We start from the raw sequence: 56,098 nt of genomic DNA on the forward strand, positions 1-56,098 counted from the left end.
CGGGAACCGTCGCGGGCACGCTGGCAGGGGTGGCCGTGCTGTGGCTGATCCGCGACCTGTTCGCCGACCGCCCGCACCAGCAGGCCGTGATCAGCGGTGGCCTGCTGATCGTGATCCTCGTAGCCCAGGCCCTGCTGCGCCGGACCCGATCAGGATCGTTCACCCAGGCGGAGTAAATAGTCCGGTTACCAGGGTCGTAGCGACCCCGTCCGCGGCGGGCAGGTCATCGCGTCAATATCCCGTCAGATTCGCCGGTTGTTGGCGGAGCCGTCACCACCCATGATTAGCCTCATTACCCATCGCAACTGACCCTGCACCCACCGCGAACGGAGTTCAAAATCGTGGAACGTCGCAGTTTCTTACGAGTGGGAGTTGTCGGAGCAGCCGCCGCCGCGTTCGGCGGAGCATCTTGGTCCGACGCCTTTGCCGCAACCGCTCAGCCTGGTCCGAGCCCATACGGGCCGTTGCAGGCGGCGGACGCGAACGGCATCATGCTGCCGAGTAACTTCACGAGCAGGGTCGTGGCTCGCACCGGTCAGCGCGTGACCGGCACGAACTACACCTGGCACGCGGCGCCGGACGGTGGCGCGTGTTTCGCTGACGGCGCGGGCTGGATCTACACGTCGAACAGCGAAGTCGCGATCACCGGCGGCGCTGGTTCGATCAAGTTCGACGCCAACGGCAACATTACTGGCGCGTACCGGACGTTGTCGGCGACCAACGTGAACTGCGCGGGTGGTGCTACTCCTTGGAACACGTGGCTTTCCTGTGAGGAAGTCGACCGCGGCTATGTCTACGAGACGGATCCGTGGGGCGTGAAGGCCGCTGTCCGGCGCCCGGCGATGGGCCGGTTCAAGCATGAGGCCTGTGCCGCGGACCCGGATCGCAAGGTCATCTACCTGACCGAGGACGTTCCGGATGGCGCGTTCTACCGGTTCATTCCGAACACGTGGGGTGACCTTTCGGCCGGTCGGCTCGAGGTCATGATCGGGACGAACTCGCAGACCAGCGGGCCGGTCACGTGGAAGCAGGTGCCCGACGTGGACGGCAGTCCAGCCACGCGCAGCCAGGTCGCCGGGACCAAGCGGTTCAACGGCGGCGAAGGGTGTTACTACGCCGCCGGGATTTGCTGGTTCACCACAAAGGGTGATGGCCGCGTGTGGGCCTACGACGCGGCCAACAGCACCATCAGCCTCACCTACGACGACTCGCTTGTCACCAGCGGAACGCCGCCGCTGACCGGCGTGGACAACGTCACCCGGTCGAGTGGTGGTGACCTCTTTGTCGCTGAGGACGGCGGCAACATGGAAATCTGCATCATCACGCCGAACGCCATCGTGGCGCCGTTCTTGCGGATCAACGGCCAGAGCAGCTCGGAGATCACCGGGCCCGCGTTCTCCCCGAACGGCAAGCGCCTGTACTTCTCCTCGCAGCGTGGCACGTCCGGCAGCAGCAGCGGCGGAATCACCTACGAGGTAACCGGCCCCTTCCGCACCTGATAAACCCTCGTGAGTGGTTATCCGGGTTAGAACACGGATAACCACTCACGAGGCTTACGCTGGGAAAAGTTCGAAGGCGACGGCTGGTTTTCCGCCGAAGCGTTCGCCGGTCTGCCGGGCGTGGTCACGCAGGAACACGTTGGGATCGGACATCGGGCCGGGGCCGAGGCCTTCCAGGTACTTCTGGTGTGCCTCAAGGGATGCCACGCCACGGTCCAAACCGGACTCGACGCTCACCGCGTGCCCGGCGTTCGGTGAACCGGTGATCGCCACCCAGCGCACGCCCTGCCACTTCGGCAGGCCGAGCTCGGTGAAGATCCACTGGTTTCCGGCGTCGCCGACGGCGTCGAGCACCGCTTCACCGACGTTACGGTGGTCCGGCGAATTACGGTGCCCGCCTGGCCAGTGCGGCGCGTGGTTCAAGGTGATCACGAGTTCTGGCTTGTGCCTGCGGATCGCTGAGGCGATGTCCCGGCGCAACGGGATGCCGTACTCGATCACGCCATCCTTGTGGTCAAGGAATTCCACTTCGGACACACCGACGACCCTGGCCGCCTCGATCTGCTCGGCTTCGCGCAGCGGGCCGCACTCTTCCGGTGGTATGCCGTCGATTCCGGCTTCACCACGGCTTGCCAGCAGGTACACGACCGTCTTGCCTTCGTCGACCCATTGCGCGATTGCCGCGGAGGCGCCGTATTCCAGGTCGTCCGGGTGGGCTACGACTGCGAGCGCGCGCTCCCAGTCGGTGGGCATCGGCTCGTAGTCGGTCATGCTCAGCTGCTCCGGCGGCGCTGCGGCTGCGCGCGAGTTGGCTTCTTGGCCGCCGTTTTCGCGGTCGTGGTCCGTGAAGCCGAAGTGGACTTCGCGGGCTGCTTGGCGCCGGTCTTGGCAGCGGCCGACTTCGCAGCGGCAGCAGTCTTCGCGGGCGTCTTCTTTGCCTGTGCTGTCACGGATTTCGTCGGCGTGCTCGCCGCAGCTGCCTTGGCGGGCGCGGGTTTCGGCACGGGCTCGGCGACAACCGTCACGCGCTTCGGCTCTTCAGGTTCCGGCGCCGGGGTGGGAGCAGGCCGGGTGTCGGCGCGCCAGCTCGACCGGCTGCGCGTACGCGACCAACGGACCGCGTTTTCCGGGCGGCGCATCGATTCCCCAGCAGCAGGGCGTGCACGGCCTGCGCGCACGGCACAGCCGACCAGGAACAGTGTGTGACGCCAAAGCCTGTGCTGCTTCACCGTTGCGACAAGCTCACCAATGGTTGTCCGCACGACGGTCTCGTCCGGCCAGCTCACCTTGTACGCGGCCACAACCGGCGTTTCGTCGTCGTAACCACCGGCGCGCAACGCATCCGCGAGTTCAGCGGCGCGCGCGGCGGGCAGCAGCACGGCCATCGTCGTACCGAACTGCGCGTACTCCTTGATCTGCGCCAGATCGGGCATACCGACTGTTTCTTGGCCCGCCATGATCACGGAGTCGGCGTAGTCGGCCTCGACCAGCGACACACCTGCCGACACCGCGGCCGCCGACATCGGCGACACGCCCGCGACGACGTCCGCTGGGAGTCCAACCCGCGCACAGATGTCCAACTGTGCCCGCAATCCGCCCCATGTGGCTGGGTCGCCCGCGAACAAGCGCGCCACGCGCAGCTTGTCACGCACCGCCCTGCGGTACAGCTCGACGATCTCGTCGTCGCTGTGCCGGGCCAAATCGATCAGTTCGGCCTCGGGTTTCGTGTTCTCGCGCACCCATCCGGCGTCGATGATGCTCGGTGTCCACAACACCACGTCGGCCTCGCCGATACGGCGAGCGCCTCGTACCGTGATCAGGTCCGTTGCCCCCGGACCCGCCCCGACAAAGCTGATTCCCGCACTCACTCGGCGACCGTACCGTGACGCTCGGCACCTCCCGTGCTCGCCCCAGGCACTCGCGATGCGACACTCCATCGTGTGACAGCGACGGGAGAGCAGGTTTTCGACTGGATCGACGCGCGCGCGGAAGACCGCCGCCGCGCCGGGCTGACCAGGCAACTTCGCCCTCGCAGGGCGGACAATTCACTGCTCGACCTTGCCGGGAACGACTACCTCGGGCTCAGCAGGGACAAGCGTGTCGCCGGTGCCGCGGCCGCGGCCGCGTTGCGCTGGGGCGCGGGATCGACCGGGTCACGGTTGGTCACCGGGACCACCGAGCTGCACACCGAACTCGAACACGCGTTGGCTTCTTTCTGTGGCACACAAGCAGCTTTGGTGTTCTCGTCCGGTTTCGCGGCGAACCTCGGCGCGATCACGGCACTGTCCGGAAAAGGTTCGGCAATCGTTACCGACGCCTATATCCACGCGTCGTTGATCGACGGATGTCGGCTCTCACGTGCGGACATCGCAGTGATGAACCACGGCGACGCGAAGTCGATCAAGCACGCGCTGTCGACGCGCCGGACCGAGCACGCCCTGGTTGTCACCGATTCAGTGTTCTCAGTAGACGGAGACCTCGCGCCGCTGCCCGCGCTCGCCGAAGCGTGCCGTGAGCACAACGCGGGACTGCTCATCGATGACGCGCACGGTTTCGGCGTGCTCGGCGAAGGTGGCCGAGGCGCGGTCGCGGAAGCCGGTTTGATCAAGGAACCGAACGTGATCACGACCATCACGTTGTCGAAAGCCCTTGGCGCACAAGGAGGTGCGACGCTCGGGCCGCGCCGCGTGATCCGTCATCTGCTGGAGACCGCGCGGACGTTCATCTTCGACACGGGCCTGGCGCCGGCCAGCGCGGCCGCTGCCTTGGCAGCGTTGAACGTGCTCAAAGAAGAACCCGAACGGGCGACACGCGTTCGTGACAACGCGATGACCGTGGCGATGCGCTTGCGGGAAGCGGGTTTCCGGGCGTCCATGCCGGACGCCGCGGTGATCTCGGTACAGGCTCCGTCCCCTGCGGACGCCCTCAGCTGGGCGGACGAGTGCCGGGCAGCCGGGGTCTGGGTCGGCTGCTTCCGGCCGCCGTCAGTACCGGACAAGATCTCGCGCCTGCGGCTGACCGTCCGCGCGGACCTCACCGAATCGGACATCGACAAGGCCATCGACGTGATCATCCGCTGCGCCCCGCCGGGCGCCGCTCAGAGGTGAGTCGCGTAGTAACCAAGCGAACGGTTGTACCTGGGCAGGTGTTTGGCCAATGCGGCCAACGCCAGCCCAGCGGCCTCTTTTTCCCGCCCAGTGTCCACAAGGGCCAGCGCGAGGAACGCGTCGAGCGCGTCATCCAACGTCGCCACTGACTCATCCGCGTCCGGACGGCCGCGCTCCGCGGTCAGCAATTCGACGCTTTCCTCGGCACGCCCGAGGTTGCGCAGCGTGCTGGCCAACTGGATCAAGGCGCGGCGCCGCCGGTAGCCGCTCAAGCCGGACTTGAGCGCGGCCCGATAGAGCGGCTCGGCCTTGTCCGGCAGCCCGGTCGAGTCGTTCGCGCACGCGCGCTCGAACAGCCCGACCGGATCGTCCTTCGGCAGCTCGTCCGCCAGTGCTTCGATCCGCGCTCTGAAGTCGGCTTCCTCGTGGGAATCCAGCGCCGCCCACAGCGCGGTCACGCGGTTTTCCCAGTCCTCAGTGGTGCTCACCCGCGCAGGATGTCACGGCATCGGCTTTTTGATCTGCTGCATCAGCTCCGTGTAGTACGACATCACCCGGGTGTACACGCCTGGCTTGTTCGGCAGCGCGCAGCCTTCACCCCACGAGGAGATCCCGAGCAGCCTGCCGTGCGCGATCAGCGGCCCGCCGGAGTCGCCCTGGCAGCCGTCTATCCCTCCTTGGGGGTAACCCGCGCAGACCATCGCGCTCGAGTTGTACTTCGGGAACGAGCTCTGGCAGCTCTCGTCCGATACGACCGGCACCTGCGCCTGCAGCAGGTACTGCGAGGTCGAGCCGCCCGACGAGGTCCGTCCCCAGCCGAGGATGGTCGCGTCGGTGTTCTCGGCGTAGGCGAAGTCGTCGTTGGACGTGGCGATCGGCAACGCCTTGTACGCGGTGATCGGCGTCGCCAGGGTCAACACCGCCACGTCGTGCCCGGCGAGCGCGTCGGAGTACTTCGTGTGGGTCCAGATTCCTTTGACGGCGACTTCGAGGCCTTCGGACCTGTTCTTCTTGTCGTCCCGTCCGGCGACCACGATGACATCCTTGGGCACCTGGTTCTTCACGCAGTGCGCGGCCGTGATGACCTTGATCGACGAGGCCAGCGTGCCACCGCAGAACTGGAAGCCGTCCGGCCCCGCCAGGTACACGACGAACGGGTACTGCTGCGTGCTCGCCCTTGTGCCACCGACTATCCGGACGTCGGCCGACGCGGGCACCGCGGCCGCGACCAGACCGGCGAGGAGGCACACCACCGCCAGCAGACGGCCGACTCTGAGTTTGTCCCTCATGGCGTGCTCCTCCAGACTCCCCTTGCGAACCATGCCCACGTTAGGTGAGAAGAGATCAACGCGCTGTCACTGAATCGGGTGGACTTGAGTCGTGATTAGCTAGGCGGGTGCGGAGGATGTTCGTGATCTTGCTGTTCGTGGCCGGATGCAGTGTGCAACCTGCCGCGCAACAGTTGCCCGAACCGCCCACGACCTCCCAAACACCCGTCGCGACGACGCAAACGACGGCAGCCGCCAAGCCGGTGTGGGAAGTCGGCAAACACCCGTTGCCGAAGGCGCCTGGCGGGTTCGGGCAGATCCTGCCGACACCGCCCGAACTGGTGAACCGGTCATTGCCGACAAAGGACGTCCTGGCGCCACCGGCGGACGGTAAGTACAAATCGACCATCGCGCCTATTCCGGCCGATGTGCTGGCCCGCAGCACCTGGCAGGCTGCCTGTCCGGTGACCAAGGACGAGCTGAGGTACCTGACGATGTCGTTCTGGGGATTCGACGACCGCCCGCACACCGGCGAGATGATCGTGAACACGAAGGTCGCCCAGCAGGTCACGGGCGTGTTCGGCAAGCTGTACGCGGCCAAGTTCCCGATCGAGGAAATGCTCGTGACCGCGCCGCCTGAGCTGACCGCGCCACCAACGGGCGACGGCAACAGCACGACCGCATTCGTCTGCAGGCCCGCGCGTGGCCAGACCAACTGGTCAGCGCACGCCTACGGCCTCGCGGTCGACATCAACCCGTTCTGCAATCCGTACAGCAAAGGCGAGCTCGTGCTGCCCGAGCTCGCCTCCGCGTATTTGGACCGTGGGAGAGTCCGGCCCGGCATGATCCGGGCCGGTGACACCGTCGAGCGTGCGTTCGCCGCAATCGGCTGGACCTGGGGCGGCACGTGGCGCACGCCCAAGGACCTGATGCACTTCTCGGCGACAGGCTCCTAAAAGATCTTTCGGTAATAGGGTGAGTCGTTGCGGGTGATACGCCTTGCCTGGTAGGACAATCGTGGTGTGCCAGAACCGTCACGATCGACCGGCCAGCGTCGGAAAGGCCGTAGCAGCAAGAAAGTAGCTGCCCGCCGTGATTTTGAGGCGTTGCGAGAACGTCGGATGCGGGCAGCGGAGATGTTTGACCGCGGCAAGCGGCAGGTCGATGTGGTGGTGGAGTTGGGAGTCTCGGCGCAGACCGCCTCACGGTGGCACCGGGCGTGGTCGGCCGGCGGACGGCAGGCATTGGCCGGGGCTGGTCGTGCCGGGCGGCTGCCCAAGCTGACCGACGAGCAGGTGGCCGAGGTGGCCGGCGCGCTGGCGCAGGGGCCGAAGGCGAACGGATTCCCGACCGACATGTGGACACTGGCACGGGTGGCCAAGGTCATCGAGAAACTCACCGGGGTGCGGTACTCGCAAACCCAGACCTGGACGATCCTGCGCGAGCGGCTGGGCTGGAGCAGGCAGCGTCCCGCCCGCCGCGCCACCGAACGCGACCAGGAGGCCATCGACAGGTGGGTGAAAAAGGAGTGGCCACGCATAAAAAAAGCGCCCGGCGCCGAAGGGCCTGGATCTGCTTCCAGGACGAGTCCGGATTCTCCCTGCTGCCCGTAGTACGGGCCACCTGGGCGCCACGCGGTCAGACCCCGGTGCTGACCCACCGGTTCTCCTGGAAACGCCTGTCGATGTCCGGCGCGCTGGCCTACCGGCCCGACCGCAGCGAGGCCGTGTTCGTGTTCGGCATCAAAGAAGGCGCCTACAACACCGCCTCGCTGATCGAGTTCCTCACCGCTCTGCTCGATCACCTTGACCGCCAGAAAGTCACCCTGATCTGGGACGGCCTGCCCGCCCACCGTTCCGCGGCCATGAAGGAATGGCTGGCCACCCAACGACACTGGCTGCGCGTGGAACCGTTGCCCGGCTACGCCCCCGACCTCAACCCGATGGAAATGGTGTGGGGCAACGTCAAAGCCACCGAGCTGGCCAACTTGTGCCCGGACACCATCGACGAGGCCCACACCGCCACCCAGGCCGGCCTGGAACGCGTCGGCAGCAGCTACCAACTGTGCTTCAACTTCCTCGACCACACCGGCCTTTCCCTATGACACAATTCACTCAAATACCGAAAGATCTTTTAGTTCTTGCTCCCGCTGTTGCTGTCGTTGTTCTGGTCGTCATCGTCGGACGGGCGACGGCGGAAGCCGCTGAAGACCTTGTCCGCGACACCCGACAGCGCGCCGCCGACGTCGTTGAAGACCTTGACCAGCGGGTCGGTCGAGTTGTCCCACGCGTCCTTGTAGGACTTCGCGGCACCTTGGATGTCCTCGTTCAGCGGGTTGCCCTCGTCCTGCGCGTCGCGGCGTTTGTAGTCGCCGGTCAGGATCGTGCGGTACTCCTCGGACGCGGCCCAGCGCTGCAACTGCGAGGCCCGGACGACCGCGAACGGATGCGTCTGCTGCTCGACCGCGAGCAGCTTGATGATGCTGTCGCGGATGTCCTCGACCTCTTCGTACTCCTTGGCCTGCTCGAGGAAGGCCGGGATGTCGATCTGGGAGAGGTCGGTCGCGCCAGCGAGGTACATGTGCGCACGCAGTGAGGCTTGCGGGTCCTGGCCAACGAGCAGACCGGCACGGTCACAGCTCAGCTCGGCCTTGCGCTGCCACTCGTAGAGCGCCGCGATGACCGCGCGCAGCCCGATCACGCCCATCGGCACCCAGGCGATCGAGCGCTGCAGCTTCAACAGGCGGTCGAGCAGCGTGAGCAGCACCGCGTGCCCGGACAGCACATGGCCCATCTCGTGACCGATCACGAACCGCAGCGCCTCGGTGTCGAACAGCTCGACAAGACCGGACGACACCACGATGAACGGCTCGTCGATCCCCCTGGTCTGCGCGATCACGCGTGGGTCGCGGGCGACGTAAACCTTGGGGACCTGCTCGAGGTCGAGGATCTCGGCGGCCTCGGTGCGGATCCGGTCGATCACCGGGTACTGCGAGGGGCCCACCCGCACGTGCGACGCCACCGCCATCAGCCGCTCGGCGCGCTCGTTGAACAGCGCGTTCAGCGTCTTGAGGACGTCGGCGACGCCAGGTACGGCGCGCAAAGTGGCCATCGCACCGCGATCGGCCGGGTGTTCGTATGCGCGTGGACTGATTCCGGGGAATCGGACGCGCGGTGACGACTGTTGGACGTCGGATTCAGTCACGGTGGTAAACCCTCTCCCTGTGGTTAACGCCAACGTACGCGGAAACGGACATCAAGAGGGCCGACTGGACCGCATACCCGGCAAAGACCAGGGTTGTCCCTGACTCTCGAAATCAGTGAGACCAACTACCGGAGGTAGAGCATGAGCCTGGAGCGTCCCGTCACGCCTGACCCCTACGACCTGCTGCCAACGGTCCGGTCGTTCACGCTGTCGTCGACCGACGTGACCGGCGGCGAGCAGCTGCCCGGCGCGCAGGTGTTCGAGGACGGCAACACCTCACCGCAGCTGAGCTGGTCCGGTTTCCCGTCGGACACCAAGAGCTTCGTGGTGACGTGCTTCGACCCGGACGCGCCGACCCCGTCGGGCTTCTGGCACTGGCTGGCCATCGACATCCCGGCCTCGGTGACCTCGTTGGACACCGGCGCGGGGGAAAGCGATGCCACGTTGCCGCAGGGCGCGTTCCACACGCGCAACGACTTCGGCAACCACAAGTTCGACGGCGCGGCACCGCCCGCTGGCGACCAGGTGCACCGCTACTACTTCGTGGTGCACGCCGTGGACCAGGAGAAGCTCGGCGTCGACGAGGGCGCCTCGGCCGCGTACGTCAGCTTCAACCTGGCTTTCCACACGCTGGCGCGCGCCATCCTCGTACCCACCTACCAGCACTGAGAAACTCGTGAGTGGTTATGCGGGTTAGAACTCGCGTAACCACTCACGAGGCCCACGCTGGGAACAAGCCATCGGCGTGTGCTGTTATGCAGGCGTGCGGACCTTCGATCTGGTGATAATCGGTACCGGCTCCGGCAATTCCATCCTCGACCCGAGGTTCAAGGACTGGAATGTGGCCGTCGTCGAAAAGGGAACCTTCGGCGGCACATGCCTCAACGTCGGCTGCATCCCGACGAAGATGTTCGTGCACACGGCTGATCTCGCGGCGGCTCCCGCGGCGAGCGCGCGGCTGGGCGTCGACTCGACGCTGGATGGTGTGCGCTGGGAGGACATCCGGGACCGGATCTTCGGCCGGATCGATCCGATCGCGGCAGGCGGCCGTGACTACCGCAAAAACCACGCGGACAACTCGAACGTCACGGTGTTCGAAGGCACCGGCCGGTTCACCGAGCCGAAGGTGCTCGAAGTCACGTTGGCGGACGGCAGCAAGGAAACCATCACCGCGCCCAAGTTCGTGCTGGCCGCCGGTGGCCGGGTGAAGGCGCCGGACGTACCGGGCCTGTCCGAGGTCGGTTACGAGACCAGCGACACGATCATGCGGCTGGCGAAGCTGCCGAAGAAGCTGACGATCCTTGGCAGCGGGTTCATCGCGGCCGAGTTCGCGCACGTGTTCTCGTCCTACGGCGTCGATGTGACGGTCATCGCTCGTTCCGGTGCGTTGCTGCGCAGTGAGGACGACGACATCTCCTCGCGGTTCACCGCACTGGCCCGTGAGAAGTGGGATGTCCGGCTGGATCGTAAGACTGTCCGGGCGGAACGCGATGGTGACGTGATCAGACTGCACCTGGAAGGCCCGTCTGGCGCCGAGACTGTGGAGTCTGACGTGCTTCTGGTGGCGGTCGGGCGTACGCCGAACTCGGACATCCTCAACGTGACCGCTGGCGGCATCGCGGTCGCGCCGTCCGGGCACGTCGTGGTCGACGAGTACCAGCGGACCACAGTGGATGGTGTGTACGCGCTTGGCGACATCAGCTCGCCCTACGAGTTGAAGCACGTGGCCAACCACGAGGCACGGGTCGTGCAGCACAACCTGTTGCACCCCTCGGATCTGCGGAAAGCCGATCACAGGTTCGTGCCGTCCGCGGTGTTCACGTCCCCGCAGATCGCGTCGGTCGGTTTGACCGAGCGGGAAGCCAAAGCCAGTGGCAGGCGGTATGTCGTGGCCGAGCAGGCGTATGCGGACATCGCATACGGCTGGGCGATGGAGGACACGTCCGGGTTCGTGAAACTGCTGGCAGACCCTGCCAGTGGCGAACTCATCGGCGCGCACATCATGGGGCCGCAGGCTTCGAGCGTGATCCAGCCGCTGATCCAGGCGATGAGCTTCGGCCTGCGCGCCGACGACATGGCCCGTGGCCAGTACTGGATCCACCCCGGCATGCCGGAGGTCGTGGAGAACGCGCTGCTCAAGCTCGTTCTGGATTAAGGACTAATCCTTTCTGCGTACCCCGGCGTGTACCTGTCGACAACATGTCGATCAACGCCGGGGAGTCACTGAACTGTGTGGGGCTGGATTCGCAAGACGTTCTACGTCTTGGTGTTCCTGTCGTTGGCCGCGCCACTGATCGCGTTCCGCTACAGCTACTCGTTATACGAGATACCGGATCCCGCTCAGATCGCCGCTGGTCAGAACCAGACGATCACGTTGTACTACGCGGACGGCAAGACGGAGCTGGCGCGGATCTCGCCCAAGAGCGGGGACCGGTCGTCCATCCGGTTCCAGGACATTCCTGTGCACGTGCAGAACGCGGTGCTCTCGGCCGAGGACAACACGTACTGGGAGAACTCGGGCTTCGACATCACCGGGATCGCCCGCGCGGTGTGGAACAACCTGACCGGCGACTCGGGTGGCGGGTCCACGATCACCCAGCAGTACGTCAAGAAGGCGACCGGCAACGAGCAGCTTTCGCTTGAGCGCAAGTGGAAAGAGCTGGTCCTCGCCAAGAAGCTGGCGGACACGTACTCCAAGAAAGAGCTGTTCACACACTGAGGTAATCTCACCAAGATTCTGGTTCGTTTGTTGAGCCGCGAAGCTGCTCGGACGAGCGCTGGTCGATGTGCTGGGGAGTGGTGAGACCCGGGGAAAGATGGGCGGGGAGCCCTTGGTAGAACTGGATTGCGAAGATCAAGTCCGGACCAGAAGGCTCCCCGTGATTGCGTATCGTGCCATGCTCGATGTCCCGCGTGAACTGGCCCTCTACCTCAGCCGGCTGCTGCACGCCGAACGCCGCCGACGCGGCACCCGCAAGAACAGCAGGGCGTTGACCTGCTTTCGCCACGCGGTGCTGGGCCTGCGCTGGTTCCGGCAGAACACCGACGTCCCCGCCCTGGCTCGCGATCACGGCATCTCCCGCGCCACCGGCTACCGCTACTTGGATGAGGTCGTCATCGTGCTCGCCGAGCAGGCGCCGGACCTGCATGAGGCCCTGCAGCGGGCCAAGGATGAGGGCACGGCCTACGTGATCCTCGATGGAAAGGTCTTCTCCGCCGATCGCTGTAGCGAGAAAACGTTGAGCGTGAAAGGCGAGCCGATCGACCTGTGGTACTCCGGCAAAGCCCGCGAGCACGGCGGCAACATCCAAGCGCTGTGCGCGCCGGACGGTTTTCCGTGGTGGGTCTCGGATGTCGAGCCCGGTTCACTCCATGACTTGACCGTGGCGCGCGAGCATGTGCTGGGTGCGCTGTACTGGGCCGCCTCGCACCTTGATCTGCCGACGCTGGCCGATGGCGGCTACGACGGTGCCGGCATCGGCGTGCACACCCCGGTCAAACAGCCTGCCGATGGCCAGGTCCTCGACGTGGACACCCGCACACGCAACGCTCTGCTGCGTGGCCTACGGTGTCTGGGCGAACGTGGTTTCGCCCTACTCACCGGACGCTGGCGCAGCCTGCGGCATCTCACCGCCAACCCCAGCAAGATCGGCGACATCGTCAAAGCCGCCCTTGTCCTCACGCATTTCGAACACGGCAAGATCGCGTGAAAGTCGCTGAGATCACCTCACTGAGGTAATCTCACCAAGATTCTGGTTCGTTTGTTGAGCCGCGAAGCTGCTCGGACGAGCGCTGGTCGATGTGCTGGGGAGTGGTGAGACCCGGGGAAAGATGGGCGGGGAGCCCTTGGTAGAACTGGATTGCGAAGATCAAGTCCGGACCAGAAGGCTCCCCGTGATTGCGTATCGTGCCATGCTCGATGTCCCGCGTGAACTGGCCCTCTACCTCAGCCGGCTGCTGCACGCCGAACGCCGCCGACGCGGCACCCGCAAGAACAGCAGGGCGTTGACCTGCTTTCGCCACGCGGTGCTGGGCCTGCGCTGGTTCCGGCAGAACACCGACGTCCCCGCCCTGGCTCGCGATCACGGCATCTCCCGCGCCACCGGCTACCGCTACTTGGATGAGGTCGTCATCGTGCTCGCCGAGCAGGCGCCGGACCTGCATGAGGCCCTGCAGCGGGCCAAGGATGAGGGCACGGCCTACGTGATCCTCGATGGAAAGGTCTTCTCCGCCGATCGCTGTAGCGAGAAAACGTTGAGCGTGAAAGGCGAGCCGATCGACCTGTGGTACTCCGGCAAAGCCCGCGAGCACGGCGGCAACATCCAAGCGCTGTGCGCGCCGGACGGTTTTCCGTGGTGGGTCTCGGATGTCGAGCCCGGTTCACTCCATGACTTGACCGTGGCGCGCGAGCATGTGCTGGGTGCGCTGTACTGGGCCGCCTCGCACCTTGATCTGCCGACGCTGGCCGATGGCGGCTACGACGGTGCCGGCATCGGCGTGCACACCCCGGTCAAACAGCCTGCCGATGGCCAGGTCCTCGACGTGGACACCCGCACACGCAACGCTCTGCTGCGTGGCCTACGGTGTCTGGGCGAACGTGGTTTCGCCCTACTCACCGGACGCTGGCGCAGCCTGCGGCATCTCACCGCCAACCCCAGCAAGATCGGCGACATCGTCAAAGCCGCCCTTGTCCTCACGCATTTCGAACACGGCAAGATCGCGTGAAAGTCGCTGAGATCACCTCACTATCTCAACATTGTCTACTTCGGACGCGGCGCGAACGGGATACAGGCGGCGGCGCAGGCGTACTTCGGCAAGAACGTCCAACAGCTGGACGTGTCCGAGGCGGCACTGCTTGCCGGGGTGATCCAGCGGCCGACGTACTGGGATCCGGACGTGGACAGGGAAAACGCCGAGCGCCGGTGGAACTTCGTGCTCGACCAGATGACCAAGAACGGCTGGCTGACCAACCGCGCGTCGTTGAAGTTCCCGACAACCCTGCCCCGCAACGCCGCACAGAGCTCGGCGCGGCTACAGATCGAGAACCAGGTGCTCGCCGAGCTTGAGGACCTGGCGGACCTGCCACGGGACGCGCTGCAGCAACGTGGGTACCGCGTGATCACCACGATCGACCAGGCCGCGCAGACCAGCCTTGAGCAGTCGGTGTCGTCGGTCATGGCAGGTCAGCCGGATTATCTGCGGGCGGCCGCGGTGTCACTTGACCCGAAGTCCGGTGGGGTGCTGGCTTATCACGGCGGCGGCAATGGGGTCGGCTTGGACTACGCGCAATCGCCGCAGGACGCCGGCACGACTTTCGGCACCTTTGTCGCGGTTGCCGCGCTACGTCAGGGTTTCCGGCCCGATCACCCGCTGGATGGCACTTCCCCTCGGATGATCGACGGTATCCCGTTCCAGAATCCTGCTGGCGTCCGGTGTTCGCCGTGCAGCCTGCGTGCTTCTTTGGGGATACAGGCGAACACCGCTTCGGCCGAGCTCGCTTCCCAGGTCGGTGTTGGCGCGGTTGCTGAGGCTGCCCATCAGCTCGGGATCGCGCGCGAGCTGCGTGGAAAGCCCGCGTTTGGCGCGGACCCGGATACGCGGATCGCTGTCGGTGGCGGAAGCACGAGCGTTCGGACGATTGATATGGCTCATGCGTACGCCACCCTCGCCGCCAACGGCATGCGGACAACCCCGCACTTCGTCAGCCGCGTCGAGGACATTGACGGCAACACTCGCTACAACGCCACGCTTCCCACGTTGCAGGCCATTCCGTCGCGGATCGCGCAGACCGTCATATTCGGACTGGAACGGGACCAAGGCGCGTTCGTCCGGCCGGGGGTTCGCGCGTTCGGTGACGGGGGCGCGAACGCCAAAGCCTGGATGGTCGGCTACAACTTCGACATCGTGACCGCGGTGTGGATGGGCGCCGACAGGATCATCGCCATCAAGAACAAAGAGGGCAGGGACATCACCCCCGCAGGCGAGCCAACGACGATCTGGCGCGCGGTGATGGACGGCTACCGCGCTGCCCACGCTCCCAAGAAGCCCACACTGGAGCCCGTGCCCAAGGAACTCGAGTACAACGACCCCAAGAAGCCATCGCCCAACCCAGCAGCCCGGCCAACACCACGAACTACCAGGTAGATCCTCGTGAGTGGTTATTAGCGTTAGAACCCCAATAACCACTCACGAGGTCTTTTCAGCGGCCGAGGGTGCTGTTGGTGATCAACTGCTGCAACGGGTTGCCGTTCGGGGCGTTGGTGCAGTTGCCCGTGTCGACCTTGGGCACGTCCGTCAGGCCGCTCACGAAGACGCCGCTGCCGCACATCTGCATCGGCAATACGCTGACGTTCTGTACCAGCGGCGCGTCACCGTCGAAACCGCTGAGCACGTCCTCGTCTTGATCCGCGAACGCGGTGGCCGCTGGGCTGAACATGGCGGCCGACAGGACACCAAGCACAATAAAACGCCTCTTCACAGGCATGGGAAACCTTTCACAACGACAACAGAGGGCCGGATCGGAGAACTCACGATCCGCGACGCGCAAAAAACACTACCGATGCGCGCCTGGAAGCCAAAACTTCTGCGCCATGTTCACTCGTCTGAGAAAAGTGCGCGCACTCATCGTGACAACTGTTCTGGGGAAATGCAAAACCGACCCAGCGAGAACGTCGCCGGATCGGGTAACGCGAGCGGGACCGGCACCCCGGTCCCGCTCACCCCCGCGCCCTCTGCTACGCGTTATCAGCCCTTGTTCGTTACCACGACGGTGTTGCCGTCACCGCTGTTGGCGACTGTTGTGGAGTTGTGATGACTGCCATTACCAGCAACAACAGTCGTACTGTTGCTGACACCGCTATTGCTGACCGCGGTGTCATTGTTGTTGCTGGAGTTATTGCTCACGACGGTCGTCGATCCGACGGCGTCATTGTTGCTGATAGAGGTGTTGTTGCTGTTGCTCGCGACGTTGCTCACGACCGACGTGGTGTGATCGGAGTCGTCGTTGCTCACGGCGGTGTTGTTGTGATCGCCGCCGGTGTTGCCGACGACCACGGCGTTATGGTTTGAGTCGTCATTGGACACGGCGGTGTTGTTGTGGTCCGCGTGGTTGTTCGTCACCGCGACGCCGTTGTGGTCCGAGTCATCGTTGGACACAGCCGTGTCGTTGCCATTGGCGTGCGCGTTGGTGACGTTCACAGCGTTGTCGTCGGCGTCGTCGTTGGACACGGCGGTGTCGTTGCCGTTGGCCGCGGTGTTCGTGACATTCACGCCGTTGTCGTCGGCGTGGTTGTTGGACACCGTCGAGTCGTTGCCGTTCGCATGCGTGTTGCTGACGCTCACCGCATTGTGGTCGGCGTGGTGATTGGACACGGCCGAGTCATTGTGGTTTGCGTTCGTATTGGTGACGCTACTGGAGTTGGCGTTGGAATGATCATTGCTGACCGCGGTGTCATTGTGGTCCGCGTGGTGGTTGCCCACCCATGTCCCATTGCCGTTCGAGTGTTCGTTCTCCACCGATGTGCTGTTGTGATCGGCGTTGTTGTTGACGACCTTGATCCAGTTGGCGCTGGCGAGCAGGTTGGAGATCGTTGTGTGGTTGGCATTGCCGTTGTTGCTGACCGACGCCTGGTTGTTGCCCGGCTTGTCCGCCGCATACGCCGTGCCTATCAACCCAGGCAGTGCCAATGCGCCAATCAGAACAGCCAGCGCCGCCCATCGATTGAAGATCACCGAATGCTCCTCGTTCTCGTTTTCCCGAGTGGCGCTCTGCCACCACCAAGCGCCCCACTTGACCGTAGTGCCGATTCAGCCGCACGGTCGGGTGGATTCGCCGGCCAGCCGGGTGCATTCACGAAAACCGCAGTTCATGTCATTTCGGCGACATTCGAAGCCGTCAATTCACGGCCGGATAGGCGCCATCTTTCACGCGCCAGAACACGCCGGTCCGCCCATTCGGACCAGCGTGTCACATACGGCGCGTGATATGGCGAACGCGCAATATGGCGCGTTCTACATGAGTTGGTCGATCGCGCGATAGATCCGCTTCTCGGACACCGCGTACGCGGTCTTGATCGACTGCGCGAAGTAGCTGAGCCGCAGTTCCTCGATCATCCAGCGGATCCGGCGGGCCTCCGGCGAGTCGGGCAGCTCACGGTAGGCCTGCCAGACATCCTGCGCGCTCTGCGCCCACTCGAGATCACGGTCCGGCCGCTCGGGCAGCTTGTCCAACCGCAGCTCGATCCCGCGAAGGTACCGGGTCAGGCTTGGCAGCTGCTCGTAGCCGGATGCGGTCACGAAACCCCTGTACACCAAGCGAGACAGCTGTTGCCGAATGTCCTGCAAGGACGGTTCCAGCCGGGGGCCGCCCATTCCGGACAGTCGGGTCTGGACCGAGTTGTACGCGGCCAGCGCACTGCCGACCTGCGTGACGACCTCGAGCACAGTGGGGTTCAGGTGCGTACGAACCCTGTCCTGCAAGGCTTTGAACGCAGCCGCGTCCCACGCGACGCCCCCACCATCACTGACCAGCTTGTCCACCGCACACGCGATGCAGTCATCAAAGAAGTCCTGCATATCGCGGTGCGGGTTGGCGGACAGCGCCAGCTTCGCGGTGTTGGACATCCGGCCGAGCACATACTTCAGTGGCGAAGCCGTATTCAGCAACAACAGCCGCCGCGTGCCCTTCCACATCGAGTCACGCTGTTCGGCCTCGGTTTCGAACATGCGGACGTCGACCGAAGTGCCCGCGTCGACCAAAGCGGGATACGCGGTCACGACAAAGCCGTGCTGCTCCTGGCGGAGCATCTTCGGCAGCGTGCCGATTTCCCACGTACGCAAGCCTTTGCGCTCGATCTCACCAGCCGCGGACGACAGGGTCTCACGCATCTTGGGCTGCAGCTTGCGTTTCAGGTCGCCGAGGTCTTTGCCTTCGGCCAGCAGCGTGCGGCGCTCGTCCTCGACCCGGTACGTCACCCGCAAGTGATCAGGAATCTTCGTCAGATCCCAATCCTCACGGGCCACCGCGATCCCGGACAGCGCCTTGATCTCACGTTCGACCGCGTCGAGCAGGCTCTCGTCTTTGAGGTCCGGAATCCGGTGCAGAATCGCCTTCGCCCAGTCGGGTGCGGGCACGAAATTGCGCCGCACCTGCTTGGGCAACGATTTCAGCAGCGCGGTGATGATCTCCTCGCGCAGGCCGGGAACCTGCCAGGCAAAACCGTCCGCGGTGACCTGATTGAGCACTGGCAACGGGATATGCGCGGTCACGCCATCGTCTTTGCGACCCGGTTCGAACTGGTACGACAGCCGCATTGTCAGGCCGCCGCGATCCCAGTTGTCCGGGAAAGCCTCTGGCGTCACGCTTTGCGCGTTCGCGTTGAGCAGCATCTCGGTCGGGAACGTCAGCAGGTCCGGCTGTTCGCGGCTGGTTTTCTTCCACCAGGTGTCGAAATGCCGCCCGGAGACCACTTCCGCGCCGATTCGCTTGTCGTAGAAGTCGAACAGGGTCTCGTCGTCGACCAGCAGGTCACGCCGCCGCGCCCGGTTCTCCAGCTCCTCGACCTCGGTCAGCAGCTTGCGGTTGGCGTGGAAGAACTTGTGCCGCGTCTCCCAGTCGCCTTCGACCAGCGCGCTGCGGATGAACATCTCCCGCGACAGCTCCGGATCGATCCGGCCGTAGTTGACTTTCCGGTTCGTCACGATCGGAATGCCATACAGCGTCACGCGTTCGGTCGCCATCACGGCACCTTGCTTGCGTTCCCAATGAGGTTCGCTGTACGTGCGCTTCACCAGATGCGTGGCCAGCGGTTCGACCCACGCGGGCTCGATGCGTGCCGCGATCCGGCCCCACAGCCGGGACGTTTCGACCAGCTCAGCGGCCATCACCCACTGCGGCGGCTTCTTGAACAACGCCGAGCCGGGGAACACCGCGAACCGGGCGCCACGCGCGCCGATGTAATCCTGTTTCTGCTGGTCACGCAGCCCGATATGGGACAGAAGGCCGGAAAGCACCGACTGGTGCACGCGAACCGAGTCGATCTCACCCTCGGCTGGTTTGGGCTTGACATCCATCACTTGCCGCAGCTGCGAATAGATGTCCTGCCACTCACGTACACGCAGGTAATTCAGGAACTCGGCCTTGCAGAGCTTGCGGAACCGGTTGCCGGACAGTTCCTTCTGCTTGGTCCGCAGGTACTCCCACAGGTTCAGGTACGACAGGAAGTCGCTGGTCTTGTCAGCGAACCTGGCGTGTGCCTGCTGTGCCTGTTCCTGCTTGTCCTGCGGGCGCTCTCGTGGGTCCTGAATGGACAGTGCGGCCGCGATCACCATGACTTCGTGGACGCAGCCGTTGCCGTCGGCCGCGAGGACCATCCTGGCCAGCCTCGGGTCGACCGGGAGTTGCGCGAGCTTGCGGCCCAATGACGTCAAGGCGCCCTTCTCCAGCGCGCCAAGCTCTTGCAGCAGGTTCACGCCGTCGGCGATGTTGCGCTTGTCCGGCGGGTCGATGAACGGGAACTCCGCCATCTCGCCGAGCCCGGCCGCGGTCATCTGCAGGATGACCGAGGCGAGGTTGGTCCGCAGGATCTCCGGATCGGTGAACTCCGGCCGCGCGTCGAACTCGTCTTCGGTGTAGAGCCGTATGCAAATACCTTCTGAGACGCGGCCACAGCGGCCTTTGCGCTGGTTGGCTGACGCCTGGGAGACGGCTTCGATGGGCAGCCGCTGTACCTTCAACCGGTTGCTGTACCGGGAGATACGCGCGGTGCCGGGGTCGATCACGTACTTGATGCCTGGCACGGTGAGCGAGGTCTCGGCCACGTTGGTGGCGAGCACGATCCGTCTGCCGCGATGGGACTGGAACACCCGGTGCTGCTCGGCGAACGAGAGCCGGGCGTAGAGCGGAAGAATTTCCGTGTTCTTCAGCTCTTGTTTGGTCGCCGCGTGTTTTGATACCGCCTCCGCGGTGTCCCGGATCTCGCGTTCGCCGCTCAAGAACACCAGGACGTCGCCGGGGCCTTCGGCGGCGAGCTCGTCGACCGCGTCGAGGATCGCCTGCGTCTGGTCACGGTCCTCGTCCGCGTTCGGATCATCCGGGTCAATGATCGGCCGATAGCGCACCTCGACCGGGTAAGTCCGGCCGGAGACCTCGACGATCGGCGCGTCGCCGAAGTGCCGGGAGAACCGCTCCGGGTCGATCGTGGCCGAGGTGATGATCACCTTGAGATCGGGCCGCTTGGGCAGAAGCTGTTTGATGTACCCGAGGATGAAGTCGATGTTGAGGCTGCGCTCGTGCGCCTCGTCGATGATCAGCGTGTCGTACTGGGACAGCAGCCGGTCGGACTGGATCTCGGCGAGCAGTATGCCGTCGGTCATCAGCTTGACCAGCGTGCTGTCGCTGATCTGGTCGTTGAACCTGACCTTGTACCCGATTGCCTCGCCAAGCGGGATATCGAGCTCCTCGGCGATCCGCTCGGCGACCGTGCGGGCCGCGAGCCTGCGCGGCTGCGTGTGCCCGATCGTGCCGCGTACACCCCGGCCGAGCTCAAGGCAGATCTTGGGCAGCTGGGTGGTCTTGCCCGACCCGGTCTCGCCGGCCACGATCACGACTTGGTGATCACGTACGGCGGCAAGGATGTCGTCCCGCCGCTGGCTGACCGGCAGTTCGGCCGGATAGGTGATTTCTGGCAGGCCGGCGCGCCGCGCGTCGACCTTGAGTTCGGCTGCGGTGATCTCGGCGGCGATCTGCTCGATCACGGCTTGGCGGGCGGCCGGCTTGCGTACTTTGCGGACGCCTTCGAGGCGACGGCCCAGCTTGCGCTCGTCGCGGAGGGTCAGCGTAGGCAGCCGCTGCGCCAAATCGGCGAGCGTCGATTCCTTTAGTGGGGTTCCCATCTCGACTACCAGGATAAGCAACGCCCGCGATCAGCACCCGCGGATTAAAAACCGACCGGCCCTACGCGAAACACCGGATGAGATGGCAGTCTGTTCATTCGACGAACATCGTCGGTGATGACTAGGACAGACGTGGGATGTTTGGTTGTCCAAACATCCTGGTGGGGAGGATGACACCGTGCCGTTGGCCACAACCCGGCGTGCCGGCCTTGTCGACCAGGTGATCGACCAGATGAGGAGTGCGATCACCACGGGCGAGTGGCGGGTTGGCGAACGAATCCCCACCGAGCCTGAGCTGGTGACCGCGCTCGGCGTGGGCCGCAACACCGTCCGCGAGGCCGTCCGCGCCCTCGCCCATGCCGGACTGCTCGAAGTCCGACAGGGCGATGGCACATTCGTCCGCGCGACGAGTGAACTGTCCGGAGCAGTCCGCCGCCTCTGCGGCTCAGAGCTGCGGGACGTGCTCGAAGTGCGGCGGACCCTGGAAGTCGAAGGCGCCCGCCTCGCGGCGACCAACCGAACCGAAGCACAGCTCGAGCAGCTGACCCGTCTGCTGGAAATGCGGGACGAAGCGGCAACGGCGATGCAGTGGTCCCGGTTCGTGCAGATCGACGCGGACTTCCACCACCTCGTGGTGATCGCGTCGCACAACCAGCTGCTCGCCGAACTGCACGCCGGCCTGACCGAAGTGATCAAGGCGAGCATCGAGGCGCTGGACGAGTCACAGCCGGACGCCCGCAAGATCGACCACCGGGGTCTGCTGTTCGCCATCCGTGACCGGGATCAGGAACGCGCTGTCCGTGAGGCAGGCGGGTTCCTCGCGGAGGCATTGAGTTATTTGGCCGAACACCCGGCCTGATTTTCGCGGTTCGCGTGACGACTGGGGGCACGCGGACCTTAAAGTTTCTTTTGCGGGGTTTGTCCCGTTTTTCGCCCTATTCGCCGCTTTATCGCTGACAGCGGGCCTTTTGCATGTACCGACCATCGGGACTTGGTTTCATGTCGGCCGCGACCTGCGGCCCCCGCTCTCCCGCGTAAACCCGAGAGCCGTCAGGACTGGGGCGTACGCATCACCGCGGTCGCTCCGCCGTCGATGAGCAGGTCCGAGCCCGTGATGAACGTCGACTCCGGGCCGAGCAGGAACGCCGCCGCGGCCGCGATCTCGTCGGGCGTGCTCATCCGCCCGGCCGGTGACAAGCCGATCATCGAGCGGATCGCCGCCCCGTTCTCCGACGCCAAACCTGCCTCGATCATCGAAGTCGAGACCACACCTGGACTGATCGTGTTAACCCGCGCGCCGCGCTTGCCCCAAGCCAGGCCTATCCCACCGGCACCGATGACGACGAGTACGTCCCTGCTCATGAATCCTCCCGCGAAATTCGGAGCACACTGCCTTCTCCGGCCACGTGCAAGGAACCATCCGGACCGACCGCGATTCCAGCGAACTGTCCTGGGCAGCCAGGCATGCCATGCGCGAACAACGCGCGGGCCGTCTTCTCCGGCGGACTGATGGCGAGGTTGTCGGCTTCGACTCTGCGCTCACCCGTGTCCAGGTGAATGGCCAGCACCCGTTGGTGTCCGACCTCGACGACGAACAACTCCTCGCCACGGACGGTCAGGCCCTGTGGAGTGGCGAGCCCGGAAGCGATAGCCACGGCTTGTCCGTCGTCAATCCGGTAAATCACGCCGAGCTCGTCACTGACATAGCAACGCTGTTGAGCGTCGAACGCCACGTCCACAGGTGAGCCGAAACCCGACGCCACCACGGTGATCGTGTCATCGGCTTCGATCGCAATAACCCGTCCGGCGCCTGCCTCAGCAACGACAAGCGCACCGTCGTCTCGTACAGCGATGCCAACCGGACGGTCCAGCTCTCGGGCACGTACGCGCTGGTTCGTGCGTACCTCGCCGTACTGCGAGGTTATGTGCAATTGATCCTGGTCGGCGACGATGCCGTGCGAGAAGATCGCTAGGTCGTCGCCTAGGCGATAGTGGTCCGCCGCATGGACTGTCCCGCCGAAATCGACGGTCACGCCGTAAGGGCCGACGAGGTTTTGCGGCACAACCTGACGGATTTGACCGTTTGGGTACACCTCTGCTATGCCACTACTGGCATAGCTGGAGACGTACATACGGTTGGATTCGTCGAACGCGCCGTTGTCCAGGCACATCACACCCGTCGTGATGAGTTGCCGTTTGTCCATCCGGGGATATACGCGTGATGATCCCTTCCACACCACGCGAGATGACCATCAGAACGCCTTCGCGGTCGAAGCGCACCGCGACAGGCTCGTGCACGTCCGCCGCCACGAGCTCGGGCGTTCCGCCGTCGAGCGGTCTCCGGTAGACCTCGTTGGTGAACATGTGCGGGTAGTACAGACAGCCGTCCGGCCCGAGCTGCATCGCGTTGCCCGCCGCCGATCGACAGTGGCATCGACGACCGAAAGGCCATGTTGGATTTGGTGCGGCTGGCCAGAACCGAGCCGGGCTTGCGCGCGGTATGGCTGGAAGCGCACCGGGAAGCCGAGCCGGTGTTCGCCGAGGCACTCGCGCAGCGCGCCGGACTACCTGAGCCGGACCTGACCATCTCGGTACAAGCCGCGATGATCAACGCCGCTTTGCGCGTGGGAGTGGAGCATTACGCGGCGAACGCCGACGCCGACACGCGAGGCTACGAGTCGGCGGTGCATCAGGCGTTGGCGGTCGCCGCGGGCGGCTTCTCGTCGATCACGGCAGGGTCAGGATCTCCGCGCCGGTGTCCGTGACCACGATGGTGTGCTCGAACTGGGCGGTCCAGCTCTTGTCCTTTGTCGTCACTGTCCAGCCGTCGTCCCAGATGTCGTAGTCGATTCCGCCGAGGGTGATCATCGGCTCGATCGTGAACGTCATCCCTGCCTCGATCTCTGTCTGCACCGAGGGCTCTTCGTAGTGCAGGATCACCAGGCCGCTGTGGAAGGAGCGGCCGATGCCGTGCCCGGTGAAGTCACGGACGACGCCATAGTCGAAGCGCTTGGCGTACGACTCGATGACGCGCCCGATCACGTTCAGGGCGCGGCCTGGGCGAACGGCTTTGATGGCGCGCATTGTCGCTTCATGCGTGCGTTCGACCAGGAGGCGGTTCTCCTCGGCGACGTCGCCCGCGAGGAATGTCGCGTTGGTGTCGCCGTGCACGCCGCCGATGAACGCGGTCACGTCGATGTTGACGATGTCGCCGTCCTCGATCACGGTCGAATCCGGGATGCCGTGGCAGATCACCTCGTTCAGCGAGGTGCAGCAGGACTTGGGGAAGTTGCGGTAGCCGAGGGTTGATGGGTAGGCGCCGTGGTCGAGGAGGAACTCGTGCACGACGGCGTCGATGTCATCAGTCGTCGATCCCGGCTTGACGGCCTTGCCGCCTTCCTGCAATGCCTGCGCGGCGATGCGGCTTGCCACGCGCATGGCCTCGATCACCTCGGGCGTCTGAACGTACGTCCCCTCGGTGTTGCGCGCCGGGGCGGCCTTGTCGACGTACTCAGGACGGGCGATGGTGACGGGGACTGAACGGCGCGGGCTCTGGTCGCCGGCAGTCAGCGGGGCACGTACGGGCATGTCTCCAACTCTATGAGATCCCACGGAGGAACCTGTCAGTCGCGTCAATCGCCGGACCGGACGCACCGGCGTCGGTGACGAGGATGGCGAATGCCAGATCGCCCTGATATCCGGCGAACCAGCCGTGGGAGTGCGTGCCGTCGCCGAACTGGGCCGTTCCGGTCTTGCCACGCACGTCAGGCAGCTGGCTCAAGGCTTGCGAGTTGATGGTGACCGCTTCACGCATCATCTCGCGCATGGCGTCGAGGACGGGCGCGGGCACCGGCTGCGGCGTGACGTCCATCTTTGTCGGGTTTTCCCGGTAAAGAGTGGCCTTCGGCACAGTTCCACTCGCGGCCGTGGCGGCCACGACAGCCATTCCGAACGGTGACGCGAGGGTTTTGCCCTGGCCGAAGCCGTCCTCGGCGCGCTCGGTCTGGTCCGTGGCAGGCGGCACCGACCCGGTGATCGTGGTGATCCCAGGGATGACGTAGTCCACGCCGAGGCCGAACTGCCGCGCGGCGTTGGTCAGCGTGTCCGGCTTCATCTCCGACGCGAGCTTGGCGAACGTCGTGTTGCACGAGTGCGCGAACGCCAGGCTCAGCGGGATGGTCCCCTTGTCGAACTCGTTCGAGTTCGGGATCTCGCGCGGCCCGATCACGATCTTGCCTGGGCAGGGCGAAGGCGTGTCGGCTTTGACGGTCCCGGCCTGCAACGCGGCCGCGGCCGTGACCATCTTCATCGTTGACCCCGGTGGATAGCGTCCGGTCAACGCGATGGCGCCCTGCGCGTCGGCCGCCGGGTTCTGCGCCACCGCGAGCACCTCCCCCGACGACGGCTTGATCGCTACGAGCGCGCTGGCCTGCGGGATGCCGTCGATCGCGGCCTCGGCTGCCGTCTGGACTTGGCGGCTCAACGTCACATTCGCGGCCGTACCCGCTTCGGCGTCCTTGACGAAGATCTCCTCGACCTCGCCACCGGCCGCGTTCAGCGTGACCACCCGGAACCCCGGCTTGCCGGAAATCTGGGCCTCCACCTGTTTGCGGATGCTCGGCAGCAACTGCGTAGCCAGGTTCTTGTCCCCCGCGAGCAGCCGCGTCGACGCGACAAACCGCACCCCGGGCAGCTCATAGATCGCGGCCTTCGCCGCCTGGTAGTCGGCATCGCGCAACGAGACCACGGTGTAGGACTGGCCATTGGGCGTCTTGGCCACCCCGTCCATGATCGACTGCTGCGTGATCGCCGGATCCACCTTGCTCGCCTCAGCCGCCAGCGCCGCCGCCACCACGGGGACGTCGCCAGCCTTCGCCGGATCGAGCAGAACGGACACAACCTTCTCCGGCGACATGAGCGGGGCGCCTTCCCGGTCAAGCACAGGCGCCTGCACCGCCTCCTTGTCCCGCGCGCCGATGGTCTGCTGAACGCCAAGCTTCGGGTGTATGACCGACGGCCCCCAGTGCACGCGCCAGGAGTCATTGTCCGGCCGTACTTCCATCTCGCCTTCATACGTCCAGTGCCGGTCGCGGCCAAGGTCCCAATCAGCCTTGAACCGCACCCGTGCCGACTTGTCCTCCATCTCAGTCGACCCGGTGACCTCGGTCACTATCCCCGCGGGCTTCAGCGAGCCGCGGATCTTGTCAAGCAGCGACTTGGCGGAGTCGGCCGAGTCGGTTCGACCGGCGGCGGCGGCTGTGTCGCCCTTGGCCAACTCGGTCAGAAACGCACCGGCCACATCCTCGGCACTAGGGTCCGACCCGAAAAAGAACCCGCACCCCGCAACGGGCAAAACCACGAGAAGTGCCGTGACTAGACCGATTCGTCTCACTCGCCGCAGTATGCCGGAGGGACCCAGTCCTCACGTGGACACGCACCCGTTCGCGTGTCCACCGGCTCCGTCATGGTGTGTTGAACACGCGAGCGGCGCATGGGGAGAAGCAACCGCGCTGGAAGCGAGTCGAGCAGTTTGACACACCGTGACGGAACGGTGGACACGCGCCAGGGCGGTGCAATGCGAGACACCGTGCAGTGGAAGCCCCGACTTTTACGGCCTGGTGTGTCCGACAGGCCCGGCCCCGTTGCTGGCTTCAAGGTCCAGCCGGGTTGGTTGGGGTGATCTTCCGCGTGTCCGCCCCACCGGCACGGCGAGTCAAACTGCTCGACTCGCCACCAGCCTGCTTGCTCGCCGCCGTGCGCCGCTCGCGCGTTCAACACGCCATGCCGGAGCGGCAGACACGCGCGGGCACCCGTCGCTGACTTCCCGCCTGTTCGCTTCGCTCACGGCGATACGTCATTGTGCTACCGGGTGCACGCCACACATTCCAGGCCCAACCCTTCATCCCCTCGATCAACGTGAGGTAAACCGCCCAACCGCTCACGCACAGTGGCTAAACGTTGGTGGGCACAGCGGAAGGCGGGTAAGCCGCCCAACCCTCGACCAAGGTAGGCACACCGCCCAACTTCTCGAGCGAGGTGGGTATGTCGCCCACCACTCACACACAGTGGGCAAGCCTTGGTGGGCACTGCGGAAGGTGGGTAAACGCCTGACCTTGCGCAGGTGTTGGGCGAATCAGCCTCTGACCTTTGCAGGTGGGGTTAGAACAGGACCGTGGCGTAGCAGCCGACTTGGGTGAAGCCTATCTTCGCGTAGGAGGCTCTTGCTGGGGTGTTGAAGGAGTTGACGTACAGACTTGCCGTTCGGCCCATGCCTTTGACCAGGCGTTCTACCACCGCTGCCGTTCCGGCCGTGCCCAGGCCTCCGCCACGCCTGTCCGGGTGTACCCAGACACCTTGGATCTGCCCGACGGACTTGGACAGCGCCCCGATCTCGGCTTTGAACACAACCTCGCCGCCTTCGAACCGGGCAAATGCCCGCCCACCGGCGATCAGCTCGGCGACCCGCGCTCGATACCCGGCGCCGCCGTCTCCCACTCGGGGATCGACGCCGACTTCCTCGATGAACATGGCTATCGCTGCCGGTAGGTAGCGGTCGAGCTCGTCCGGCCGCACGGCGCGCACGAGGGTGTCTGGCTGGACCAACGGACTGGTGTTGATCGCCATCAGCGGCTGTTCTGCCCGTATTTCCCTTGGTGGGCCCCACTCTGGCTCCAGCTCGGCCCACATTCCGAGGACTTGGTCTGCCGGGCCGACCAGCGATGAGCACATCCTCCTGCGCCGCAACGCCCGGTCAGCGAAGCAGCGCAGGGCGGCTTTGTTGCCGCGCAAGGGGATCAGGTTCGGTCCGACGTAGCACAGGCCGTCCAGGCGGCCGTTTCGCATCGGTCGGACGTCCGCTCCCCACAGCTCTCCGCCGAGCCGCCAGGCGTCGAGGCCTGCGGCCTCCACCCGGGCTGCCACCATGCAGCACACGACCGGATCGGCGGCCAGCACGGCCCGCACCGCCATGCCGTCTCGTTCGTCGAGTAACCGCGCGGAAGCCATCCGAAGCACCTACTAAGCGTGCCAGATGGAACCCGAAATCGAGGAGTCCGAGTTGTCAGGACACCGAGACGACTGGCGATGTGCCGCCGATCGGCTCCATGTCCTCGGCGATTCGCATGGCCTCTTCGATCAGCGTCTCGACGATCTGGTGCTCGGGCACGGTCTTGATGACCTTGCCTTTCACGAATATCTGGCCCTTGCCGTTGCCGGACGCCACGCCAAGGTCAGCCTCACGGGCCTCACCTGGACCGTTCACCACGCAGCCCATCACGGCGACCCGCAGCGGGATCTCCATGCCCTCCAGGCCCGCGGTGACCTCGTCGGCCAGCTTGTAGACGTCCACCTGCGCACGCCCACAGGACGGGCAGGACACGATCTCCAGTTTACGCGGCCGCAGGTTCAATGACTGCAGGATCTGCGTGCCGACCTTGACCTCTTCCACCGGCGGGGCCGACAGGGAGACGCGGATCGTGTCGCCGATGCCCTGGCGCAACAGCGCGCCGAAGGCCACCGCGGACTTGATCGTGCCCTGGAATGCCGGGCCTGCTTCGGTCACGCCGAGGTGCAGCGGGTAGTCGCAGGACTCGGCCAGCAGCTCGTACGCCCGGACCATGACCACCGGGTCGTTGTGCTTGACCGAGATCTTGATGTCGTGGAAGTCGTGCTCAGCGAACAGCGACGCCTCCCACAGCGCCGACTCCACCAGCGCCTCCGGCGTCGCCTTGCCGTACTTCTGCAGCAGCCTCGGGTCCAGCGAGCCCGCGTTGACGCCGATGCGGATCGGCGTTCCGTGGTCCTTGGCCGCGGCCGCGATCTCACGCACCTTGTCGTCGAACTTCTTGATGTTGCCTGGGTTCACGCGCACCGCGGCACAGCCTGCCTCGATCGCGGCGAACACGTACTTCGGCTGGAAGTGGATGTCGGCGATCACCGGGATCTGGGACTTGCGGGCGATCGCGGGCAGCGCCTCCGCGTCGTCCTGCGATGGGCACGCCACGCGCACGATGTCACAGCCGGACGCCGTCAGTTCCGCGATCTGCTGCAGCGTCGCGTTCACGTCCGCGGTCACCGTTGTGGTCATCGACTGGACCGACACCGGGAACTCGCTGCCGACGCCGACCGAGCCGACCATCAACTGCCGGGTCTTGCGACGCTCCGACAGCACCGGTGGCGGTAGCGACGGCATGCCGAGCAGCACTTCGCCGCTTGTCATGAGATCTCCTCTTGAGTCAGTGGTTACGACCGGGAGGCCGTTGGGGGTATTCGGCGGATCCAGGTTTTCGCTGGGCGTGCGGTAGAAAGGGGCTCGTACCGGGTTGTACTAGTGCCTTTCTGTCCGTGCGGCCAGCGGGAAGCTGGGCCGTCGAGACCCCTGACGGACTCCCGGTCGTGACCACTAGTTCAGCCTGATCGGGTTGACGATGTCGGCGGTGATCGTGAGCAGCATCACCGCTCCACCGATGAACACCACCACCATGGTGACGGCCATCAGCTTCGAGTAGTCCACGGGGCCACCCGCCGGTTTCCCCCGCATCCTGAGTACGAAGTTGCGGATCTTCTCGTAGACGATCACCGCTATGTGTCCCCCGTCCAGCGGCAACAGCGGCAACAGGTTGAACACGCCGATGAAGAAGTTGAGGCTCGCCAGCAGCAGCAAGACAACGTCCCACAAGCCACGCTCAACCGCGTCACCACCGAGAATACTCGCGCCGACGACGCTGACCGGGGTGTCGGGATCGCGTTCTCCGCCACCTATGGCGCGCACCACAGCCGGGATCCGCTCGGGGAACCGGATCAGGCCTTCCCATGTCTTCACGAAAATGTCGCCGGTGAACGAGACCGTACCGCCGATCGCGGTCCACGCGTTGTACTCGAACTTCCGTTGCTGCAGGACACCGATGCTGCCTTGGTCTTCGAGCACGCGGTTGCCGTCACGCAGCATCAGTCGCTGTGCGACGGTCACGTCCACGACGACCGTCTGCTCGGTGCCGTCACGGTCCACTGTGATCCGTGTCGGACCGGACAGTGGCTTCAGTGTTGTCCGCAAATCAGCGAAGGTGGGCGTTTTCGTGCCGTTCACCGCGATGATCTCGTCGCCTTGCCGCAGGCCTGCCAGCGCGGCCGGGCCGACGTCGGCCGGTGCACACGCCGGGCGCGGCTTGTTCGTGTCCATGTCGATGGTGTCACTTTGGACACACGCGGTCGCGCCGACGACCGGCTTGTCGACCAGGTTGGGCAGGCTGATGGTGGCCGCGAGGATGTACAGGATGATGAAGCCGAGGATGAAGTGGGTGATCGACCCGGCGGACATCACGATGACCCGCTTCCACGCGGGGTACTTGTACATCGCGTTCTTCTCTTCGTCCGGCGTCATCTCGTCAAGCGCGGTCATGCCCGCGATGTCGCAGAATCCGCCGCCGGGGATGGCTTTGAGGCCGTACTCGGTCTCACCCCGGCGGAACGAGAAGATCTTCGGGCCGAAGCCGATGAAGTACCGGCGCACCTTCATGCCGAACCACTTGGCCGTGAACATGTGCCCGGCCTCGTGCAGCGCGACCGACAGGCCGATGCCGAGCGCGAACAGCACGACTCCGATGAAGAAGACCACGCTCAGTTCCTTCCCAGAATTTCCCGGGCGCGTGTCCTTGCCCACTCTTCGGCGGCAAGGACCTCCTCGACCCCGCTCGGCGCGCCTGTCCAGGCGTCAGCCTCACCCAATACTCGCTGCACAGTCTCCACAATCGAGGTGAAACCGACGTTCAGGTCGAGGAACGCCTCGACGGCCTCCTCGTTCGCCGCGTTGTAGATGGCCGGGTGGCAGCCACCGGTCTCGCCTGCTTGCCTGGCCAACCGGACTGCGGGAAACACGTCGTCATCGAGCGGTTCGAAGGTCCACGAGGTGGCCTGATCCCACACGCACGGCTTGGCCGAGCCGGGCAGCCGCTCCGGCCAGCCGAGCGCCAGCGAAATTGGCAGGCGCATATCCGGCGGGCTGGCCTGTGCCAGCGTTGAGCCGTCGGAGAAGGTCACCATCGAGTGGATGATCGACTGCGGGTGGACCACCACGTCGATCCGGTCGTACGGCACACCGAACAACAGGTGCGCCTCGATCACCTCAAGGCCCTTGTTGACCAGGGTCGCCGAGTTGACCGTGATCACCGGGCCCATCGACCAGGTCGGGTGCGCCAGCGCGTCCTTCGGCGTGACGTCCGTGAGCTGGGCCGCGCTGCGCCCGCGGAACGGCCCGCCGGAAGCGGTCACGACCAGGCGGTCGACTTCCTCGGCACGCCCGCCGCGCAGGCACTGCGCCAACGCGGAGTGCTCGGAGTCGACCGGCACGATCTGGCCTGGCTTGGCTGCCTGCAGCACCAGCGGGCCGCCCGCGATCAGCGACTCCTTGTTGGCCAGCGCCAGCCGGGCGCCGGTGGCCAGCGAGTACAGGGTCGGTTCGAGTCCACGTGAGCCGGTGATCCCGTTGAGGATCACGTCGGCGGGCACCGCCTCGATCAGGTCAAGCACGGCACGGCTGCCGGTGAAGACCCGCGCGTCACCGAAGTCCGCGCCGGATGCGTCCGGCACGGCGATCGCCTTGACGCCGAAGTCATGGGCCTGCTTTGCCAGCACGGCCGGGTTCGAGCCACCCGCGGCGAGGCCGACAACCTGGAACTTGTCCGAGTTGGCCGCGATCACCTCGAGTGCCTGGGTGCCGATCGACCCGGTGGAACCGAGCAGGAGAACTGAGCGAGTGTTTGCGGACATCACGCCCATTGTCGCCGACCGGGCCTGAGGCGTGCGCCAGTGGGCTGTGTGCGACGATGAACGTGGGAATCAGCATGATCGAGGAGGGACCGTGGCGAGCTCGACGCCTGAGAAGGCTCCGGCGCACACCGTCAGCCCGGAGGACGAGCCGTCGGCCGAGTGGGGCTGGCACGGCAGCTTCCCCAAGGGCACCCGGATCGCGGGCTGGTTCACCGCGTTCGCGATGTTCATCATGCTGATCGGCAACCACACCGGCCGCACCGAGGACCTCTGGCTGATCGGGACCGGCGCCGGTCTGGTCATCCTGCTGGTCATCGACCAGATCCGGCGCCGTACGTCCTGGCGTCGCTGAGTTACCCGCGCGGCACGAGTTCGTAGAGGATTCTCGTGCCGAACGGCGCCATGAGGACGTTCTGCCCGACGGCGCCCAACGCGGACACCGGCCACCCCGTTGAGAACATCGTGGTGGCGTGCGCGGCTGTCCCGAACGACTTCGCGAACCGCGTTGTCGCCACGTCGCTGGCCGGATCGCGCGGCCCTGGATAGCCGCTGACCTGGATCGTTTTCACGACCCCGGTCTCACTGTCCACCCTGACGACCGCGGGCGCGGAGACCTGGCTCGCGATCGCGTGCACGACGACATCGTCACCTGCGGCGGCGATCTGGCGCCTGCCCAGCTCCAACGGGCACGGACCGGCGCCGTCGACCTCGGCATTGACCGCGGGCGCCGACAGGATCATCCGGCCGCGCGAATCCAGGAACGCCAGACCGCCTTGCTGGGTGCTGACCGCGAACCGGCCGCCGGCCAGACCGGTCGCTTCGGTTCCCGACGCGACCTCCGCACCGATCGGCAACATCGTCGCGTCGAGCACCTTGCCGTCCCGTAGCGCGTCGATCCGCCAGACTCTTGCCTGCGTCGCGTCCAGCAGAACGGGCGTGTCGCCGTCGAAGGTGAGCGCGGAGAACTGCGCGGTGTTCCAGACGTTCACCCCATCAGGCACGGGCTGGCCGTTCTTGTCCTTGACCCGCGTCGAGTCCTCCCCGACCGGCGCTTTGATGGCCCGCAGGTCGACCGCGCGGCCGCCGGTGAGCTGAACGATCCGGACCGGACGGCTCAACCGGCTCTCTCCCGGGCGCGAGGACGTGCCCGCGGGCAGCAGCCAAACCTGGTCCTTGTTGAGCACGATCCTGTTGACCGATCCGGACGTGTCGCCGCCCTGCAGCCGCAGCTTCTCCGAGATGTCACCGGCGACCGGGTCGTTGTTGGTCGAAAACGGTGCCAGATTTGGATCCCACACGACTTCGACGACGCCGTCGGGGCGGATCCGCGCGATCCGCATCGTCTCGCCCCACCTGCCACCGTCCTCATCGGCGTTGCGCAGGTTGACCGAGTCGTCGTACTTGCGGCCGACGAAATACACCGACCCATCCGGCGCAGTGGTCAGCGCTTCGACGTGACCGATGCTTGTGGACGGTCCGGGCGAACGTCCACTCGGGACACCGGCGCCGCCATTGCCGGCCATCATGCGCACGGATCCGCGTGCCTCCTCGGCAAGTGGCGGTGCGACCTCGGCACGGCACCCGGTCCGGTCGCCGTACTTGGCCGCGACAATCCCCGAAAGATCCGCGAGATCCTGGTCGATCGTCTTGCGCCTTACGTCGTACCCGGTGATCTCGATTCCGATGTGGACAGCACGCTTGCCGCACGTGATGGCGAGAGAGATGTCCGGCTTGTTGTCGGTACCAGTCCGTACCGGATTGCTCAGCGGAGCACGCGCCGCGCGCTCCTTGGCGACTTCCGTCGCGGTGTTGATTCGCGTGATGGCCCCGACTTGATCGGCGTCAATTCGTAACGACACCACGGTTTGCCGCTCCGCGTTCTCGGAGACAAGCACCTCACATTGACTCCGGTCAACGTTAGGCGCGACGGCGATCTCGCCGACCGATATCAGATTCTCCTCGGCACGTGCGGTCATATGAGCTATTGCCGTTCGCGGCAGCAGTGAACAGACCTCCGGCCCCACATCGGTGACCGGATCGGTGTTCAACGGCTGCGCACCGGCGAGCTCAGGCCCGGTGCAAGCGACCAGACCCAACAACAGCGCCGATCCTAAGATCCCCACCCGATTGCGCACACTTGAGAATGTTCCGCCAAATGTCCCCATTGGATAGTCTTTATGCCTCAGCCGCAAGTCCCACCATCTGGGCTACCTTGCGTTGATGCACATACGTGAATGAACTGGTCGGGCACGGGTTTTCAGCCAACCAACTTCACGACAGGACCAGACATGTCCGTCACGGACGAACTGCTCGCCAACAACACCCGTTACGCGAAGACCTTCACCGGCCCGCTGCCCCTTCCGCCAGCGAAACACGTCGCCGTCGTGGCCTGCATGGACGCGAGGATCAACGTGTACGGCGTGCTTGGCCTCGGTGAAGGCGAAGCACACGTGATCCGAAACGCCGGTGGCGTGGTGACCGAGGACGAGATCCGGTCGCTCGCGATCAGCCAGCGATTGCTTGGCACGAAAGAGATCATTCTGATCCACCACACCGACTGCGGAATGCTGACGTTCACCGACGACGGCTTCAAACAGTCGATACTCGAAGACGTCGGCGTGAAGCCGCCATGGGCGGCGGAGGCGTTCGGCGATTTGGACGAAGATGTGCGCCAATCAATTGCCAGGATTCGCACAAGCCCCTTCATCCCGGTGAAGGATTCGGTGCGCGGCTTCGTGTTCGACGTCGCGACCGGCAAACTCAACGAAGTGCTCTAAACCACCTTCCGCACTTCCTCATCGGAGCGCCCGACGACCGTAGTGCCGTCGTCGGCGGTGATGATCGGCCGCTGGATCAGGATCGGATGCTCGACCATCGCCTCGATCCAGCGGTCGCGCTCTTTGGGCCATGTGGCAAGCCCGAGTTCCTTCGCGCCCTTTTCCTGCGTCCGCGCGATATCCCACGGCTCAAGCCCAAGCCGGTCAAGGACAGCGCCGAGTTCCTCGGCCGTTGGCGGGTCTTCGAGGTAGCGGCGGACGGTGTACTCGCTGCCGGCCTCGTCCAACATCTTCACCGCGGTACGGCACTTCGAGCACGCCGGATTCACCCAGATCTCCACGCGGTTTACGGTACTGCGATGACCGTCATCGCCGCAGCCGGGAGCGAGATCGGAAACCGGTATCAGGCGAACTTCGACACCTACCGGCTGGCCCTTGGCCCGTTGGTGGCCGTCGTCGCCGATGGCATGGGTGACGGTCCGGGCAGCACGATGGCGGGACAGACCACTGTGGACATCATGGCTGCCGTCGAGCCGACGGTCGCGGGAATCCGTAACGCGGTCACGGCAGCACACGCCAAGGTAAGCCAGTTCGGCAAGCAACTCGGCGATCTCGCCGGATGCACGCTGACCGCGTTGCTGGAAGGTGAAGACGGCTTACTGGTCGCGCAGATCGGCGACTCACGGCTCTACCGGCTGCGGGCCGGTCTGCTGGAAATCCTGACCGTCGACCACACAATGGCTTGGCTTGGCGCGGTGAACGGCTTGTTCGCCTTCGATTCGCCACAGGCTGCCGCGGCGCGCTACCAGCTCACGCGGTATATCGGGCGTCTCGGTGCGCCAGCGCCGGACATCATGCACGTCGAACCGTTGCCAGGGGACGTCTTCCTGCTCTGCACGGACGGTGTTGCCGAGCAGGTCCCATACCACCGGATCCTCGAGATTCTCGGCAGTCGCCGAGGACCGGAGGCGATGGTGCGGGACCTGCTGGCTGGCGCTGAGGCCGCTGGCGGGAACGACAACGCGACCGCGATCGTCGTTCAGGTCAGCAGTTAGCCCTGACCTTGCGGATGTCCACGGACAGCGCGGGCCTGCCGTCGACGGAACCCGGCGGCGCGATGCCACCGGCGGCCACCTTGTCCAGAGTGGACAGTCCGGCCGATTCGACGGTGCCGAAGATGGTGTAGTTCGGGCGCAGCGCGGAGTCGCCGTACACCAGGAAGAACTGGCTGCCGTTGGTGTTCGGGCCCGCGTTGGCCATCGCGAGCACGCCGCGGGCGTAGAGCTTGCGCTCACCTGTCGGGTCCGTTGGCGCGGGCGGCAGGTTTGTCGGCAGCTCGTCCTTGTATCGGTAGCCAGGGCTGCCCTCGCCCGTGTCCGTCGGGTCGCCGCACTGCAGGACCTTCAGGGTTGGGTAGTTGGTCAGCCGATGACAGGACGTGAAGTCGTAGAACCGGTGCTTGGCCAGATGCAGGAAGCTCTGCACCGTGCAGGGTGCCTTGGCCCGGTCCAGGGTGAGGTTGATCTTGCCTTGGTTGGTCGGCAGGTCGACCCGCACGGTGCCGTGTGACGGCGTTCTACGCGGGTCAGGGGGCAACGGCACCGGCCGGGCCGCTGGTTCTTCGGGGTTTTCGTGTACTGGCACGGGCCGCGTGTCGTATCGGCGGCGGACGCCACTCCCGGCACGAACACGGAGACGGTCGCTATGACCCCGGCCACGATGATCGAACGCACCACGTCGTCCTCCCTCATGGGTTCCGCCGGGAGGGTAATGGCCACGGCCTTTGCTTCAGATCCGCCATTCGTAGGGCTGTGCCACACTGGTAGGGCTATGACCGCTCTGCCTCTTGTTTTCGACGCGCCCAAGCGTGGCCTCCCGCCGCGCCACCTAGCCGACCTCTCCACCGCCGAGCGCAAAGAAGCGGTCGTCGCACTTGGTGAGAAACCGTTCCGCGCCAACCAACTGTCGCACCATTACTTCGCACGACTGACCGCCGACCCGTCGGCGATGACAGACATCCCAGCCGACGCACGGCAGCGTCTGGCTGACGAACTTCTGCCACCGTTGCTGACCGTCGTCCGACACGTGCAATGTGACGACGGTTCCACCCGAAAGACGCTGTGGCGCGCACACGACGGCACCCTCTTCGAGAGCGTGCTGATGCGGTACTCCGACCGCACCACGCTGTGCGTGTCCAGCCAAGCGGGCTGTGGCATGGCGTGCCCGTTCTGCGCGACCGGCCAGGGCGGACTACAACGCAACATGTCGACGGCCGAGATCGTCGACCAGGTCCGGCACGGCGCCGCGGCCATGCGTGACGGCGACCTCGCCGGTGGTCCCGGAAGACTGTCGAACATCGTCTTCATGGGCATGGGGGAACCACTCGCGAACTACAAGCGCGTGGTCGCCGCCGTCCACCGCATCTGCGACCCGGCACCAAGCGGCCTGGGCATCTCACAGCGCTCAGTCACCGTCTCCACCGTCGGCCTGGTCCCCGCGATCAGGAAACTGACCGAGGAAGGCCTGCAGGTCCGGCTCGCGGTTTCCCTGCACACCCCAGACGACGAACTACGCGACACGCTCGTGCCCGTGAACACCCGGTGGAAGGTCGCCGAGGTCCTTGAGGCTGCCCGCGGGTACGCCGAGAAAACCGGCCGACGAGTGTCCATCGAATACGCCCTGATCAGGGACATCAACGACCAGCCTTGGCGAGCCGACCTGCTCGGCAAGCTGCTGCGCCGGTACTTGGGCCAGTTCGCGCACGTCAACGTCATCCCACTCAACCCCACCCCGGGCTCCAAATGGGACGCCTCACCCAAACCCGTCGAGACCGAGTTCGTCCGCCGGGTCAACGCCCAAGGCGTGGCTTGCACCGTTCGCGACACGCGTGGTCAAGAGATCGCCGCCGCCTGCGGCCAACTCGCCGCCGAAGGCTGACAGCTAGCGCCGAGGTGTGCCACAATTGTGGCCATGACTACGGAGTCGTTGCGGGCCGTGCGCGACCACCTGTCGGAGTTCGTCGACCGGGCAGAGCGCGAGCATGAGCGTGTCGTGGTCACCCGCAACGGGCGTCCCGCCGCAGTGCTGATCGGATACGAGGACCTAGCAGCGCTCGAGGAGACGCTGGAAATCCTCAGTGATCCAGAGACCATGGCTGGTATTCGCGAAAGTCGCAGTGAGGTTGACCGAGGGGACGTGGTTCGTGGGGTGGACGCGATCCGCGCGCTACGACCGCAGCCGTGACTGAGCCCTATGGTCTTCAGGTTGCCGCGAGCGCAGCCCGCACCATTCAACACAAGCTTCCAGAAGGCGTCGCCGCCGCTGTAGTCGTGTTCATCACCGGCACACTGCTGGACAATCCTCACCGCGCCGGTAAAGCCCTCCGATATGAACTGGATGGCATCCGATCGGCTCGACGGGGCGCGTTTCGTGTCCTGTATGAGATTGATGATGAGCGTCGAGAAGTCACCGTCCTTCGCGTAGAGCACCGCGCCGACGTTTACCGCCCGCGTTGAAGTCAGGCGGGTTGTAAGTCCGTTGCCAGGGACGAGCCGACCTGCTCGGCAAGCTGCTGCGCCGGTACTTGGGCCAGTTCGCGCACGTCAACGTCATCCCACTGAACCCCACCCCGGGTTCCAAGTGGGACGCGTCGCCGAAGCCTGTCAAGACCGAGTTCGTCCGCCGAGTCAACGCCCAAGGCGTGGCTTGCACCGTTCGGGACACACGGGGTCAAGAGATCGCCGACGCCTGCGGCCAACTCGCCGCCGAAGGCTGATCTAGACCGTCACGTGTGTGTAAACGTGTGCACGTGTGTCACGCTGAGCTGTGACAATCGGGCTGTGGTGGGACGACGAAGACGCGGAGCATATTCGTCATCGTTCGGCTCGCTAGCCGGGTGCCACAGACATCGAACCCGCCTGGACGTTGGAGGCAGCAACCGACCCGCACCGGATAACCCGTGCTCCTGACCCAAAAAGTCGACATGGGCACATCCGCGTGATCGGTCACGCGCCTTCAGCTGGATTCGTAGTCACTGTGATCATCGATCCCGTAGATCACTCAGGAGTGACCGCGTGGAAGACCAGCGGAGCCGATCTTCGCGCATATCGCGACGAGTCTGACGGAAAGGACGGCACGCCATGACCGACGGAACCACCAAGGAACAAGCCCTCGCCGCCATCCGAGCGGAGATCGCCGCTAAAAGGGCCGCAGCCGAGACCGAAGACGACGACGCGAAGCGTGAGCGGCTCCTACGACATGCGCAGTTGCGCGAGGAGATCGCCGACGAAGAGGCTGAGGCGATAGCCGCGGATGCAGCCGACAACCAGCAGGCTGCCCTCTCTTTGAGGGTTCCCGCATCGTTGGTCGCCGAACTCAAGGCTCGCGCGGAGGCAGAGCACATCCCGACCTCCGCGCTTGTGCGCCGCCTACTCACTCAGGCCATGCGCGAGCCCACTGCACCGGTGCTCACCGTTGAACAGGTCGAGCAGATAGCTCGAAGGGTCTATCGCGAGTCGGCCTGAGACGAACCGCGCTTTTACGATCTTGCAAGTATTAGACGGTACGTAACATCCGAGGTCGCGAAATCGCCGCCGAAGGCTGATCGGTCACCGCATCCAGTAGAACCAATTGCCTTCGTAGTCGCGGTCGACGGTCTCCTGTGACGCGACCGAGGTCTTGAGGTACGAGACCTGGCTCGTCGTGAACCCCTGCGCCCATGAGGATCGCGCGTACTTCGGCCAGCAGCGGGTTCTCGGTGGTACCGAATCTGTTCCGTTGTTCGTCGGTTTGTGTGCTCAGCGTGATGGAGAACCAGTCGTTCGACTCGAAAGCGGCGCTGACCAGCAGTTTGATCACACCGTGGGAAGCGAAGCCGTCGATGATCCGCGGCTCGGCTTTGCTGAGAAGATCCCAACGAGGATCATGCGCCATGCGGTCCATGCTGGCAGACCGACCCGCCAACGGCCATGAGCTGACGACCTGCGGCCAATTGGCTGGTGAAGGCTGCTATTTCAGTGGCGCCGGGTGCGTTGGACGCGGTTGGGTCCGGCGTATGGCGGATTTGCAGGGCACGTGTGATGAGCGGTTTGCCGAGGTGCGCGATGCGTTGGCGGCGTCGTTGGACGAGGACGATGTGGGTGCGTCGGTCGCGGTCTTCGTCGGCGGGGAACCTGTAGTCGATCTGTGGGGTGGGTTTGCCGACGCGGGCCGGACGGTGGCGTGGCAGCGGGACACGATCACCAACGTGTGGTCGACGACCAAGACGATGATTGCGTTGTGTGCGTTGATTTTGGCTGATCGGGGTGATCTCGATCTGGACGCGCCGGTTGCCGGGTATTGGCCGGAGTTCCGTGCGGCCGATGTTCGGGTGCGGCATGTGTTGTCGCACACCGCGGGTATGCCGACGTGGGACGACCCGGTGGTGGTTGAGGATCTCTACGACTGGGCGCGGGTCACTTCGTTGCTGGCTGGGCAGACTCCTCGGTGGACGCCGGGCGAGGTCGGCTGTTATCACGCTGCCACACAAGGCTTTCTGCTTGGTGAGGTGGTTCGGCGGATCACCGGCAAGACCATCGGCGCCTTCTTTGCCGCGGAGGTGGCCGGTCCGTTGGGCGCGGACTTCCACATTGGACTGCCTGCGGAGCACGACCATCGGCTCGCGCTGTCCATAGCTCCGCCCGGCGGGATGACGCCGCCGCCACCGAGCGAACTGTTCGATGCTGAGCCCAATCCGTACATCGAGCCAGCGCACGCGAATACCGTTGCGTGGCGACGCGCGGAGATTCCATCGGGCGCTGGCTACGGCAACGCACGTTCCGTTGCCACTGTGCAGTCCGTCGTGTCGTGTGGTGGGGCTGTCGGTGGCGTGCGGCTGCTGTCACGGGCGGGGTGCGAGCGGGCGTTGGAGGAGCAGTACCAAGGGCTGGATTACGTGCTGGGCGTGCCGATGCGGTACGGGTTGGGTTACGGAGCGAGCGGCCGGACGTGTTACTGGGGCGGTATGGGCGGGTCGCTCGTGTTCAACGACCTCGATGCTGGGATGACCGTGGCCTACGTGATGAACCAGATGGTCGACGCCATCAATGGCGATGGCCGAGGAATGACCATGGTCACCGCGGCCTACGGCGGTCTCTCCAACGCAACACCAAGGACTTCGCCGATACGGGCATCGCGTTGAGGGATCCGTTCGACCCGGTCGAAGGCTGACACGACCTGGTTATACCGGGTTATACTGGATGGCATGAAGACGGCGATCTCGGTGCCTGACGAGACGTTTACCCAGGTGGAGCAGAGCGCGAAGTCGCTAGGGGTGACGCGCTCGGAGTTCTACACGCGCGCAGCTCGGTTCTACCTCGACCATTTGGAACAGCAGTCGCTGACCAGCGAGATCAATGCGGCCCTCGATGGCATCGACGAATCGAACGCGGTGGCGGCCGCCGTGGGGCGGCGTCATCTGGCGGACGTTGACGACGAGTGGTGATCGAACGCGGCGGCGTTCACTGGGCTGATCTTGGGGAAGTCGAAGGCTCACGGCCCGCCAAGCATCGACCGGTTCTCGTTGTCCAAGCAGATCCGTACAACGCGAGCCGTCTTGCGACCGTGCTCGTTGCGGTGATCACGTCGAACACGAAGCTCGCTACCGCGCCCGGCAACGTCTTTCTGCCGACGTCAGCGACCGGGCTCCCGAAGGACTCCGTGGTGAACGTGACCGCGCTCATCACCTTGAACAAGAACGATCTCGGTGACCAGGTGGGCATGCTGCCGCCCGGCTTGATGAGGGATCTGGACAAAGGCCTCCGGCGGGTGCTCGGGCTCTGACACGCTGCCTGGCATGGGACTTCTGACGGACTATTTCTCGGCCGCGTCCGATGAGCAGGCAGCCGCCGCCCTTTTCGCGTCCGGAGGGCCACTGCACGCGGATCCACCGTTCAAAACGGTGGAAGCAAAGGGAATTGAGCCCTCCGTGACGTTAGCCAGATTGGCTGTCGTGTTGACCGGGGAGGACATCGACACTGTGACGGCCGCTCCCGACTGGACCCGTGAAGTGGCCGACGACGAAGACAAGTTCGTCGGTGCCGTACCCGACAGCCTCAAAGAAGCACTCGCGCAAGCCGATGACGCACAGATACCCGAGATCGCGCGGGAGTGGGCGACGGCTGAGGAGTTCTTTGGCCATGCCGATCCTGAGTTTCTCGCCGAACTGGTGCGGGAACTGGTCGATCTGGCCAGGCACGCGACTGAACAGGGCGAACGCCTGTATGTCTGGGTCTGCCTCTAGACATCAGGCACAGCACGGTTGAATACCGCGCACAGGCGCCTGCACTGGGGGCCCGGAGATCGGAGGTCACATGGCCGACGCAACACGGGACGTCGAGAAGATCTACGCCACCGCCGACGTGGTCGCGAAGCTGCGCAGGCTCGCGGACGCGCTGGAGTCGGAAACCCCGTTCCGCATCTCGATCGCGGGCGAACGCATCCGCGTGCCCAAGCGTGCCGAGTTCTCCATCGAGCACGAGCGGGGTGATGGCGAGGAAGAGATCGAGTTCCAGCTCAAGTGGACGATCGAAGAAGATGACGACGAGGACGACGAAGACAACGTCGTCTGACAGGGCAAAGGTCGTGAGTGGTTAGTCGAGTTAGAACCGGACTAACCACTCACGACATCCGGCTAGCGCGGGAAGCGGTCCCGTGCGTCTTCCAGCTTGTCGAATTCGCTGACACTCAACGCCTTCGACGCGGTCGCGAGCGGTGCGCTCACGTTTGCCCAGCGCTGCAACGCCTTGGTCGCCGCTTCCTTGTCCGCGGGGACCAGCTGGGAGATGTTGGCGCCGTGGTTCGCACCCGGTGCGGTGTAGGTGAACGAATCGCGCCTGCTCGGCACGAACGGCTCAGCACCCCACGGGTCGTTGGCGCCGTAGACGAACAGCATCTGGCTCGACTGCGTGCGCACCCAGAAGTCGACGTCGATCATCGGCCACGGGTCGTGCCGTGAACGCAGCGACGGCGGCAGGTTCGAGTTGGCCTCGTAGAACGACGGCGGGTAGTTCGTCACGTCGCGCAGGTGCTTGAACTTCAACGCGGGCGCGCCGAGCTGGGTCGCGGCCTGGTAGTAGTACGGCGCGTAGGCAAGCACGTCCTGGTCGGTGTAGAACGACCAGTCCGCGATCTTGTCGACCCAGTTGTAGATCTCGTCGGACGACGCGGTCTTCGCTGGCACGGTCGCGCAGTCGGCCTGCTTCGAGTACTGCCAGAACGCCCACACGACATCGAGCACGGTCATCTCGAACGCCTTGTCAGCGCTGCCGAGCACCTGGTTGAACGTCCGGTTGTTGGCCTTGGCCCACGCCTCGTACTTGGCCAGCAGTTCCGGGCGCCGCTTGAGCGCCTCGTGCTGGACGTCGTTGAGCGTCTGGCGGCACGCCGGGTCGTTGCCGACCGACTCGAAGAACTTGTCGTACTCCCGGTCCTGGTTGTTGATCGCATCGTTCGATGCGACATACGCGACGACGCCGTCGACGTCACGCGGGTAGAACCGCCGGTGGTACACCGAGGTCATGCCGCCCTTGCTGGCACCGGTCGAGATCCACTTCTTCGAGTAGATCCGCTTGAGCGCCTCGACGATCCGGTGGTGGTCGGTGGCCGCCTGCCAGATGTTCAGGTCGTCCCAGTCGGCCGGGTTCGGCCGGGACGGCTCGAAGAACCGCTGCTCGACTGAGATCTGGTTGCCGTCGATCAGCTGCGTCGGCTCTGACCGGAACGCGGTCGTGCGCATGTTGTAGCCGGACGTGTGCAGCACCATCGGCCGGTCGGTTGCCTTGTGCAGCAACTGGAAACGCTGCTCGAACCGGCCTGCTGACGGGCGCCGGTGGTCGACCGGCTGCGAGTAGTTCAGGATGAAGAACCGGTAACCGGCCGGTGCCGCCCCCTCGGAGACCACCGTCAGTCCTGGCACATGCTTGAGCTGCGCCACAATGTCCTCTTCGGCTGTGGCGGCTGGCGCCAGGCCGAACGTCAACGCGGTGACCACACCGGCCACCAACGCTGTTCGCAGTAACACGCCGAATCTCCTCACTCCCAGCGGCGAACCTGCGCATTCTGACAAGAAACGTTCGGTGCGTATAGCTACTGAAGTCGCTAACGTGCGAAAACCGCCCTTTCGTTCACCTCGCCCAGCGGCGCAACGCCTGCGTGGCAGCGCTTTTCTCGCTGGGACCAAGGTTTGAAATACTCGCGGTGACGTGATTTGCACCAGGCGTTACATAACTGTACGAATCGTCCTTGCTCGGCAAGAAAGGCTCGGCGCCCCACGGGTCGTTCTGCCCGTAGACGAACAGCATCCGGCTCGACCGCGTGCGCACCCAGGTATCGATGTCGATCATTGCGTGCGGGTCGTGCGTGGAACGCAGGTGCGGCGGCAGGTTCGAGTTCGCGCCGTAGAACGACGGTTCGTAGTGCATCACGTCTCGTAAGTGCTCGAACTTCAAGGACGGCCAACCCAATTGGGTCGCTGCTTGGTAGGAGTACGGCACGAACGGCATCGCGCCTTGATCCGTGTAGCTCGACCAACCGCTGATAGCGTCGATGAACCGGTAAACCTCGTCGGTCGACGCGGTAACGCCCGGCACCCTGTCGCAGTAGGACGATCCATGGGACTGCCAGAACGACCAGACCGTGTCCAGCACGGTGAATTCGAATGCCCTGTCGACCGTTCCATGCAGTTGCGCGAATGTGTAGCCGCTCGCCGCGGCCCATGCCTCGAATTTCGGCACGAGTTCGGCACGGCGTCTGAGCGCCTCGTGTTGCAGTGTGTTCAGCGCGGCACGGCACGCCGGTGTGCCGACGGTCGCGAAGAACGTGTCGTATGCGCGGTCGTCGTTATTGTCTCTGTCGTTCGGCGCGACATACGCCACCAGACCGTCCACATCGGCCGGATAGAACCTGCGGTGATACACCGAGGCCATGCCGCCCTTGCTTGAGCCGGTGGAAATCCATCTGCCACCGTAGATCTGCTTGAACGCCATGATGATCCGGTGGTGATCAGCCGCGGCCTGCCTGATGGTCAGGTGCCGCCAGTCCGCTGGTTGCGGCCGTGACGGTTGGAAGAACCGGGCCTCCACCGAGATCTGATTGCCGTCGAGCAACACCGTCGGCTCGGCCTCGAACGGCGTGGTACGCATGGCGTATCCACTCGTGTGCACGACCATCGGCCGAGTCGTTTCCTTGTGCAGCAACTGGATTCTCTGCGTGAACGAGCCCGCCGACGGATTGTCGTGGTCGGCGGGCTGCAGGTAGTCCAGCAGGAAGAACCGGTGGCCGCCAGGCGCGCTTGACTCGGACACGACTGTCATCCCTGGCAGCTTTTTGAGCTGTACCAGGATGTCTTCTTGCGCAACCGCAGTAGATGCGGGTGCGAGGACGAACGCCAGGATGGCGATGAGAAGGACCCGCATGCTTCCTTCTTACCCGGCCTGGCATGGGGCTGGGTCGGATGCCGGGAGCAATTCGCCTGTTCGGGTGTCAGGGCGTTGCCAAGGCTTCGGTGGGTGACAATCGGCTTGCCCTGATCGCGGGATACAGACCGGCGATCATGCCGATGACCATCGTCGCGACCACTCCACCAGCAGACGCCCACGCGGGCACGACCGAAGGCCAATCCTGGTACGCCGCATAGGAAACGGTCACGACGGCGCCCAGCAGCACACCACCAATCCCGCCCAAAGCCGACAGCAGTAACGATTCCGCGAGGAACTGCACGCGTATCTGGCCACGAGTCGCGCCGAGTGACCGCCGCAGACCGATTTCGGCCCGTCGTTCGAGCACGGAAATGACCATCGTATTGGCCACACCCACACCACCGACCAGCAACGCGACCGCGCCAAGACCGAGCAGCAGCCCGTTCAGCGTCTGATCGGTCGCTTGCTTGGCGGCCAACGCATCGGACGGCCGGGACACCGAGACCTCGTTGGGATTCTCCGGATTCGCCGTCGCCGCGAGCACTGCCTGCACAGCCTCGACCGCGTCCTCACGAGTTCGCGTGTAGACAGTCGTCGCGTACCCGTCGAACTTCAGCGCCTCCACGGCGATGGGCCAGCCGATCAACGCCGCGAGGTCCAGTTCAGGCGCCAGCGGAACGGGATTCAGTACCCCGACAACCGTGAACCACCGACCACCGAGGTACACGCGCTGGTCAGGGCCAGCCAAGCCGACGCCGAGGCGTTCCGCCGCTTTGTAACCAAGCACAACCGCGGGATAACGTGCGTTGGCGTCGTTGAGGAACACGCCGCTGCCTACCGTGGCGCCGACGGTGTCCGGCAGATCTGGCCGCGTGGCCAGGACCGCGATCCCGCCTGACTGCGTCTCCCGGATCCGATCGTTGCGATATACCTTGGCACCGACCACTTTCCCAGTCGCCGACGTGGACAGCACCGGTTCGATCCGGTCGATCATGCCGATCGAGGTGTCCGGCAGGTGACTCTGCTCGCCGAACAGCGACTGACCAGGCCCGACGGTGAGCAGGTTGGTGCCGAGCGCGGCCAGCTGGCGGTCCAGGTTCTCCCGGCTGGACGTGGAGATCCCGACGACCGAGATCATCGCGGCGATCCCGATCGCGATCCCCAACGCGGACAAGAACACCCGCAGCGGCCTGGCCCGCAGCCCGGCTCCGCCGACTCGCAGCACGTCACGCGCGCTCAGCCGGGCAGGTCGCAGCCGGTCAGCCATGCTGATCACCCACGATCTGACCATCGCGCATGTCCACCTGTCGTGGCAGAGCGGCAGCGATATCCCGGTCATGCGTGATGATCACGACCGTCGTGCCTGCCGCGTTCAGTTCACGCAGTAACGCGATCACACCGGCGCCAGACTGCGTGTCGAGGTTGCCTGTCGGCTCGTCAGCCAGCAGCAACGCCGGTTCACCAACGACCGCACGCGCGATTGCGACGCGCTGCCGTTCGCCACCGGACATCTCGTGCGGCTGGTGATCGACGCGGTGCCCCAGGCCGACCCGGCCGAGCGCGTCCCTGGCCTGCCGCCTGCGCTCACGCAGGTTCGTTCCGGTGTAGAGCAAACCGTCGGCCACATTGTCCAAAGCAGACACTCCAGCGGCGAGATGGAACTGCTGGAACACGAATCCCAGTACGCGTGCCCTGAGCGCGGACAGCTCGCCATCGCTCAGCGAGTGCACGTCGTACTCCTCGACGTGCACAGATCCCGTGCTCGGCCGGTCAAGCGTGCCGATCATGTTGAGCATGGTCGACTTGCCTGAACCCGACGGCCCAACGATCCCGACGAGCTCACCACGCCCGATGGCCACGCTGACCTGGCGTAATGCCGTCACGCCACCGGAATACTCCTTGCTGACACCCCGAAGTTCGACGACCGGGATCACTTCGGGACTCCCACAACGGTTCCCGCACTGATCCCGGCGCCACGGATCTCGACCTTGCCGTCGGCGAACATCCCAGTCTCCACGGCAACGTAAGTGCCATCGAGAAGCTGGACGCCGTAAGCACCTTCCGCCAGGGCGACCAACGCGCCGACGGGCACCGCGAGCACGTTCTCCCGCTTGTCAGCCACCAACGTGACATCGACCGGCGCCGCGTCCAGCTTGCCAGCAGCGGCTTGATCCGCAAGCGTCACAACGACTTCGATTGTCGAAGTGGTGGAACTGCCTTGCTGCGCGGGCTGCGCGGTCGCGATACTGCCCACGGACGCGACCGTCCCCGCGACTGACTTGCCGTCCGGTAACGTCACTTTCGCCGAGATCCCTTCGCTGACAAGGTGCTGCTTGGCGACGTCGAGCTGGACCGTGACCGTCCGTGTCGTCCCGGTGTACTTCATGACCTGGCCATTCGCCGGTACGCCAACCTGGGCCAACAACTCGGCGACCCGAACCTCACCGGGCACCACCACGATGTCCGAAGTCTGCACGGTGCCGTTCTCCGGCTTGCCGAGGTCTTCCTGCCATTGCTTGACGGCGGTCGCAGTGGCCGAGGTGAACTTGGTGTCGACGGTAAAGCCCTTGTAGCCCAACGCCTGCAGGTTTTCCTCGAACTGCTTGACGTCGTTGCCCTCGACACCGGATTTCAGCGGCCGGTAGGGCGGAATGCTTCCGTAGAACGCGGGAACCGGCTGATCATCCACCGAATACACGTTCTCGCCGCGGGTGATCACCTCGCCTGCCGCGGGCAGCCAGGTCACGATCCCTGGCGCGCTCCGCGTCAATGGGTGCTGTGCGCCGTACTCCAAGGTCCCCGAGACCTTCTCAGTGCTGGTCAGCGTGGTCGACGTGACCTTGGCCGTGCTCGGCGGCAAGCCGCTCGACGGTGGCGGCGCCGGATCCGTACCGCCGAAGCCGAACGCCGCCATGCTCCCAGCGCCGACCGCCACAACGGCCGCACCCAGTCCGGCAGCCATCCGAGTCGCGCGTTTCATTTGCCCACCCGTCCGGGGATCTTGTCCTTGCACGCCTCCATGGCCTTCTTGACGGCCGGGCTGTCCCGGTCGATGCCCTGCAACGCGCCGATGCCCAGATCCGGGCTGTTCGGATCCGGGTCGGGCACGTCGACCCCGTTGTCCCGCAGGCACTGCGTCATCTGCCGCATCTGCTCGATCAGCTCGGGGTCGAGTTTGGACAGATCACCGCCGCCCGGCAGGAACTGTTTGCACGCCTCAGTAGCTTTTTTGAAAGCTGGACTGTCGCGGTCGATCTTCGCCTCGTCCCAGCCGCCGTCCGGAGCTGGATCCGGTACGTCAATTCCGTTGTCCCGCATACATTTGGCGAACTGCTGCAACTGGTCGGTGGGTTCGGCGGGCAGAGAGGTTGGCGCGGCCGAGCCGTTGCTACCGCACGCACCGAGCAGCACCAGCAGACTGATCGCGGTAATGATTCGTCGCATGGTTCGTCAGTCGAGCAGGGTGGCTATAACCCAGGCGTAACTCGAACGGGCGGAGTTAACGGTCACGTTATAGCAGTCTCGCCGATGATGGGCACATGCGAGTTCTGGTGGTCGAAGACGAGCCGATCCTCGCGGACGCGATCGCCGAGTGGCTGCGGCGGGAAACGTTCGCGGTGGATGTCGTGCATCGCGGTGACGAAGCGCTGGAACGGCTCGGCGTGAACGCTTACGACGTGCTCGTGCTGGACCGCGACATTCCCGGTGTGCACGGCGACGAGGTGTGCCGGACGGTCGCGGGCGGCGAGACGCGGATCCTGATGCTCACGGCCGCCGCAGGCATCCGTGACCGCGTTGCGGGACTTGGACTGGGCGCGGACGACTATCTGCCCAAGCCGTTCGCGTTCGTCGAGTTGTCGGCTCGCGTGCATGCCTTGCTCCGCCGGACCTTGCCTGCCGTACCGCCAGTTCTGCAGCGCGCGGGGCTGCGCATCGACCCCGCCAGGCGCGAGGTCAGCCGGGACGGCGAAGCGATCACGTTGGCCAACAAGGAATTCGCGTTGCTCACCGAGCTCGTCCGTGCCGACGGCGCGGTCGTGTCCACCGAGCACCTGCTGGAGAAGGTGTGGGACGAGCACATCGATCCGTTCACCAACGTCGTGCGGGTGACCATGATGAAGTTACGGCGCAAACTCGGTGATCCGCCGATCGTGGAGACGGTCGCAGGCGTGGGATACCGAATCCGATGAACTGGCTGCTTCCGCGTAACTGGACGATCCGTGGCCGCCTGACGGTCGTGTACGGCTCGCTGTTCTTCCTTGCCGGTGCGATCCTGCTGACGCTGACGTATCTCCTGGTCTGGCAAATCCTCAACCGTTCCCAGGTAGACGTGCCCGACTCGGAGGCGCTGCGCACCGGCCTCACCCGCCTCGGCCTGGTCCGCGACGGGCAGGACCTCACCGACTTCGCGGCCACTCTGCAAGCCGCGCAACAACAACAGCGCCAAGAGATCCTGAGTTCCTTGCTCACACAGGGCGCGATCACGTTGGTCGGGGTCGGGCTGGTCGCCGCGGCACTCGGTTGGCTGCTGGCCAGGCGCGCCCTGCAGCCCGTGCACAAGATCACCGAGACGGCGAAACGGATCGCTGTCGCGGATGCGAGCCGTGGCCTGCAGGAACGCATCACGCACACCGGGCCTCGCGACGAGGTCACCGAGCTGGCGCAAACGTTCAACACGATGTTGGAGCGCCTGGACCGGTCGTTCGACGGGCAGCAGCGGTTCATCGCGAACGCGTCCCACGAGATGCGCACGCCGCTCGCGGTGAAGCGGGCGTTGATCGAGATCACCATCACCAGGCCGGGAACCTCGAAGGACGCGGTCCAGATGGGCGAGTCGCTGCTGGAGATCAACGCGCGCCACGAGCGGCTCATCGACGGACTGCTGACCTTGGCCGACAGCTCGAACGAACCAGTCGAGCGCAGCACGCTCGACCTGGCCGACGTCACCGACAACGTGATCGACCAGCTCACGCCAGCCGCACGGGACGCGGGAGTCGATATCCGGCTCGCCGTGTTGCCGCCAGCGCCTGTGACGGGCGACGCGGTCATGCTCGAACGGCTGACCCAGAACCTGGTCGAGAACGCGATCCGGCACAACGTCCCGGACGGCTGGATCAGCGTTCGGACGGCGTCGGAGAACGGCTGGAGCACGGTCACCGTGAGCAATTCCGGGCCGCCGGTCCGGCCGTACGAGATCGACGTGCTGTTCCAGCCGTTCCGGCGGCTCGAGCGGGAGCGCACGGCAGGCGAGCGCGGCTTCGGGCTCGGGCTGTCCATCGCACGCGCGATCAGCCGTGCGCACCACGGCGATATTGAGGCCGTACCCAGGGCGGATGGCGGGTTGGACGTGACCCTCCGGCTACCGCGAGCCTCTTGAGAGTTGCATCGCGATCGGTCTCGATATATCGTTGACGTATCGGGATAGATCCCGACTGACTCAACAAGGAGAAACCATGCATCACCCACACGATTTCGACATGCGACGGCACGGCGGCCGAGGCCGTCGAGGGCCGTTCCCACCTGGATTCGGCTTCGAGCGTGACTTCGGCCGTGGCTTCGGGCCACGACGCGGGCGCGGTCACCGGCGTGGCCGTGGCGACGTGCAAGCAGCCGTACTGGCCCTGCTCGCCGAGCGCCCCATGCACGGCTACGAGATCATCCAGGAGATCAACGAGCGCAGCCGCGGCTTCTGGCGGCCGAGCCCTGGTTCGGTCTACCCGACCCTGCAGATGCTCACCGACCGCGGCCTGCTCAGCCTGGAAGGCGGCTCGGGCAGCAAGCGTCAGTACTCGTTGACCGACGAAGGCCGGGCACAGGCCGAGCAGCAGGAAACCCCACCGTGGGAGCAGGTCGCCGACGAGGTCGGCGAGCAGGAGGTCGAGCTGCACACCGCACTGCACCAGCTGGTGTCCGCGGTCGGGCAGGTGTCACAGGCCGCGTCCGAGACGCAGAAAGCCCGTGCGATCGAGACATTGAACGAGACCAGGCGCGCGATCTACGCGATCCTTGGCTCGACCGAGTGAACGCCGATAAGCAGGGCGTAAGCGAATGCCCTTACCGTCCGGACATCCTCGCCCGGCTTTGCTGATCCTCACGATCTCGATGAGGAGGCAACGGTGTTCGGACGGGCCAAGGCGGCAATCGTGGCCACAGCGGCATGTGGCGTACTGCTTACGGGCACACCAGGGAACGCGATCATCGGCGGGAGCGACGTCGATCGGCCAGAGTCGTGGATGGGGTCGCTGCAGACGGACGGAAAGTCCTACTGCGGTGGCACATTGATCGCTCAGCAATGGGTGCTGACCGCAGCGCATTGCCTCCTGACGCCGGACGGAGTCTCCGCTCCAGGCGCGATCCGTCTCGGCAGCCTGAACGTTTCCCATGGCGGCGTCGTGGCGCACGCGTCAGCCATATACCCGCACCCCTCGGCGAAGTTGGTCAAAGAGGGCGACATGTACTACGCCACGGGCACCGATCTCGCATTGATCAAACTCGATCGCCGGCCCGGCAACCGGCCTGCCTTGCTGGCAATCAAGACGCCATCGGTCGGCACCCCGGCCCGCTTGCTCGGCTGGGGATACGCGGGCAAGGACCCGAACGGCCAGCCGGTCTTCCCTGATCACCTCAAACAGATCACCATGCCGGTGGCCAAGACGAACGAGTCGAAGCTCGGCGACAAACTGGAGTTCACCGGCCCGCAAGGACACGGCTCCGGACCGGGTGACTCCGGCGGCCCGGCGATGGTCCGCACTTGGCTCGGCTGGCAGCTGGCCGGTGTCACCAACGGCGGCTCGGTCCTGCCGGACGGCACGCAGAGCACCTACTACACCGATGTGTCGAAGTAACTTGCCTGGATCGGCGAGACGCTAGCCCGCGGCCAGCATTAGCTCACCGATGAAATCGCGGACCTCCGCGTCGGTGACGTCGTCGAACTGCTCGGTGACCGTGACCTCGAAACTGCAGGTCATCGGGTTCGACGAGCGCCGCACCTGACCGAACACCCGCAGCCCGGTCTTCTCGCCCAACAGCTTGGCGTGCTCGAGCACCCGATCGGGCTGGGCTGCGAGGTGGACGTGGAACAGCGGCGTCTGCGGCGGTTCCGGGACCACCTGAACACCAGGGATGCCGCCGAGCATCCCGGCAAGAGTCCGCGCCCTGACCAGGAATTCCGGCATCCGCGGCAGCAGCTCGTCCAAGCCGCGCTCGCCGGCCAGCGCCATCGGCCACGCCGCCGCGGTGTTGCCGCCGAGCCGGTTGCGCCAGATCCTGGCGTTGTCGATGAACTCCGCGTCCCCGGCGAGCAGCGCGCCGGAGATCCCCATCAGTCCTTTGTAGAGGGATACGTACACGCTGTCGAACAGCGCCGCGATCTCCGCGTGCGAACGGCCGTAGAACGGCTGCGCCTCCCACAGCCTGGCACCGTCCAGATGGGACGCGACGCCGTGTTCCCTTGTCCAGTCGACCTGCGCGACCAGCTCTTCCCACGCGGGTAACCGGCCACCGATGTCGCGCTGCGGTAACTCCAGCAGCAACGCGGCGACCGGCTGCTTGATCGCTTCGAGGTCGGCCAGCGTGATCAACGAGTGGTAGTCGCCGACCAGCTGCGCGGACAGGCCGTGCACGAGCTGATAACCCTTGTGCTCGTGCACTTCCATGTGGCACTGGGGATGGAACGCGATCATCCGGGTGTTCCGGCGATCGGCATGGATGCGCATGGCGACCTGCTGTGCCATCGTGCCGGTCGGGAACATCGCCGCGGCCGGTTTGCCGAGCAGGTCGGCAACGCGTTGCTCCAACCGTGGCACGGCGTCGGTTCTGGCTTCCTCGTCGTCGATCCGGGCCCGAACAAGGTCAAGAACCCGGGCCGGGCGGTGCTTGCGTGTTGTCACAAGGGACACGGACCGGAGGTCGCCATCGATCGCCATAGGCCGACACTACCGGTCCGGGTGGACTAGACCACTTGGTTTACGACGGGTGCGCACCCGATAGCCGACCGGGAAGCTCAGCCCGCCGACACTCGCGATCGCCTTGGCGGCGACCGGCGCGGAGAACTCGATCCGTAGCACGGCTTCCAGACTCTTGCGGTTTTCGAAGCGCCATGTCGTGCCGGCGTCCCGGCTGTCGAAACCCTCGTCGGCGAAGAACTCCTCGATCTTCACCGGGTCGTACTTGGGAAGATCAGCGCGCAACCAGTCGCCGTAGGGAACGCCGCGTCCGTCAAGGTCCACGATCGCCAGCACGCCGCCCGGCCGCAGAACCCGGTCCGCTTCAGCCAATCCGGGTTCGCAACCCGGCCCGAAGAAGTACGCCGTCCTGGCGTGAACGACATCGACGCACGCGTCCGGCAACGGAATCCGTTGCGCGGCACCAACCATCACCTCAACCGACGATAGGTTGGCGACCCGCTGCCTTGCCCTGCGCACCAACGGAATGTGCGGCTCGACACCGTGCACGGCGCGCGCGGTCTCGGCGAACCGTGGCAGGTGGAATCCGTCACCACAGCCGAGGTCCAGCACATCCAAACCTGTCCACTCGCACCGTTCGGCCAGCACTCGCCAGATCTCGCCGTCCACATCCTGCGCGCGGTTCTCCACCTCATAGAGCTCCGGCCAGTGCCAGATATTCGGGCTCGGCACAACGTCATCAGGGCGAACGCCGGCCAGCAACACCTCCCGTGCGCGGGAAACGAGACCAGGAAGCCATGACCTTGACACCAAAACAGCAAACCACAACACATTGTTGAGGCGTATCGTCCGACGGTGGGCTTTGTTCGGCCCCTTTCCCCATCGGAGGTCGCCATGCGTTTTGGCACACCCTGTTGGATCGACCTCGCCACGACGGACCCGAAGGCCAGCAGGGACTTCCACGGCGGCCTCTTCGGCTGGCAATATCGGGCAAATCCGACAGGCGACTATCTCACCGCACTGGCTGACGACGTTCCCGCGGCCGGTTTCTATCGCGTTCCGGATATGCCGGACCCACCGGCGTGGACGCTATACCTCGCAGTTTCGGACAGCCAGAGAACGGCTGACCGAATTGTCCGATTGGGCGGGCAGATTCTGATGCCGCCACAGGAATTCGACGGCCAAGGCAGCCTGTTGGTCGCCGCCGACCCGACCGGCGCGACGATCGGCTTCTGGCAACCCGCGGCGCCGTGGCCGTTCGCCACGGGCACCAAGGGCGAATTCCGGTGGGGCGAGCTGAACACATGGGACGGTGACTCGGCCGACAAGTTCTTCGTCGATCTGTTCGGCTACCAACTCGAACAGATCGGCGACGGCGAGGACTTCGACTACACGACTTGGACCCTGCTCGGCGACAGCGAACCCGTCGCAGGCCGGATGCGCTTCGGCGCGGACTTCCCGCGTGCGACCAAACCACACTGGATGATCTACTTCGAGGTCGGTCCGATGCTGGGGACGGACGAGGCCACTGTCCTTGCCGTGCGACTCGGCGGGCGCCTGCTTTCCGAGCCAGCGGATTCACCGTTCGGCAGGTTGTCCGTGGTCGAAGATCCCGCTGGGGCCGTGTTCACCCTGATCGACTCGTCGAACCGGACGACCCCGCACGCACCCTCTGAAGAGGAACTGGGGACCGGGAACGACGATCCCTACGACGACTGATCCCTCGTGAGTGGTTAGCCGTGTTCTAACCCTTGTCATGTCCCGGGAGATGTGTCAAGGATGTGTCTCGGTAGTTGTGTCACGGTTTAGGTGTGCTGGTTAGGCGGCGTGGACGACTTTTCCTTGGTATTTCTTGGTTTTGTCCAGGGTGAGGTGTCCGATCGGGTCACCGTTGGTGGTGTAGGCGGTGACCCGATCGCCGTAGCGCAGCAGGGTGACGGTGCTGCCGGCGTGGTCGCGGCCGACGCTGATGCGGTAGTCGGCCAGGGCGACGGTGCCGTTGGGCATGACCTTGATCTTGTGGATGGTGGCGTCGTCCTGGCGGGGCAGGTCGCCCGGGCCGCCGTGACTGGGCGCGAGCGCCCAGGCCTGGGCCGGGGTGGTATCGATGGCCGAGTGTCGGCGGCGGGTGTTGTAGTGCTCGCGGACGGTGTCCAGCCGGGCTTGTAGCTCGGCGATGCTGCCGGCTGGTTGGGGCCAGCGGTGGGAAAGTAGCCGGTCGGCGGTGGCGTGCAGGCGTTCCACCTTGCCGCAGGTCTGTGGGTGATACGGGCTGGAGTGGATCACCCTGCTGCCGTACTCGGCGGACACGGTTCGGGAGAACTCGCTGGTCAAGCTCTTGTCGCGGGAGCGGTGCGGGTGTGTCCAGGCGGTACCGTTGTCGGCCAGGATCAGCCCGGGTGCGCCCCGGTCGCGCACCGCGGCCGCGATGGCCTCCAGCGCGGCGGTGGTGGTCTCCATGGGCGCGACATGGCTGGCCAGCCAGACCCGTGTGCAGTCGTCGAGCACATCGATGGCCACCACGGTGGTGCCGTCCGCGAGGGTGTGCTCGGTGCCGTCGATCTGATAGCAATCCCGCGGTCGGGCATAGGAAAACCGCCGCCAGGACGCTCGTGGGCGCTTCTTCGGGTTCTTGTCCAGCAGGCCATGCCGGTCCAGGATCCGGTTGATCGTGGCCCGGGCCGGCACCCGCGCACCGGCCGGCCAGCCGGGGCTGTTCGCGCGTGTTTCCAGCTCGGCCCGGATGTTGTCCGCGCCGTTGTCCGGCGCCAACCGCTCACGCAACCCCAGGATCAACGCGACCACCGGTTCGGGTGTGGCGGCCGGGCTCGAGTGTGGTCGACGCGAGCGAGGCCGCCACTCGCCCTCGGCCCGGATCCGGGCGCGGTGCCGGTAAAACGTGCGTGGATTCACGCCGTTGAGCCGGCACCACTCGGCCACGTTGTCGATCTCCGGGTCCACGATCAAGGTCGCGTCCATGAGTCTCATCTTCGCCTGCTTTCCCGCCATGACGCGAGGTCATAGCGTGATCAAGCGACACATCAGATGAGACACGCTTAGCGACAACTCTCATGAGACTGAAGACGTGTTCTAACCCTGCTAACCACTCACGACCTAGCCTTGATCATTCACGTGGGTGACGTGTCCGCCTGTGCCGGTTCGGATGTTGATCTTGAGTTGGTTGCTGTGTGGTGATGGTCAGGGTTCGAGCCCGGCCGCCGGTGTTGGC

Annotated in this window: 58 protein-coding genes and 3 pseudogenes (1 of these 61 only partly in view); 32 read left to right on the forward strand and 29 right to left on the reverse strand. The window is 65.1% G+C overall.

What is annotated here, in order from left to right; genetic code table 11:
* Window positions 1–176 carry the final stretch of an ABC transporter permease gene (locus LWC34_RS33195; protein WP_233729228.1) on the forward strand. It extends 715 nt beyond the left edge of the window, so the window shows 176 of its 891 coding nt (coding positions 716–891); its start codon lies beyond the left edge, outside the window; its stop codon occupies window positions 174–176.
* Window positions 177–341: 165 nt separating this feature from the next.
* Entirely contained in the window at window positions 342–1,499 is a 1,158-nt protein-coding gene (locus tag LWC34_RS33200) for an alkaline phosphatase PhoX (RefSeq protein WP_233729229.1), read from the forward strand.
* A gap of 54 nt (window positions 1,500–1,553) precedes the next feature.
* Here the strand turns inward: LWC34_RS33200 and LWC34_RS33205 are convergent, their stop codons facing one another.
* Together LWC34_RS33205 and LWC34_RS33210 are read right to left on the reverse strand one after the other, a co-directional pair.
* Window positions 1,554–2,270 (reverse strand): PIG-L deacetylase family protein, encoded by a 717-nt coding sequence (locus tag LWC34_RS33205; protein WP_233729230.1) that lies wholly within the window; start codon window positions 2,268–2,270, stop codon window positions 1,554–1,556.
* Window positions 2,271–2,272: 2 nt separating this feature from the next.
* Entirely contained in the window at window positions 2,273–3,367 is a 1,095-nt protein-coding gene (locus LWC34_RS33210; protein WP_233729231.1) for a cobalt-precorrin-4/precorrin-4 C(11)-methyltransferase, read from the reverse strand.
* 72 nt (window positions 3,368–3,439) lie between these two features.
* On the opposite strand from LWC34_RS33210, the gene LWC34_RS33215 reads away from it, so the two are divergent.
* Complete coding sequence (locus LWC34_RS33215; RefSeq protein WP_233729232.1) at window positions 3,440–4,606, forward strand: 8-amino-7-oxononanoate synthase; 1,167 nt, start codon at window positions 3,440–3,442, stop codon at window positions 4,604–4,606.
* Here the strand turns inward: LWC34_RS33215 and LWC34_RS33220 are convergent.
* The gene (locus tag LWC34_RS33220; RefSeq protein WP_233729233.1) at window positions 4,597–5,094 is read right to left on the reverse strand and encodes a tetratricopeptide repeat protein; all 498 of its coding nucleotides are present in this window, start codon (window positions 5,092–5,094) and stop codon (window positions 4,597–4,599) included. The genes LWC34_RS33215 and LWC34_RS33220 overlap by 10 nt on opposite strands.
* Window positions 5,095–5,106: 12 nt before the next feature.
* The gene (locus LWC34_RS33225; RefSeq protein ID WP_233729234.1) at window positions 5,107–5,895 is read right to left on the reverse strand and encodes a S1 family peptidase; all 789 of its coding nucleotides are present in this window, start codon (window positions 5,893–5,895) and stop codon (window positions 5,107–5,109) included.
* Window positions 5,896–6,011: 116 nt separating this feature from the next.
* Between LWC34_RS33225 and LWC34_RS33230 the strand changes: the two genes are divergently transcribed.
* The 3 genes and pseudogenes from LWC34_RS33230 (at window position 6,012) to LWC34_RS33240 (ending at window position 7,978) form a co-directional block, all read left to right on the forward strand.
* The gene (locus LWC34_RS33230) at window positions 6,012–6,830 is read left to right on the forward strand and encodes a M15 family metallopeptidase (protein WP_233729235.1); all 819 of its coding nucleotides are present in this window, start codon (window positions 6,012–6,014) and stop codon (window positions 6,828–6,830) included.
* Between the two features lie 165 nt (window positions 6,831–6,995).
* A pseudogene (locus tag LWC34_RS33235) lies at window positions 6,996–7,388 on the forward strand (winged helix-turn-helix domain-containing protein); the annotation flags it as partial.
* A complete protein-coding gene (locus tag LWC34_RS33240) occupies window positions 7,328–7,978 on the forward strand; it encodes an IS630 family transposase (RefSeq protein ID WP_235729343.1) in 651 nt (216 codons plus the stop codon). The pseudogene LWC34_RS33235 and the gene LWC34_RS33240, both read left to right, overlap by 61 nt.
* A gap of 29 nt (window positions 7,979–8,007) precedes the next feature.
* Here LWC34_RS33240 and LWC34_RS33245 read toward each other — a convergent pair whose 3' ends face one another.
* Complete coding sequence (locus LWC34_RS33245; protein ID WP_233729236.1) at window positions 8,008–9,078, reverse strand: M48 family metallopeptidase; 1,071 nt, start codon at window positions 9,076–9,078, stop codon at window positions 8,008–8,010.
* Between the two features lie 141 nt (window positions 9,079–9,219).
* On the opposite strand from LWC34_RS33245, the gene LWC34_RS33250 reads away from it, so the two are divergent.
* The 6 genes from LWC34_RS33250 to LWC34_RS33275 all read left to right on the forward strand — a co-directional run bounded on the left by LWC34_RS33250 (window position 9,220) and on the right by LWC34_RS33275 (window position 15,222).
* Window positions 9,220–9,747 carry a YbhB/YbcL family Raf kinase inhibitor-like protein gene (locus LWC34_RS33250; RefSeq protein ID WP_233729237.1) on the forward strand — a complete coding sequence of 176 codons (528 nt, stop codon included), beginning with the start codon at window positions 9,220–9,222 and terminating at the stop codon, window positions 9,745–9,747.
* 94 nt (window positions 9,748–9,841) lie between these two features.
* On the forward strand, window positions 9,842–11,233 hold the full coding sequence (locus LWC34_RS33255; protein ID WP_233729238.1) for a mycothione reductase: 1,392 nt from the start codon (window positions 9,842–9,844) through the stop codon (window positions 11,231–11,233).
* Between the two features lie 75 nt (window positions 11,234–11,308).
* Window positions 11,309–11,797, forward strand: a complete 489-nt coding sequence (locus tag LWC34_RS33260; RefSeq protein ID WP_233729239.1) for a biosynthetic peptidoglycan transglycosylase — start codon at window positions 11,309–11,311, stop codon at window positions 11,795–11,797.
* A gap of 160 nt (window positions 11,798–11,957) precedes the next feature.
* Window positions 11,958–12,788, forward strand: a complete 831-nt coding sequence (locus LWC34_RS33265; protein WP_233728168.1) for a transposase family protein — start codon at window positions 11,958–11,960, stop codon at window positions 12,786–12,788.
* Between the two features lie 184 nt (window positions 12,789–12,972).
* A complete protein-coding gene (locus tag LWC34_RS33270) occupies window positions 12,973–13,803 on the forward strand; it encodes a transposase family protein (protein WP_233728168.1) in 831 nt (276 codons plus the stop codon).
* A gap of 30 nt (window positions 13,804–13,833) precedes the next feature.
* Entirely contained in the window at window positions 13,834–15,222 is a 1,389-nt protein-coding gene (locus tag LWC34_RS33275; RefSeq protein ID WP_308200211.1) for a transglycosylase domain-containing protein, read from the forward strand.
* A 55-nt stretch (window positions 15,223–15,277) separates the two neighbouring features.
* Here LWC34_RS33275 and LWC34_RS33280 read toward each other — a convergent pair whose 3' ends face one another.
* The 3 genes from LWC34_RS33280 to hrpA form a co-directional block, all read right to left on the reverse strand.
* Window positions 15,278–15,562, reverse strand: coding sequence for a hypothetical protein (locus LWC34_RS33280; protein ID WP_233729240.1), 285 nt, complete (start codon window positions 15,560–15,562; stop codon window positions 15,278–15,280).
* A 260-nt stretch (window positions 15,563–15,822) separates the two neighbouring features.
* Window positions 15,823–16,809, reverse strand: coding sequence for an autotransporter outer membrane beta-barrel domain-containing protein (locus tag LWC34_RS33285; RefSeq protein ID WP_233729241.1), 987 nt, complete (start codon window positions 16,807–16,809; stop codon window positions 15,823–15,825).
* 279 nt (window positions 16,810–17,088) lie between these two features.
* The gene (gene hrpA, locus LWC34_RS33290) at window positions 17,089–20,970 is read right to left on the reverse strand and encodes an ATP-dependent RNA helicase HrpA (RefSeq protein ID WP_233729242.1); all 3,882 of its coding nucleotides are present in this window, start codon (window positions 20,968–20,970) and stop codon (window positions 17,089–17,091) included.
* Between the two features lie 178 nt (window positions 20,971–21,148).
* Here hrpA and LWC34_RS33295 point away from each other — a divergent pair, with 178 nt between their 5' ends.
* Complete coding sequence (locus LWC34_RS33295; protein WP_233729243.1) at window positions 21,149–21,829, forward strand: FadR/GntR family transcriptional regulator; 681 nt, start codon at window positions 21,149–21,151, stop codon at window positions 21,827–21,829.
* Between the two features lie 191 nt (window positions 21,830–22,020).
* Here LWC34_RS33295 and LWC34_RS33300 read toward each other — a convergent pair whose 3' ends face one another.
* Both LWC34_RS33300 and LWC34_RS33305 read right to left on the reverse strand, forming a co-directional pair.
* Complete coding sequence (locus LWC34_RS33300) at window positions 22,021–22,332, reverse strand: SDR family oxidoreductase (RefSeq protein WP_233729244.1); 312 nt, start codon at window positions 22,330–22,332, stop codon at window positions 22,021–22,023.
* Complete coding sequence (locus tag LWC34_RS33305; RefSeq protein WP_233729245.1) at window positions 22,329–23,174, reverse strand: NHL repeat-containing protein; 846 nt, start codon at window positions 23,172–23,174, stop codon at window positions 22,329–22,331. The genes LWC34_RS33300 and LWC34_RS33305 overlap by 4 nt, the downstream gene beginning before the upstream one ends.
* 246 nt (window positions 23,175–23,420) lie before the next feature.
* Here LWC34_RS33305 and LWC34_RS33310 point away from each other — a divergent pair, with 246 nt between their 5' ends.
* Window positions 23,421–23,735, forward strand: coding sequence for an acyl-CoA-like ligand-binding transcription factor (locus LWC34_RS33310; protein WP_233729246.1), 315 nt, complete (start codon window positions 23,421–23,423; stop codon window positions 23,733–23,735).
* Here the strand turns inward: LWC34_RS33310 and map are convergent.
* The 6 genes from map to dxr form a co-directional block, all read right to left on the reverse strand.
* Window positions 23,698–24,558: a type I methionyl aminopeptidase gene (gene map / locus LWC34_RS33315; RefSeq protein WP_233729247.1), complete on the reverse strand. Its 861-nt coding sequence runs from the start codon at window positions 24,556–24,558 to the stop codon at window positions 23,698–23,700. The genes LWC34_RS33310 and map overlap by 38 nt on opposite strands.
* A gap of 10 nt (window positions 24,559–24,568) precedes the next feature.
* Window positions 24,569–26,362, reverse strand: coding sequence for a penicillin-binding transpeptidase domain-containing protein (locus LWC34_RS33320; RefSeq protein ID WP_233729248.1), 1,794 nt, complete (start codon window positions 26,360–26,362; stop codon window positions 24,569–24,571).
* 767 nt (window positions 26,363–27,129) lie between these two features.
* On the reverse strand, window positions 27,130–27,984 hold the full coding sequence (locus LWC34_RS33325) for a GNAT family N-acetyltransferase (protein ID WP_233729249.1): 855 nt from the start codon (window positions 27,982–27,984) through the stop codon (window positions 27,130–27,132).
* A gap of 46 nt (window positions 27,985–28,030) precedes the next feature.
* Entirely contained in the window at window positions 28,031–29,188 is a 1,158-nt protein-coding gene (gene ispG, locus LWC34_RS33330; protein WP_233729250.1) for a flavodoxin-dependent (E)-4-hydroxy-3-methylbut-2-enyl-diphosphate synthase, read from the reverse strand.
* A 183-nt stretch (window positions 29,189–29,371) separates the two neighbouring features.
* Window positions 29,372–30,583 (reverse strand): M50 family metallopeptidase, encoded by a 1,212-nt coding sequence (locus tag LWC34_RS33335; protein ID WP_233729251.1) that lies wholly within the window; start codon window positions 30,581–30,583, stop codon window positions 29,372–29,374.
* Window positions 30,584–30,585: 2 nt separating this feature from the next.
* Window positions 30,586–31,734: a 1-deoxy-D-xylulose-5-phosphate reductoisomerase gene (gene dxr / locus LWC34_RS33340; protein WP_233729252.1), complete on the reverse strand. Its 1,149-nt coding sequence runs from the start codon at window positions 31,732–31,734 to the stop codon at window positions 30,586–30,588.
* A 91-nt stretch (window positions 31,735–31,825) separates the two neighbouring features.
* On the opposite strand from dxr, the gene LWC34_RS33345 reads away from it, so the two are divergent.
* Window positions 31,826–32,086, forward strand: coding sequence for a DUF2631 domain-containing protein (locus LWC34_RS33345; RefSeq protein ID WP_233729253.1), 261 nt, complete (start codon window positions 31,826–31,828; stop codon window positions 32,084–32,086).
* A gap of 1 nt (window position 32,087) precedes the next feature.
* Here the strand turns inward: LWC34_RS33345 and LWC34_RS33350 are convergent, their stop codons facing one another.
* On the reverse strand, window positions 32,088–33,857 hold the full coding sequence (locus LWC34_RS33350; protein ID WP_233729254.1) for a hypothetical protein: 1,770 nt from the start codon (window positions 33,855–33,857) through the stop codon (window positions 32,088–32,090).
* Window positions 33,858–34,022: 165 nt separating this feature from the next.
* Between LWC34_RS33350 and LWC34_RS33355 the strand changes: the two genes are divergently transcribed.
* A complete protein-coding gene (locus LWC34_RS33355) occupies window positions 34,023–34,511 on the forward strand; it encodes a beta-class carbonic anhydrase (RefSeq protein WP_233729255.1) in 489 nt (162 codons plus the stop codon).
* Here the strand turns inward: LWC34_RS33355 and LWC34_RS33360 are convergent.
* A complete protein-coding gene (locus tag LWC34_RS33360; RefSeq protein ID WP_233729256.1) occupies window positions 34,508–34,852 on the reverse strand; it encodes an arsenate reductase family protein in 345 nt (114 codons plus the stop codon). The two genes, LWC34_RS33355 and LWC34_RS33360, sit on opposite strands and share 4 nt — an antisense overlap.
* A gap of 18 nt (window positions 34,853–34,870) precedes the next feature.
* Here LWC34_RS33360 and LWC34_RS33365 point away from each other — a divergent pair, with 18 nt between their 5' ends.
* Window positions 34,871–35,566: a PP2C family protein-serine/threonine phosphatase gene (locus LWC34_RS33365; RefSeq protein ID WP_233729257.1), complete on the forward strand. Its 696-nt coding sequence runs from the start codon at window positions 34,871–34,873 to the stop codon at window positions 35,564–35,566.
* Here LWC34_RS33365 and LWC34_RS33370 read toward each other — a convergent pair.
* Window positions 35,556–36,247 (reverse strand): annotated as a pseudogene (locus LWC34_RS33370) (peptidylprolyl isomerase). The gene LWC34_RS33365 and the pseudogene LWC34_RS33370 overlap by 11 nt on opposite strands.
* 94 nt (window positions 36,248–36,341) lie before the next feature.
* Here LWC34_RS33370 and rlmN point away from each other — a divergent pair.
* The 5 genes and pseudogenes from rlmN to LWC34_RS33395 all read left to right on the forward strand — a co-directional run bounded on the left by rlmN (window position 36,342) and on the right by LWC34_RS33395 (window position 39,034).
* Window positions 36,342–37,448 carry a dual-specificity RNA methyltransferase RlmN gene (rlmN, locus tag LWC34_RS33375; protein WP_233729258.1) on the forward strand — a complete coding sequence of 369 codons (1,107 nt, stop codon included), beginning with the start codon at window positions 36,342–36,344 and terminating at the stop codon, window positions 37,446–37,448.
* A 33-nt stretch (window positions 37,449–37,481) separates the two neighbouring features.
* On the forward strand, window positions 37,482–37,754 hold the full coding sequence (locus LWC34_RS33380; protein ID WP_233729259.1) for a type II toxin-antitoxin system Phd/YefM family antitoxin: 273 nt from the start codon (window positions 37,482–37,484) through the stop codon (window positions 37,752–37,754).
* Window positions 37,751–38,026 (forward strand): type II toxin-antitoxin system RelE family toxin, encoded by a 276-nt coding sequence (locus LWC34_RS58235; protein ID WP_233729260.1) that lies wholly within the window; start codon window positions 37,751–37,753, stop codon window positions 38,024–38,026. Before LWC34_RS33380 ends, LWC34_RS58235 begins: the two co-directional genes overlap by 4 nt.
* 32 nt (window positions 38,027–38,058) lie before the next feature.
* Window positions 38,059–38,286 (forward strand): annotated as a pseudogene (locus tag LWC34_RS33390) (dual-specificity RNA methyltransferase RlmN); the annotation flags it as partial.
* 364 nt (window positions 38,287–38,650) lie between these two features.
* A complete protein-coding gene (locus tag LWC34_RS33395) occupies window positions 38,651–39,034 on the forward strand; it encodes a ribbon-helix-helix protein, CopG family (RefSeq protein WP_233729261.1) in 384 nt (127 codons plus the stop codon).
* A gap of 31 nt (window positions 39,035–39,065) precedes the next feature.
* Here LWC34_RS33395 and LWC34_RS33400 read toward each other — a convergent pair whose 3' ends face one another.
* Window positions 39,066–39,443 (reverse strand): hypothetical protein, encoded by a 378-nt coding sequence (locus LWC34_RS33400; RefSeq protein WP_233729262.1) that lies wholly within the window; start codon window positions 39,441–39,443, stop codon window positions 39,066–39,068.
* Window positions 39,444–39,564: 121 nt separating this feature from the next.
* Here LWC34_RS33400 and LWC34_RS33405 point away from each other — a divergent pair, with 121 nt between their 5' ends.
* The 5 genes from LWC34_RS33405 to LWC34_RS33425 all read left to right on the forward strand — a co-directional run bounded on the left by LWC34_RS33405 (window position 39,565) and on the right by LWC34_RS33425 (window position 42,118).
* Entirely contained in the window at window positions 39,565–40,689 is a 1,125-nt protein-coding gene (locus LWC34_RS33405; protein ID WP_233729263.1) for a serine hydrolase domain-containing protein, read from the forward strand.
* Window positions 40,690–40,752: 63 nt separating this feature from the next.
* Window positions 40,753–40,992: a CopG family transcriptional regulator gene (locus LWC34_RS33410; RefSeq protein WP_233729264.1), complete on the forward strand. Its 240-nt coding sequence runs from the start codon at window positions 40,753–40,755 to the stop codon at window positions 40,990–40,992.
* Window positions 40,989–41,330, forward strand: a complete 342-nt coding sequence (locus LWC34_RS33415) for a type II toxin-antitoxin system PemK/MazF family toxin (protein ID WP_308200176.1) — start codon at window positions 40,989–40,991, stop codon at window positions 41,328–41,330. Before LWC34_RS33410 ends, LWC34_RS33415 begins: the two co-directional genes overlap by 4 nt.
* 13 nt (window positions 41,331–41,343) lie before the next feature.
* A complete protein-coding gene (locus LWC34_RS33420) occupies window positions 41,344–41,790 on the forward strand; it encodes a hypothetical protein (RefSeq protein WP_233729266.1) in 447 nt (148 codons plus the stop codon).
* 70 nt (window positions 41,791–41,860) lie between these two features.
* Entirely contained in the window at window positions 41,861–42,118 is a 258-nt protein-coding gene (locus LWC34_RS33425) for an amphi-Trp domain-containing protein (protein ID WP_233729267.1), read from the forward strand.
* 62 nt (window positions 42,119–42,180) lie between these two features.
* On the opposite strand, the gene LWC34_RS33430 is transcribed toward LWC34_RS33425, so the two are convergent.
* The 6 genes from LWC34_RS33430 to LWC34_RS33455 form a co-directional block, all read right to left on the reverse strand.
* Window positions 42,181–43,569 carry a S28 family serine protease gene (locus LWC34_RS33430; protein WP_233729268.1) on the reverse strand — a complete coding sequence of 463 codons (1,389 nt, stop codon included), beginning with the start codon at window positions 43,567–43,569 and terminating at the stop codon, window positions 42,181–42,183.
* 103 nt (window positions 43,570–43,672) lie between these two features.
* Window positions 43,673–44,962, reverse strand: coding sequence for a S28 family serine protease (locus LWC34_RS33435; RefSeq protein WP_233729269.1), 1,290 nt, complete (start codon window positions 44,960–44,962; stop codon window positions 43,673–43,675).
* A 67-nt stretch (window positions 44,963–45,029) separates the two neighbouring features.
* Window positions 45,030–46,232, reverse strand: a complete 1,203-nt coding sequence (locus tag LWC34_RS33440; protein WP_233729270.1) for an ABC transporter permease — start codon at window positions 46,230–46,232, stop codon at window positions 45,030–45,032.
* Window positions 46,225–46,899, reverse strand: coding sequence for an ABC transporter ATP-binding protein (locus LWC34_RS33445; protein ID WP_250109460.1), 675 nt, complete (start codon window positions 46,897–46,899; stop codon window positions 46,225–46,227). Before LWC34_RS33445 ends, LWC34_RS33440 begins: the two co-directional genes overlap by 8 nt.
* A complete protein-coding gene (locus LWC34_RS33450; RefSeq protein WP_233729271.1) occupies window positions 46,896–47,945 on the reverse strand; it encodes a peptidoglycan-binding protein in 1,050 nt (349 codons plus the stop codon). The genes LWC34_RS33445 and LWC34_RS33450 overlap by 4 nt, the downstream gene beginning before the upstream one ends.
* The gene (locus LWC34_RS33455) at window positions 47,942–48,409 is read right to left on the reverse strand and encodes an alginate O-acetyltransferase AlgX-related protein (protein WP_233729272.1); all 468 of its coding nucleotides are present in this window, start codon (window positions 48,407–48,409) and stop codon (window positions 47,942–47,944) included. The genes LWC34_RS33450 and LWC34_RS33455 overlap by 4 nt, the downstream gene beginning before the upstream one ends.
* A 95-nt stretch (window positions 48,410–48,504) precedes the next feature.
* Here LWC34_RS33455 and LWC34_RS33460 point away from each other — a divergent pair, with 95 nt between their 5' ends.
* The 4 genes from LWC34_RS33460 (at window position 48,505) to LWC34_RS33475 (ending at window position 51,810) form a co-directional block, all read left to right on the forward strand.
* Entirely contained in the window at window positions 48,505–49,155 is a 651-nt protein-coding gene (locus tag LWC34_RS33460; protein ID WP_233729273.1) for a response regulator transcription factor, read from the forward strand.
* Entirely contained in the window at window positions 49,152–50,342 is a 1,191-nt protein-coding gene (locus LWC34_RS33465; protein ID WP_233729274.1) for a sensor histidine kinase, read from the forward strand. The genes LWC34_RS33460 and LWC34_RS33465 overlap by 4 nt, the downstream gene beginning before the upstream one ends.
* A 76-nt stretch (window positions 50,343–50,418) precedes the next feature.
* Window positions 50,419–50,988 carry a PadR family transcriptional regulator gene (locus tag LWC34_RS33470; protein WP_233729275.1) on the forward strand — a complete coding sequence of 190 codons (570 nt, stop codon included), beginning with the start codon at window positions 50,419–50,421 and terminating at the stop codon, window positions 50,986–50,988.
* A gap of 93 nt (window positions 50,989–51,081) precedes the next feature.
* On the forward strand, window positions 51,082–51,810 hold the full coding sequence (locus LWC34_RS33475; protein WP_233729276.1) for a S1 family peptidase: 729 nt from the start codon (window positions 51,082–51,084) through the stop codon (window positions 51,808–51,810).
* Between the two features lie 21 nt (window positions 51,811–51,831).
* On the opposite strand, the gene LWC34_RS33480 is transcribed toward LWC34_RS33475, so the two are convergent.
* Together LWC34_RS33480 and LWC34_RS33485 are read right to left on the reverse strand one after the other, a co-directional pair.
* Window positions 51,832–52,890 (reverse strand): threonine aldolase family protein, encoded by a 1,059-nt coding sequence (locus tag LWC34_RS33480; RefSeq protein ID WP_233729277.1) that lies wholly within the window; start codon window positions 52,888–52,890, stop codon window positions 51,832–51,834.
* Between the two features lie 9 nt (window positions 52,891–52,899).
* On the reverse strand, window positions 52,900–53,679 hold the full coding sequence (locus LWC34_RS33485) for a class I SAM-dependent methyltransferase (RefSeq protein ID WP_372496677.1): 780 nt from the start codon (window positions 53,677–53,679) through the stop codon (window positions 52,900–52,902).
* A gap of 84 nt (window positions 53,680–53,763) precedes the next feature.
* Here LWC34_RS33485 and LWC34_RS33490 point away from each other — a divergent pair, with 84 nt between their 5' ends.
* The gene (locus LWC34_RS33490) at window positions 53,764–54,588 is read left to right on the forward strand and encodes a VOC family protein (protein WP_233729278.1); all 825 of its coding nucleotides are present in this window, start codon (window positions 53,764–53,766) and stop codon (window positions 54,586–54,588) included.
* A gap of 99 nt (window positions 54,589–54,687) precedes the next feature.
* On the opposite strand, the gene LWC34_RS33495 is transcribed toward LWC34_RS33490, so the two are convergent.
* Entirely contained in the window at window positions 54,688–55,857 is a 1,170-nt protein-coding gene (locus tag LWC34_RS33495; RefSeq protein ID WP_284051782.1) for an integrase core domain-containing protein, read from the reverse strand.
* Between the last annotated feature and the right edge of the window lie 241 nt (window positions 55,858–56,098).

Origin of the sequence: Kibdelosporangium philippinense (genome assembly GCF_021390435.2) — a bacterium.
GTDB classification, from domain to species: domain Bacteria; phylum Actinomycetota; class Actinomycetes; order Mycobacteriales; family Pseudonocardiaceae; genus Kibdelosporangium; species Kibdelosporangium philippinense.

Coding starts and splice junctions, on each gene's coding strand:
- LWC34_RS33355 (WP_233729255.1), top strand. CDS start 34,023: ATGTCCGTCACGGACGAACTGCTCGCCAACAACACCCGTTACGCGAAG.
- LWC34_RS33465 (WP_233729274.1), top strand. CDS start 49,152: ATGAACTGGCTGCTTCCGCGTAACTGGACGATCCGTGGCCGCCTGACG.
- LWC34_RS33425 (WP_233729267.1), top strand. CDS start 41,861: ATGGCCGACGCAACACGGGACGTCGAGAAGATCTACGCCACCGCCGAC.
- LWC34_RS33460 (WP_233729273.1), top strand. CDS start 48,505: ATGCGAGTTCTGGTGGTCGAAGACGAGCCGATCCTCGCGGACGCGATC.
- LWC34_RS33420 (WP_233729266.1), top strand. CDS start 41,344: ATGGGACTTCTGACGGACTATTTCTCGGCCGCGTCCGATGAGCAGGCA.
- LWC34_RS33400 (WP_233729262.1), bottom strand. CDS start 39,443: ATGGCGCATGATCCTCGTTGGGATCTTCTCAGCAAAGCCGAGCCGCGG.
- LWC34_RS33230 (WP_233729235.1), top strand. CDS start 6,012: ATGTTCGTGATCTTGCTGTTCGTGGCCGGATGCAGTGTGCAACCTGCC.
- LWC34_RS33405 (WP_233729263.1), top strand. CDS start 39,565: ATGGCGGATTTGCAGGGCACGTGTGATGAGCGGTTTGCCGAGGTGCGC.
- LWC34_RS33300 (WP_233729244.1), bottom strand. CDS start 22,332: ATGAGCAGGGACGTACTCGTCGTCATCGGTGCCGGTGGGATAGGCCTG.
- map (WP_233729247.1), bottom strand. CDS start 24,558: ATGCCCGTACGTGCCCCGCTGACTGCCGGCGACCAGAGCCCGCGCCGT.
- hrpA (WP_233729242.1), bottom strand. CDS start 20,970: ATGGGAACCCCACTAAAGGAATCGACGCTCGCCGATTTGGCGCAGCGG.
- dxr (WP_233729252.1), bottom strand. CDS start 31,734: ATGTCCGCAAACACTCGCTCAGTTCTCCTGCTCGGTTCCACCGGGTCG.
- LWC34_RS33490 (WP_233729278.1), top strand. CDS start 53,764: ATGCGTTTTGGCACACCCTGTTGGATCGACCTCGCCACGACGGACCCG.
- LWC34_RS33495 (WP_284051782.1), bottom strand. CDS start 55,857: ATGAGACTCATGGACGCGACCTTGATCGTGGACCCGGAGATCGACAAC.
- LWC34_RS33305 (WP_233729245.1), bottom strand. CDS start 23,174: ATGGACAAACGGCAACTCATCACGACGGGTGTGATGTGCCTGGACAAC.
- LWC34_RS33365 (WP_233729257.1), top strand. CDS start 34,871: ATGACCGTCATCGCCGCAGCCGGGAGCGAGATCGGAAACCGGTATCAG.
- LWC34_RS33450 (WP_233729271.1), bottom strand. CDS start 47,945: ATGAAACGCGCGACTCGGATGGCTGCCGGACTGGGTGCGGCCGTTGTG.
- ispG (WP_233729250.1), bottom strand. CDS start 29,188: ATGACAAGCGGCGAAGTGCTGCTCGGCATGCCGTCGCTACCGCCACCG.
- LWC34_RS33205 (WP_233729230.1), bottom strand. CDS start 2,270: ATGACCGACTACGAGCCGATGCCCACCGACTGGGAGCGCGCGCTCGCA.
- LWC34_RS33440 (WP_233729270.1), bottom strand. CDS start 46,232: ATGGCTGACCGGCTGCGACCTGCCCGGCTGAGCGCGCGTGACGTGCTG.
- LWC34_RS33380 (WP_233729259.1), top strand. CDS start 37,482: ATGACTACGGAGTCGTTGCGGGCCGTGCGCGACCACCTGTCGGAGTTC.
- rlmN (WP_233729258.1), top strand. CDS start 36,342: ATGACCGCTCTGCCTCTTGTTTTCGACGCGCCCAAGCGTGGCCTCCCG.
- LWC34_RS33250 (WP_233729237.1), top strand. CDS start 9,220: ATGAGCCTGGAGCGTCCCGTCACGCCTGACCCCTACGACCTGCTGCCA.
- LWC34_RS33455 (WP_233729272.1), bottom strand. CDS start 48,409: ATGCGACGAATCATTACCGCGATCAGTCTGCTGGTGCTGCTCGGTGCG.
- LWC34_RS33225 (WP_233729234.1), bottom strand. CDS start 5,895: ATGAGGGACAAACTCAGAGTCGGCCGTCTGCTGGCGGTGGTGTGCCTC.
- LWC34_RS33310 (WP_233729246.1), top strand. CDS start 23,421: ATGTTGGATTTGGTGCGGCTGGCCAGAACCGAGCCGGGCTTGCGCGCG.
- LWC34_RS33395 (WP_233729261.1), top strand. CDS start 38,651: ATGACCGACGGAACCACCAAGGAACAAGCCCTCGCCGCCATCCGAGCG.
- LWC34_RS33410 (WP_233729264.1), top strand. CDS start 40,753: ATGAAGACGGCGATCTCGGTGCCTGACGAGACGTTTACCCAGGTGGAG.
- LWC34_RS33480 (WP_233729277.1), bottom strand. CDS start 52,890: ATGGCGATCGATGGCGACCTCCGGTCCGTGTCCCTTGTGACAACACGC.
- LWC34_RS33280 (WP_233729240.1), bottom strand. CDS start 15,562: ATGCCTGTGAAGAGGCGTTTTATTGTGCTTGGTGTCCTGTCGGCCGCC.
- LWC34_RS33435 (WP_233729269.1), bottom strand. CDS start 44,962: ATGCGGGTCCTTCTCATCGCCATCCTGGCGTTCGTCCTCGCACCCGCA.
- LWC34_RS33470 (WP_233729275.1), top strand. CDS start 50,419: ATGCATCACCCACACGATTTCGACATGCGACGGCACGGCGGCCGAGGC.